This is a genomic window from Streptomyces sp. NPDC047917, from assembly GCF_043204345.1.
Lineage (GTDB): Bacteria > Actinomycetota > Actinomycetes > Streptomycetales > Streptomycetaceae > Streptomyces > Streptomyces sanglieri.
In genome coordinates this window covers 1-56768 of record NZ_JBIDCA010000024.1, presented here as the reverse complement: position 1 = coordinate 56768, position 56768 = coordinate 1, and the positions used below count along the sequence as shown (strand labels likewise).

General features: G+C 68.8%; 49 protein-coding genes and 11 pseudogenes (1 of these 60 running past the window's edge). 35 read left to right on the top strand and 25 right to left on the bottom strand.

Translation table 11 applies throughout. The features are described 5' to 3' along the window. The 5 genes and pseudogenes from ACGF8B_RS40260 to ACGF8B_RS40240 form a co-directional block, all read right to left on the bottom strand. Window positions 1-742, bottom strand: partial view of an amino acid ABC transporter permease gene (locus tag ACGF8B_RS40260; protein WP_392747679.1) — the 5' portion only. It extends 233 nt beyond the left edge of the window; only the first 742 of its 975 coding nucleotides appear in the window; the start codon lies at window positions 740-742; its stop codon lies beyond the left edge, outside the window. An 8-nt stretch (window positions 743-750) separates the two neighbouring features. Further along, complete coding sequence (locus tag ACGF8B_RS40255) at window positions 751-1635, bottom strand: ABC transporter substrate-binding protein (RefSeq protein ID WP_392747677.1); 885 nt, start codon at window positions 1633-1635, stop codon at window positions 751-753. A 231-nt stretch (window positions 1636-1866) separates the two neighbouring features. After that, a pseudogene (locus tag ACGF8B_RS40250) lies at window positions 1867-2222 on the bottom strand (IS5/IS1182 family transposase); the annotation flags it as partial. 550 nt (window positions 2223-2772) lie between these two features. Beyond that, window positions 2773-3033 carry a hypothetical protein gene (locus ACGF8B_RS40245; RefSeq protein WP_392747676.1) on the bottom strand — a complete coding sequence of 87 codons (261 nt, stop codon included), beginning with the start codon at window positions 3031-3033 and terminating at the stop codon, window positions 2773-2775. Between the two features lie 120 nt (window positions 3034-3153). Beyond that, window positions 3154-4371: an MFS transporter gene (locus tag ACGF8B_RS40240; protein WP_392747674.1), complete on the bottom strand. Its 1218-nt coding sequence runs from the start codon at window positions 4369-4371 to the stop codon at window positions 3154-3156. A 159-nt stretch (window positions 4372-4530) separates the two neighbouring features. Here ACGF8B_RS40240 and ACGF8B_RS40235 point away from each other — a divergent pair, with 159 nt between their 5' ends. From ACGF8B_RS40235 to ACGF8B_RS40220, 4 genes and pseudogenes are all read left to right on the top strand, one after another. Then, on the top strand, window positions 4531-5352 hold the full coding sequence (locus ACGF8B_RS40235) for a helix-turn-helix transcriptional regulator (RefSeq protein WP_392747673.1): 822 nt from the start codon (window positions 4531-4533) through the stop codon (window positions 5350-5352). 127 nt (window positions 5353-5479) lie between these two features. Further along, complete coding sequence (locus tag ACGF8B_RS40230; RefSeq protein ID WP_392747672.1) at window positions 5480-5698, top strand: hypothetical protein; 219 nt, start codon at window positions 5480-5482, stop codon at window positions 5696-5698. Beyond that, a pseudogene (locus ACGF8B_RS40225) lies at window positions 5650-6042 on the top strand (DDE-type integrase/transposase/recombinase); the annotation flags it as partial. The gene ACGF8B_RS40230 and the pseudogene ACGF8B_RS40225, both read left to right, overlap by 49 nt. Before the next feature lie 79 nt (window positions 6043-6121). Beyond that, window positions 6122-6274 (top strand): hypothetical protein, encoded by a 153-nt coding sequence (locus ACGF8B_RS40220; RefSeq protein WP_392747670.1) that lies wholly within the window; start codon window positions 6122-6124, stop codon window positions 6272-6274. A 119-nt stretch (window positions 6275-6393) separates the two neighbouring features. Here the strand turns inward: ACGF8B_RS40220 and ACGF8B_RS40215 are convergent, their stop codons facing one another. The 8 genes and pseudogenes from ACGF8B_RS40215 to ACGF8B_RS40180 form a co-directional block, all read right to left on the bottom strand. Next, window positions 6394-6549, bottom strand: a complete 156-nt coding sequence (locus ACGF8B_RS40215; RefSeq protein WP_392747668.1) for a hypothetical protein — start codon at window positions 6547-6549, stop codon at window positions 6394-6396. Between the two features lie 55 nt (window positions 6550-6604). After that, window positions 6605-7861, bottom strand: coding sequence for a cytochrome P450 (locus ACGF8B_RS40210; RefSeq protein ID WP_392747666.1), 1257 nt, complete (start codon window positions 7859-7861; stop codon window positions 6605-6607). Window positions 7862-7979: 118 nt separating this feature from the next. Then, window positions 7980-8513: pseudogene (locus tag ACGF8B_RS40205) on the bottom strand (restriction endonuclease); the annotation flags it as partial. 485 nt (window positions 8514-8998) lie between these two features. Next, window positions 8999-9796: a hypothetical protein gene (locus ACGF8B_RS40200; protein ID WP_392747664.1), complete on the bottom strand. Its 798-nt coding sequence runs from the start codon at window positions 9794-9796 to the stop codon at window positions 8999-9001. A gap of 213 nt (window positions 9797-10009) precedes the next feature. Further along, the gene (locus tag ACGF8B_RS40195; protein ID WP_392747662.1) at window positions 10010-11635 is read right to left on the bottom strand and encodes a response regulator transcription factor; all 1626 of its coding nucleotides are present in this window, start codon (window positions 11633-11635) and stop codon (window positions 10010-10012) included. 275 nt (window positions 11636-11910) lie between these two features. After that, window positions 11911-12914: pseudogene (locus ACGF8B_RS40190) on the bottom strand (AAA family ATPase). Window positions 12915-13192: 278 nt separating this feature from the next. Then, complete coding sequence (locus ACGF8B_RS40185) at window positions 13193-13468, bottom strand: hypothetical protein (protein ID WP_392747660.1); 276 nt, start codon at window positions 13466-13468, stop codon at window positions 13193-13195. A gap of 153 nt (window positions 13469-13621) precedes the next feature. After that, on the bottom strand, window positions 13622-14395 hold the full coding sequence (locus tag ACGF8B_RS40180) for an alpha/beta hydrolase (protein WP_392747658.1): 774 nt from the start codon (window positions 14393-14395) through the stop codon (window positions 13622-13624). An 857-nt stretch (window positions 14396-15252) separates the two neighbouring features. On the opposite strand from ACGF8B_RS40180, the gene ACGF8B_RS40175 reads away from it, so the two are divergent. The 4 genes from ACGF8B_RS40175 to ACGF8B_RS40160 all read left to right on the top strand — a co-directional run bounded on the left by ACGF8B_RS40175 (window position 15253) and on the right by ACGF8B_RS40160 (window position 21253). Further along, complete coding sequence (locus tag ACGF8B_RS40175) at window positions 15253-16743, top strand: ankyrin repeat domain-containing protein (protein ID WP_392747656.1); 1491 nt, start codon at window positions 15253-15255, stop codon at window positions 16741-16743. Between the two features lie 117 nt (window positions 16744-16860). Beyond that, window positions 16861-19200, top strand: coding sequence for a hypothetical protein (locus ACGF8B_RS40170; RefSeq protein WP_392747654.1), 2340 nt, complete (start codon window positions 16861-16863; stop codon window positions 19198-19200). A 262-nt stretch (window positions 19201-19462) separates the two neighbouring features. Next, window positions 19463-20389, top strand: coding sequence for a hypothetical protein (locus ACGF8B_RS40165; RefSeq protein WP_392747652.1), 927 nt, complete (start codon window positions 19463-19465; stop codon window positions 20387-20389). A gap of 180 nt (window positions 20390-20569) precedes the next feature. Continuing rightward, complete coding sequence (locus ACGF8B_RS40160; RefSeq protein ID WP_392747650.1) at window positions 20570-21253, top strand: transposase; 684 nt, start codon at window positions 20570-20572, stop codon at window positions 21251-21253. On the opposite strand, the pseudogene ACGF8B_RS40155 reads toward ACGF8B_RS40160, so the two are convergent. Continuing rightward, window positions 21239-21799, bottom strand: a pseudogene (locus ACGF8B_RS40155) (transposase); the annotation flags it as partial. The gene ACGF8B_RS40160 and the pseudogene ACGF8B_RS40155 overlap by 15 nt on opposite strands. A gap of 60 nt (window positions 21800-21859) precedes the next feature. On the opposite strand from ACGF8B_RS40155, the pseudogene ACGF8B_RS40150 reads away from it, so the two are divergent. Together ACGF8B_RS40150 and ACGF8B_RS40145 are read left to right on the top strand one after the other, a co-directional pair. Next, window positions 21860-22048, top strand: a pseudogene (locus ACGF8B_RS40150) (IS5/IS1182 family transposase); the annotation flags it as partial. Window positions 22049-22998: 950 nt separating this feature from the next. Continuing rightward, complete coding sequence (locus tag ACGF8B_RS40145) at window positions 22999-23577, top strand: response regulator transcription factor (protein ID WP_392747700.1); 579 nt, start codon at window positions 22999-23001, stop codon at window positions 23575-23577. Here ACGF8B_RS40145 and ACGF8B_RS40140 read toward each other — a convergent pair. Next, a complete protein-coding gene (locus ACGF8B_RS40140; protein ID WP_392747648.1) occupies window positions 23489-24931 on the bottom strand; it encodes a leucine-rich repeat domain-containing protein in 1443 nt (480 codons plus the stop codon). The two genes, ACGF8B_RS40145 and ACGF8B_RS40140, sit on opposite strands and share 89 nt — an antisense overlap. Between ACGF8B_RS40140 and ACGF8B_RS40135 the strand changes: the two genes are divergently transcribed. Both ACGF8B_RS40135 and gcvH read left to right on the top strand, forming a co-directional pair. Further along, entirely contained in the window at window positions 24882-25454 is a 573-nt protein-coding gene (locus tag ACGF8B_RS40135; protein ID WP_392747646.1) for a hypothetical protein, read from the top strand. The two genes, ACGF8B_RS40140 and ACGF8B_RS40135, sit on opposite strands and share 50 nt — an antisense overlap. Before the next feature lie 754 nt (window positions 25455-26208). After that, window positions 26209-26592: a glycine cleavage system protein GcvH gene (gcvH, locus tag ACGF8B_RS40130; protein WP_392747645.1), complete on the top strand. Its 384-nt coding sequence runs from the start codon at window positions 26209-26211 to the stop codon at window positions 26590-26592. A gap of 290 nt (window positions 26593-26882) precedes the next feature. On the opposite strand, the gene ACGF8B_RS40125 is transcribed toward gcvH, so the two are convergent. Further along, the gene (locus ACGF8B_RS40125; protein ID WP_392747643.1) at window positions 26883-27587 is read right to left on the bottom strand and encodes a hypothetical protein; all 705 of its coding nucleotides are present in this window, start codon (window positions 27585-27587) and stop codon (window positions 26883-26885) included. Between the two features lie 226 nt (window positions 27588-27813). On the opposite strand from ACGF8B_RS40125, the pseudogene ACGF8B_RS40120 reads away from it, so the two are divergent. From ACGF8B_RS40120 to ACGF8B_RS40110, 3 genes and pseudogenes are all read left to right on the top strand, one after another. Continuing rightward, window positions 27814-27994, top strand: a pseudogene (locus ACGF8B_RS40120) (IS481 family transposase); the annotation flags it as partial. A 224-nt stretch (window positions 27995-28218) separates the two neighbouring features. Then, window positions 28219-28692, top strand: a complete 474-nt coding sequence (locus ACGF8B_RS40115; protein ID WP_392747641.1) for a hypothetical protein — start codon at window positions 28219-28221, stop codon at window positions 28690-28692. A 198-nt stretch (window positions 28693-28890) separates the two neighbouring features. Beyond that, on the top strand, window positions 28891-29322 hold the full coding sequence (locus ACGF8B_RS40110) for a RidA family protein (RefSeq protein WP_392747698.1): 432 nt from the start codon (window positions 28891-28893) through the stop codon (window positions 29320-29322). Between the two features lie 114 nt (window positions 29323-29436). Here ACGF8B_RS40110 and ACGF8B_RS40105 read toward each other — a convergent pair whose 3' ends face one another. Further along, a complete protein-coding gene (locus ACGF8B_RS40105) occupies window positions 29437-30165 on the bottom strand; it encodes a hypothetical protein (RefSeq protein ID WP_392747639.1) in 729 nt (242 codons plus the stop codon). Window positions 30166-31095: 930 nt separating this feature from the next. Between ACGF8B_RS40105 and ACGF8B_RS40100 the strand changes: the two genes are divergently transcribed. Then, window positions 31096-31347 (top strand): hypothetical protein, encoded by a 252-nt coding sequence (locus ACGF8B_RS40100; protein ID WP_392747638.1) that lies wholly within the window; start codon window positions 31096-31098, stop codon window positions 31345-31347. 17 nt (window positions 31348-31364) lie between these two features. Here the strand turns inward: ACGF8B_RS40100 and ACGF8B_RS40095 are convergent, their stop codons facing one another. Then, window positions 31365-31571 (bottom strand): hypothetical protein, encoded by a 207-nt coding sequence (locus tag ACGF8B_RS40095; RefSeq protein WP_392747636.1) that lies wholly within the window; start codon window positions 31569-31571, stop codon window positions 31365-31367. Window positions 31572-31670: 99 nt separating this feature from the next. On the opposite strand from ACGF8B_RS40095, the gene ACGF8B_RS40090 reads away from it, so the two are divergent. The 3 genes from ACGF8B_RS40090 (at window position 31671) to ACGF8B_RS40080 (ending at window position 35119) form a co-directional block, all read left to right on the top strand. Next, entirely contained in the window at window positions 31671-33110 is a 1440-nt protein-coding gene (locus ACGF8B_RS40090; protein WP_392747634.1) for an amidase, read from the top strand. Continuing rightward, a complete protein-coding gene (locus ACGF8B_RS40085) occupies window positions 33107-34315 on the top strand; it encodes an MFS transporter (RefSeq protein WP_392747632.1) in 1209 nt (402 codons plus the stop codon). Before ACGF8B_RS40090 ends, ACGF8B_RS40085 begins: the two co-directional genes overlap by 4 nt. A 102-nt stretch (window positions 34316-34417) precedes the next feature. Further along, window positions 34418-35119 carry a FadR/GntR family transcriptional regulator gene (locus ACGF8B_RS40080; protein ID WP_392747630.1) on the top strand — a complete coding sequence of 234 codons (702 nt, stop codon included), beginning with the start codon at window positions 34418-34420 and terminating at the stop codon, window positions 35117-35119. 775 nt (window positions 35120-35894) lie between these two features. Here the strand turns inward: ACGF8B_RS40080 and ACGF8B_RS40075 are convergent. Continuing rightward, window positions 35895-36626: a hypothetical protein gene (locus ACGF8B_RS40075; RefSeq protein WP_392747628.1), complete on the bottom strand. Its 732-nt coding sequence runs from the start codon at window positions 36624-36626 to the stop codon at window positions 35895-35897. A gap of 108 nt (window positions 36627-36734) precedes the next feature. Between ACGF8B_RS40075 and ACGF8B_RS40070 the strand changes: the two genes are divergently transcribed. Further along, complete coding sequence (locus ACGF8B_RS40070) at window positions 36735-37409, top strand: hypothetical protein (protein WP_392747627.1); 675 nt, start codon at window positions 36735-36737, stop codon at window positions 37407-37409. A gap of 268 nt (window positions 37410-37677) precedes the next feature. On the opposite strand, the gene ACGF8B_RS40065 is transcribed toward ACGF8B_RS40070, so the two are convergent. Continuing rightward, window positions 37678-38286 (bottom strand): hypothetical protein, encoded by a 609-nt coding sequence (locus ACGF8B_RS40065; protein WP_392747625.1) that lies wholly within the window; start codon window positions 38284-38286, stop codon window positions 37678-37680. Window positions 38287-38706: 420 nt separating this feature from the next. Beyond that, a complete protein-coding gene (locus ACGF8B_RS40060; RefSeq protein ID WP_392747623.1) occupies window positions 38707-39630 on the bottom strand; it encodes a type II CAAX prenyl endopeptidase Rce1 family protein in 924 nt (307 codons plus the stop codon). A 764-nt stretch (window positions 39631-40394) separates the two neighbouring features. Between ACGF8B_RS40060 and ACGF8B_RS40055 the strand changes: the two genes are divergently transcribed. Beyond that, the gene (locus ACGF8B_RS40055) at window positions 40395-40736 is read left to right on the top strand and encodes a hypothetical protein (RefSeq protein WP_392747621.1); all 342 of its coding nucleotides are present in this window, start codon (window positions 40395-40397) and stop codon (window positions 40734-40736) included. Between the two features lie 542 nt (window positions 40737-41278). Here ACGF8B_RS40055 and ACGF8B_RS40050 read toward each other — a convergent pair. Then, window positions 41279-41443 carry a hypothetical protein gene (locus ACGF8B_RS40050; RefSeq protein WP_392747620.1) on the bottom strand — a complete coding sequence of 55 codons (165 nt, stop codon included), beginning with the start codon at window positions 41441-41443 and terminating at the stop codon, window positions 41279-41281. Window positions 41444-41603: 160 nt separating this feature from the next. On the opposite strand from ACGF8B_RS40050, the gene ACGF8B_RS40045 reads away from it, so the two are divergent. The 5 genes and pseudogenes from ACGF8B_RS40045 (at window position 41604) to ACGF8B_RS40025 (ending at window position 46922) form a co-directional block, all read left to right on the top strand. Next, window positions 41604-42581, top strand: coding sequence for an Ldh family oxidoreductase (locus tag ACGF8B_RS40045; RefSeq protein ID WP_392747619.1), 978 nt, complete (start codon window positions 41604-41606; stop codon window positions 42579-42581). Window positions 42582-43159: 578 nt separating this feature from the next. Continuing rightward, window positions 43160-44227 (top strand): MerR family transcriptional regulator, encoded by a 1068-nt coding sequence (locus ACGF8B_RS40040; protein ID WP_392747618.1) that lies wholly within the window; start codon window positions 43160-43162, stop codon window positions 44225-44227. A gap of 155 nt (window positions 44228-44382) precedes the next feature. Then, window positions 44383-45627: pseudogene (locus ACGF8B_RS40035) on the top strand (NF041680 family putative transposase); the annotation flags it as partial. 32 nt (window positions 45628-45659) lie between these two features. After that, window positions 45660-45926, top strand: coding sequence for a hypothetical protein (locus ACGF8B_RS40030; RefSeq protein WP_392747616.1), 267 nt, complete (start codon window positions 45660-45662; stop codon window positions 45924-45926). A 33-nt stretch (window positions 45927-45959) separates the two neighbouring features. Then, window positions 45960-46922: an alpha/beta fold hydrolase gene (locus ACGF8B_RS40025; protein WP_392747614.1), complete on the top strand. Its 963-nt coding sequence runs from the start codon at window positions 45960-45962 to the stop codon at window positions 46920-46922. Here the strand turns inward: ACGF8B_RS40025 and ACGF8B_RS40020 are convergent. Further along, window positions 46919-47641 (bottom strand): hypothetical protein, encoded by a 723-nt coding sequence (locus ACGF8B_RS40020; RefSeq protein ID WP_392747612.1) that lies wholly within the window; start codon window positions 47639-47641, stop codon window positions 46919-46921. The genes ACGF8B_RS40025 and ACGF8B_RS40020 overlap by 4 nt on opposite strands. 571 nt (window positions 47642-48212) lie before the next feature. Here ACGF8B_RS40020 and istA point away from each other — a divergent pair. The 6 genes and pseudogenes from istA (at window position 48213) to ACGF8B_RS39990 (ending at window position 54246) form a co-directional block, all read left to right on the top strand. Continuing rightward, window positions 48213-49799 (top strand): annotated as a pseudogene (gene istA, locus ACGF8B_RS40015) (IS21 family transposase). Then, a complete protein-coding gene (gene istB, locus ACGF8B_RS40010; protein ID WP_392747610.1) occupies window positions 49796-50587 on the top strand; it encodes an IS21-like element helper ATPase IstB in 792 nt (263 codons plus the stop codon). The pseudogene istA and the gene istB overlap by 4 nt, the downstream one beginning before the upstream one ends. Before the next feature lie 74 nt (window positions 50588-50661). Next, window positions 50662-51303 (top strand): histidine phosphatase family protein, encoded by a 642-nt coding sequence (locus ACGF8B_RS40005; RefSeq protein ID WP_392747608.1) that lies wholly within the window; start codon window positions 50662-50664, stop codon window positions 51301-51303. Then, the gene (locus ACGF8B_RS40000) at window positions 51266-51859 is read left to right on the top strand and encodes a DUF6191 domain-containing protein (RefSeq protein ID WP_392747607.1); all 594 of its coding nucleotides are present in this window, start codon (window positions 51266-51268) and stop codon (window positions 51857-51859) included. The genes ACGF8B_RS40005 and ACGF8B_RS40000 overlap by 38 nt, the downstream gene beginning before the upstream one ends. 305 nt (window positions 51860-52164) lie before the next feature. After that, window positions 52165-52923: a GntR family transcriptional regulator gene (locus ACGF8B_RS39995; protein WP_392747606.1), complete on the top strand. Its 759-nt coding sequence runs from the start codon at window positions 52165-52167 to the stop codon at window positions 52921-52923. Window positions 52924-52968: 45 nt separating this feature from the next. Then, window positions 52969-54246 (top strand): MFS transporter, encoded by a 1278-nt coding sequence (locus tag ACGF8B_RS39990; protein WP_392747605.1) that lies wholly within the window; start codon window positions 52969-52971, stop codon window positions 54244-54246. A 273-nt stretch (window positions 54247-54519) separates the two neighbouring features. On the opposite strand, the gene ACGF8B_RS39985 is transcribed toward ACGF8B_RS39990, so the two are convergent. Beyond that, on the bottom strand, window positions 54520-54891 hold the full coding sequence (locus tag ACGF8B_RS39985) for a hypothetical protein (protein ID WP_392747702.1): 372 nt from the start codon (window positions 54889-54891) through the stop codon (window positions 54520-54522). On the opposite strand from ACGF8B_RS39985, the gene ACGF8B_RS39980 reads away from it, so the two are divergent. Beyond that, window positions 54784-55164, top strand: a complete 381-nt coding sequence (locus ACGF8B_RS39980) for an RNaseH domain-containing protein (RefSeq protein WP_392747696.1) — start codon at window positions 54784-54786, stop codon at window positions 55162-55164. The genes ACGF8B_RS39985 and ACGF8B_RS39980 overlap by 108 nt on opposite strands. On the opposite strand, the pseudogene ACGF8B_RS39975 reads toward ACGF8B_RS39980, so the two are convergent. Next, window positions 55101-55261: pseudogene (locus tag ACGF8B_RS39975) on the bottom strand (restriction endonuclease); the annotation flags it as partial. The gene ACGF8B_RS39980 and the pseudogene ACGF8B_RS39975 overlap by 64 nt on opposite strands. 31 nt (window positions 55262-55292) lie before the next feature. Here ACGF8B_RS39975 and ACGF8B_RS39970 point away from each other — a divergent pair. Both ACGF8B_RS39970 and ACGF8B_RS39965 read left to right on the top strand, forming a co-directional pair. Beyond that, a complete protein-coding gene (locus tag ACGF8B_RS39970) occupies window positions 55293-56576 on the top strand; it encodes an XRE family transcriptional regulator (RefSeq protein WP_392747604.1) in 1284 nt (427 codons plus the stop codon). Further along, window positions 56573-56768 (top strand): annotated as a pseudogene (locus ACGF8B_RS39965) (GNAT family N-acetyltransferase); the annotation flags it as partial. The gene ACGF8B_RS39970 and the pseudogene ACGF8B_RS39965, both read left to right, overlap by 4 nt.

Below are 56768 nucleotides of genomic sequence, written 5' to 3'. Positions count from 1 at the left end.
CGGAGACCAGCGAGGTCGTCTTGAGCATGGAGATGAACTGGTTGCCGAACGGCGGAATGATGACCCGCATCGCCTGCGGAAGGATGATCCGGGACAGAATCCGGCGGTTCGACATCCCGATGGAGGCGCCCGCCTCGCGCTGGCCGGGATCCACGCTCTGGATGCCGGCTCGCACGATCTCTGCCATGTAGGCGCCCTCGTTGATGGAGAGACCGAGAAGGGCGGCCACGAATCCGGTGATGACCTGGTTGGACTGCCAGCTGATGAGTTTGGGGCCGTCGAACGGGATTCCGATGCTGATCACCGGGAACAGCAGGGCCAGGTTGAACCAGAAGATGAGCTGGACCAGCAGCGGGGTGCCCCGGAAGAACCAGGTGTAGGCACCGGCGGTTAGACGCAGGACCGGACTGTCGGACAGTTGCATCACCGCGACGACGATCCCGATGGCGATGCCGAGGATCATCGAGATGAGGGTGAGCTGAATGGTCACCCCGAGGCCTTTGAGGATCACGCCGTCGAACTGGTACTTGGCGACGATGTCCCAGTGAAGATTCGGGTTGACGATGATGGTGTAGGCAAGCCACACGGCGAACAGCGCGGCGGCGAGAACCGCGAGCCAGCGCCCGGGGCGAGGCCGTTTGGTCACCTGGAGGGAGAGCTCGTCCTCCTGCGGCGTCCCGTCGGCGGGGATGACTTCCGTCCCCCCGCCGGGAGCGATACCGGGTATTTTCTGGTGGCTCATTTCCGTTCTCACTGCCCGTCGTTGACGGTGGCCTCGGGTACGGCGCTGTCGCCGACTCCCCAGGTGTCGAGGATCTTCTTGTAGCCGCCGTTGTCGATGAGTTCCTGCAGGGCCTTGCGCACGGCGTCGCGCAGTCCGCTCTGGCTCTTCGCGGAGGCGATGCCCCAGGGCGCGGTGCCGTACTGCTCCGGCAGGACCTCGTACGCGCTGCTCTTCTTCGTGAACATCTTGGCGACGGGATAGTCGACGATGGTCGCGACCGCGCGCCCACTGTCCAGTTGCAGCAGCCCGGTCGGTGCGTCCTCGCTCTGCGAGATCCGCATCTTCTCCTGGCATTTGGCGTTCTGTTCCTCGCCGATGTGGAGGTTGGAGCTGCCCTTGGCGAGGACGACGGTCTTTCCGCAGAGGTCCGCGAGCGACTTGACGTCCTGCGGGTTGCCCTGCTTCGTCATGATGACGCCGCCGGTGCGGAAGTAGTCGACGAAGTCGACTGCCTGGCGCCGCTGGGCGCTGTCGGTCATGGACGACATGACCAGGTCGAACCGTCCGGACTCCAGTCCCGGGATCAGCCCGTCGAAGGCGGCGTTGGTGAGTTCGAGCTTCAGCTTGAGCCGCCCGGCAAGGGCCTTGGCCAGGTCGGGGTCGACGCCGGTGAGCCGGGTGGTGCCGGGCTCGTACATCTCCATCGGCGGATAGCCGACCGCGGTGGCTACCCGGAGTACACCCTTCTGCCGGTACTCGGCCGGCAGAAGCTCGTCCGCGGTCCGACCGGAGGCGGCCTGCGACTCGGCCCCGGAAGGGGCGTCGCCCTGGCCGGAGCGCCCGCAGGCGGTGGCCGAGAGTGCCACCACGGCCAGGGCTGCCAGACAGCGCAGAGAACGGGAATGATTCATCAGATTTCTCCCTCACGGGTGCGGTGCGCCGATGCTGGCAGTCGCACACGGTGAATGGAAGATGATGAAGCTATTCATGCCTCACCATCGAAATTTGTACGGGTCCGGTCCGCTCCCGGGTCACGCGCCGGAGTCAACGGACGGTGTACGGAGCGGGTGAGCGGTGCCTGCTCGTCCAGGGTGACGGCTTCCCTCACCCGCCCATCGCCGACGGCCGCCGCATCCCACTCGTAATGTCGCCCTGTGACAAGTGCTGTCGTGGCGGTTGGCGCCGGCCAGGACGCGGCCCAGCGGAATGCCGTAGCCATCCGTCATGCCGGAGCGTTTCAGGCCTTGTTTGCCGCGGTCGACCGGTGAGCGACCGGCGACCTCGCCGCCCCGGGTGCCTTGGTGATGGAGCCGTCCACGGCGATCTGGTCGAGAATGAGCCCGACGATCCGGTCGTAGGACTCCAACGCGATCTGCTTGAGCCGGACGAAGACGCCCAGCCGTATCTACTCATTGCGACGGTTGCGGATCGTGGTGGCCGAGCATGTCGTGTCGGCGATCGCCTCGCAGGAACAGCCGAAGCGCAGCAGTTGCAGAAGGACGGGGCAGCTGACGCACGCATGCTCATGAGCGCAATCGCTTCCGTATGCGACTTGGGCGTCCTCTTCTGTCGGCGGGTGTCCTGCGCCGCCCACCAGCCGAGTCCGTGGCGGGCGCGTTCGTCGGGCAGCCCTCCGTGGTCGCGGACGTTGCGCCTGCCGAAAACCTCATCCGCGCAGGTCATGCGGCATGTTGGTTCTCGTGAAGAATGCCGCCGAGTCGTTCACGTCTCCGTATGTCGAGGCGAGCGATCTGCTCCGGATCGCTGATCGGGACCGGCAACGGGTGTAGCGGGCGGGCGTTTGGCGATGCCCTGATGAGGCCGGTGGGAGTTGTAGAAGTCCTCGAACTCCCGTAGTGCGTGGATCAGGTGCTGCTGGTTCCGTCCAGCAGTTCGTGCCGGCAGGTCTGCACCCACCTTTCCATGATCGAGTTCATGCGCGGCATCCGCACGCCGCTGAGCACGACCTCGATGCCGGCATCGTTGAGGACGGTGTCGAACAGGGCAGGGAACCTTCCGTCCCGGTCCGGGACCAGGAACCTCGCCCGTCAGCCCGTATCCTCAAGATCCATGGCGAGGTTCTTCGCGGCTTGCGTCACCCAGGATGCGGTGGGGTGCGCGGTGGCGCCGAGGATCCGGATCCGGCGGCTGGCGTGCTCGATCACCGCGAACACATACATTCGTGCCCCGGACAAGGTGACCGTTTCCAGGAAGTCGCAGGCCAGCAGGGCGTCGGCCTGGGAGCGCAGGAAGTCCGTGTCCGGGGTCGCCGTAGATGACGGACATGGCCCGCGACTCGGCGGTGTCAATGACGGTGTCCTTGATCTGCAGCAGGGTGTCGGTGGCGACCAGTGCGGTCCGTGCGCGGTGCCCGGTCGTGTAGTGCCCGGCCCAGTCCAGCACCCGGGCACGGCGCCGGTGCGCCCGGGTCAGCTCCGGTAGCGGGCGCGGCCCACAGCGGCGGCTACCGTCAGTGGGACGGTGAGGACCGCGGCTGTCAGGAACATCCCCTGGTACGCGTGGTGTTCGGCAGGCCCGGCGGCGAAAGCGCTGGCCAGGGCGCTGCCGACGTACAGAGCGAGACCGAACATTGCGACGCCGGTGGCACGGGCCGCCGGGGAGAGGCCGGTGGCCCAGGACTGGATCGTGGAGTGCATGAACGACCAGCCGCCGCCGAGCAGCAGCGTGCACGCCACCAGCGCGGGCACCGACCGGCTGGCTGCGGCGAGGCCGAACGCCACCGCCATCTGCACCCCGCCGACTACGATCAGCCGTACCGGTGTCCAGCGCCCGACCAGCCGCTTGACCGTCTGCGCCGCAGCCATCGAGCCCACGCCGTACAGCGCGGACACCGCACCGGCCAGCGTAGCCGAGGCACCCTGGGCCTCCAGGGCCGGTGCGATGTATGTCAAGAAGCCCAGCAGGACGGCGCCTTCGAGCATCGCGACGGCCATGACGTACCACTGCCAGCGGGAGCTCAGGACGACCTTGAACGGGGCCATCAGCGCACCGGGCGCCGCGCGCGGCGGCTCCGGCAGCCGACGCAGGGCGAGGGCCAGGTAAGCGGCGATCAAGCCGGGCAGGGCGAAGACCAGACGCCAGCTGACGTAGTGCGCCAGTGCTCCGGCAACGATGGTGGCCACCGCGGTGCCCAGTGCGAACGCGGTCATCAGCTCGCTGAGCGGGCGCTGGCGAACCGGAGCGGGCACGGTGTCCCCAACGTACGTGATGGATGCGGCGATGCACGCGGCGAAGAACGCGCCGGCTGCGGCGCGCGCCACGATCAGCACGGTCGCGTCGGGTGCGATAACCGAGCAGAGTGCGGCAACGGCGGCCCCCGCCAGCGAAATCCGCATCACCCGCACCCGGCCGATACGGTCACTCGCCAGGCCCCAGACCGGCTGCATCAAGCCGTAGGCGAGGAAGTAGCCGCTGGCGGCGAGCATCACCGTGGGCAGCGAGACGCCGAGCTGGGTGCCGATGGGCAGCAGCATCGGGGTGATGCAGAAGCGGTCGAAGTTGCTGACGAAACCGGCGGCGCGCAATAGGCGCAGCGAGACGGCGGACAACGGCAGGGTGGTCGGGCCCGCGGTGGCGTTGGCCGGAGGGGGTGCCGGGGTTGTGCGGGCCGAGTCGGTGGTGTCCATGGGGCTCCTTGTGTCGTGCCTGCCGGTGATTTCGGACCGGCAGCTCCAGCTCATCACCGCAGGCGATCACGGTGGCGCCGTAGCCGATTACCCTTGCTCACACCCTGTGGGCATGGTGCCGGGCCCCGGGACGGATCGCGTCGCAAGGGGGGACGGGGTATGAACGGCGGCGGACTCAACGGCCCGGGCCGCGAACTGGGCGCGTTTCTGCGCTCTCGCCGCGAGCGGCTGGCGCCCGCTGATGTGGGGCAGCCCGGCTCACCACGGCGCCGTACCCCGGGGCTGCGGCGCGGGGAGGTCGCGGAGCTGGCCGGGATCAGCAGTTCCTGGTACGCGTGGCTGGAGCAGGGCCGGGTCCGTACGTCGGAGCAGGTGTTGCTGTCGGTGGCGCGGGCGTTGCGTCTCGACCCGGACGAGACCGCGCATGTGATGTCGTTCGTGGAGCACGCCGCGCCGTCCGAGCAGCCGCCGGGGTGGGTGTCGCGGAATCTGCTGTCGCTGGTGGAGTCGCTGGCGCCGAACCCGGCCGTGGTGCTCGACCCTCACTGGGACCTGCTCGCCTGGAACTCGGGGTACACGGCGCTGCTCACCGACCTGGCGCGGCTGGCGCCCAAGCAGCGCAATCTGCTGTGGCTGGTATTCCGCTGGCCGCCGGCCCGTACGCTGCTGGCCAGTTGGGAGCCGGAGGCGCGGAGCCTGCTCGGCCAGTTCCGGGCGAAGATGGCCCGGCATCCGGAGGACGGCCGGTATGCCGAGATCACCGAGGAGCTGCTGGCCGACCCGGACGCGGCGCGCTGGTACGGTCGCCGGGAGACCTCGGCGTTCCATCCCTCAGTGCGCCATTTCCGGCACCCGGTGGCCGGTGATCTGCGGCTGCGGTACGTCAAGCTCGCCGCCGTCGACGAGCCCGGCCATCATCTGCTGGCCTACCTTCCCGACGACCGGCCGACCGAGGAGGCCCTGAGGGTGCTCGTCGGATGAGCCGGTGACCCTCCTTGCGGGCGCGCAGACAGCGGTGACGGCCCGACCGCGCCGGTGGGCTGGGGTCGGGCCGTCACTGGCGCACCACGGGAGCCGGTGCGTCAGGAGGTGAGTATCCGGAGGCGAGGTGTCAGGACGTGGGCACCGCCTTCATCACCGACCCGTCGGCGACCGCGGCGAGCGCGTCGGCGTGCCGCTCCAGCGGGAACGGCGTGACCAGGCTCGCCAGGTCGAAGCGGGCGGTGAGGGCCGGCAGCAGGCGGACGTATTCGACGAGATGGGCGCCGGTGAAGGCCCAGGAGCCGACGACATCGAGCTGCCGGTGGACAATCCCGCAGGCTGCTGAAGAAGACCCGTACAGTGCCCCGGGTGGTCGTCACCGACAAGCTGCGCTCCTACGGCGCGGCCCACCGCGAGGTCATGCCCTGGGTCGAGCACCGTTCCCACAAGGGCCTGAACAATCGGGCGGAGAATAGTCATCAGCCGACCCGGCAACGCGAACGCGCCATGAAAGGCTTCCGTAGCGTCGGCGGAGCCCAGCAGTTCCTGGCCGCGTTCAGCGGCATCTCACCCCACTTCCGGCCCCGCCGCCACCTGATGACCGCCGCCCACTACCGCGCCGAAATGACCACCCGCTTCGCCATCTGGGACCAGATCACCGGCGTCGCCGCCCTGCCTGCCGCGGCCTGAGCACGGAGCCGGAACCCAGCCCGCCACACCCGGACACGCCGTCAGGCACTCACACACCCAACAACGTGACAACGCCCACGTGTGGCCCATCGACTTCCCCGTGGGCGACATCCGCCCACCGCGTGTGCGCGACGGGCGCACCGGTACCGACTTCGACCCCGACCCGGACCCGGACGGCGGTGAGGACGCGCCCGCCCCCGAGGCCCGGCCCGCCCTCCGGCTGGCTGGCTGAACCCGAGCCGCACGTCGCGCACCACCACGGCGCCCTCCGAGCTGGAGGGCGCCGTCGCCGTTCCTGGCCGGTGACGTTTCCGTGCCAGCGGCACCAGGTGAACCGGCCCGTTCCAGATTTCACGGTGCTGCGTTGCGCACCTGCATGCCCAGTCGGCCGTCCGCGGGCTGGTGGTGGTGTTTCCCGCCGAGCAGCCAGTGTGTGATAGGCGCGGTCGACGGTGCGGTGCCTTCGGCTGGGCTGTCCACGTCGATGTCGGATGCGGTCGCGTTCACTGTGCGGCTCCTTGGGGGCATGTGTCAGCGGTGGCCATAGTGTTGGGGTGGTGGTTCATGGGCGGGCCTGGTTCAGGTGGGTGGGGAGGGTTTGGACGGAGTTGGAGATCAGGGATGGCACGGGCACGAGGGATTGGGGGTTGGTGGCGAGTGAGAGTCCGGGGTACGCGCTGAACAGGGCTTCGAGAGCGATCGCGGCTTCCATGCGTGCCAGGGGTGCGCCAAGGCAGACGTGGGGGCCACCACCGAAGGCCAGGTGCCGGGACTGGGTTCGGGTGAGGTCGAACCGGTCGGCGTCCTGGCCGTGCTGGGCGGTGTCGCGGCCGGCCGCGCTGTAGGGGGCGAGGATGGCGTCGCCAGCGGGTACGGTCACGCCGTCTATGTCCAGGTCCTCGCGTGGGTAGCGGGCTAGGAAGTTTCCGATGGGGGCGTCCCAGCGCAGAGTTTCCTCGACGACGACGGCCCAGACGGAGGGGGCGGAGCTCAGCGCGAGATCGAGTTGGCCGGGGTGGGTGAGCAGGGCGCGCAGCGCGTTGGTGATGAGGCTGAGGGTGGTTTCGTGACCAGCGGCGACCATCAGCCAGAGTGTGCCGGTCAGCTCTGCGTCGCTGAGGATGCCGGAGTTGTCCCTCTGGGCGGCGATCAGGGCGCTGGTGAGGTCGTCGCCCGGTGTGCGGCGCTTGTGTGCGACGACCTTGTCGAGGAGTTCGTAGATGAGGTGTTGTGTCGAGAGGACTTCTTCAGGCTCTGCGGTGGAGTCGAAGATGGACCGGACCAGGCGCCGTAGCTGGGGCCGGAGCGGGCCGGGGACTCCGATGATGTCGCAGATGACGTTCATCGGCAGCGGGTAGGCCAGGTGCTCACGCAGGTCGACCGAGCCGTCCGGGCCGGTGCGCTCGGGCAATGCCTGGACGAGGCTGCGGGCGAGTTCGGTCACTTGCGGGCGCATGGCCCGGACACGTTCGGGGGTGAGGACCTGGGTGACGACGCGGCGCAGGCGGCGATGGTCGTCGCCGTCGGCCGTCACCATGTTGGTGATTTTGACCATGCCGGTCAGCGGCCAGTCCTCGGGAATCCGGTTGGTGCGGATGTCCGTCCACCGGTGCCAGTCCTTGCTGACCCGCGGATCAGTCACCAATTCTGTGACGAGCTGGTGCGTGGTGACGGCCCAGGCTTCCACGTCGCCGGGCAGGATCACCTTCACGACCGGGCCGAGCTCTCGCAGCCGTGCGGCTTCGCCCTGGTGGTCGGCGCCGGTCGGGTCCAGGCGCAGGACCGGGACATGCTGGGCAGTACGTTGTTGTGCCGTCATGAGCTACCTCCGGTACGCGGTGCGAGAGCGGGCGGGCTGGGCTATCGAACGGAGGGGTCCAGGGCGGTGTCGCTGGTCGGCGTGAACGTCACGGGCAGGGGCGTGAGCCGGCTGCTCACGCTGCGAGGGTGTGGCGGTCGACGACGTGGAGGCGCTGCTGTTTGGCGAAGGTGACGGCTGGGGCTGTGACGCGGCCGTTGGTGACGATTACGGCGATGTCGGCGCCGTGGACCTGGCGGGCGGTGCCGTTGAGGACCTGGAGGTCCGGGGTGCCGACGGGGGAGCCTGCGAGGCCGTTGCGGCGGTGTTTGCACTGGATCACCCAGGGCCGTCCGTAGGGGTCGGTGGCTTTCACGTCGGCGCCCAGGTCGCCGGCGCCTCCGACACGGACCGCGTCCTGGCAGCCGTCACGGTGCATCAGGTCCCGTACCGCGTCCTCGAACCGGGAGTGGTGCAGGCCGTCGAGCTGGGCCAGCCCGTAGCGCAGGCCCTGCGTACGGACCGCTTCCCACCATGCCCGCTGCTGCTTCTGGTGGAGCCGGACGCCGCCGGCCAGCACCGCGAGCACAGCGGTGACGGCCAGGATCCACCAGTGGGCCAGCAGCCAGTTGACCGCGGCGACCAGCAGGGCGACGGCCAGGACCGCGGCCATGAGGAGACCGACCAGTTTCTCGTCCCGGCGCTGCCGCCTGGCGGGGCTGCGAGTGCGCCGCCGTACCGGCCGGCGCCTGGTCGCCGCGGGCCGGCGCCTACGGGGGCTCACCGGCCGGCCTGCGTAACGCCGCTCGCCAGCTGCCCCAGGAAGCTCAGGATGCCCTGGCCCACCGGCCGGCGTGGGAGCCAGCAGGACACCCAGCGCCAGGACGATGACCACGGTCATCTTCTCGTCGAGACGGCTGCGGGAATGTGTCCGCCGGCGCAGCCGCAAGACGACGATGACTGCGAGCAGTTGCACCGCCACATTGATGGTCAGCAACATCAGACCCCCCATCAACCAGCCATCACCACGCAGGGTAGGCAGCGCGCTACCCCTTGGCCTTCTTGTGTAGCGGCGTCTCGGTGACGTTGGTGCCGGGTTACCGACGAATGGCACAAAGCCATCGGGCCTGGCCGAATCCCGCACGGCCGACTAACCAGTCAGCATGCGCAGGGAGACCTGTCGACACCGGCGGTGGTGACCAGCATCCGTACCACCTCGTCACCACCGCTGCCCTGGGCGAGGCAGTCCTCGGCCGCCCGGTCGGCCCACTCCCGCTCGTCGGGGAACACGAAGGACAGCGCCGCCTTCACCGGCACCGGCGCCGCGTCGAACGCGGCCTCCGCGACCGCGCGCGCCGCACGGTGGTCCGCCCCGTCGGCCACCGCGAGCACGCCCCGCAGCAGCCGCCAGCTCGATTCGCACTCGGCCACCTGGAACGAGGCATGTGCGGTGGTCTCGATGAGCCAGGTCCCGCTCCGCTCCAACCGCGGGTCGTAGTGGATTTCGTGCTGGTTGTGGGCCAGTTCATGCAGCCGCAGCATCGCGCGCAGCGTCCATACGACACCCTCGGCCGCCAGCCAGAACGGCACCGCGTCCCACGTCGCCTGCAACTGCAGCTCCGCCATGGACACTTCCACGTCCAGGTCGAGCACGTCCGGACGCTCACCGCTGCGGTACAGCGCCACCGCGCGCAGCCCGAGCGCGGCCATCGAAGGCGCCGCGTGCCGCGCCCCCTTCTCCACCTGGTGGACCGCGTACTCCCAGCCTCTGAAAGCGTCGTGACGGTTCTTGTCACGCGCCTCGGCGAAGCAGCCCGCGGCGTCGAACGGCGGCACCGCCGCCAGTCGGCACGGCCCCCGCCCGAGCCGCTCGGTCAGATGGCCCGGATTGACCCGCGCCCGCGTGGAATACACCTTGCCGCGCTGCTCCTCGGTCCACACCACGTCACCGGCCACACGTTCCTCCCACAGCAATCCGCAGCAATCGAACTGGTTTCCCGCACCCGCACCCACAGTCTGGTCCGATGGCACTCCGACGTCCCGTCGCCCGTCCCCTGTCGAGCGAGGCTCAGTGAAACTACGCAACTCGACCCGCACTCCACGGCACGAAGGCCCTCCGGGACGCTCGGCCGAGGAGCGTCCCGGTACGCGTCCGGCCGACGGCACTGGTTACGAGGGCGGCGGCGTGCCCGGTGCCGTAACCGTGTGGCGGGCCACCAAGGTGGCGAGGGCCGCGCGGGACGGGACGCCCGTCTTGCGGTAGACGCGGGCGATGTGGCTCTCGACCGTGCGCGGACCGAGGCAGAGCCGGGAGGCCACGGCCTGGTTGGTGAGACCCTCTGCGACCAGTTCCGCTATCTCCCGTTCCCACGAGGTCAGCTGGGCCAGCCCGGCGGCCGGTCCGGACGGCTCCACCGACCCGTCCGTGTCACCCAGCGCCTCCGGGCGCTGCTGGTCGGCCAGGGCGACCAGCAGCGTGGCCCCGCCCTCGGCGGCCTGCCGACGGGCACGGCGCCACATGACGGCCGCGCCGGCGCCGTCACCGGCGGCCCTGGTGAACACGGCGCCGAACATCAGGCTCTGGGCCTCCCGGAGGGTCGCCCCGGACAGCGCGCTCTCCCGGGCGGCTTCGGTGAACGCCCGTGCCGCCGCGGCCGGGTTCCCGCGGTGCGCCTCGATCCGGCCGAGGGCGCGCAGCGCAGCTGCCCGGCGGGTCGGCAGGTCGATCCGTTCGGCCTCCTTCAGGGCGCGCTCGGCCGCGTTCTCGGCCTCCTTTGTCTCACCCACGGCCAAGGCGGCGGCGACAAGCATTTCCAGGAACTCGGGCAGCAGCGAGGGCTGCGATCGGGGCAGGTCCCTGCCGCCGCCCGCGTCCAGCAGGACGTCCCGTGCGCGGTGCGGGTCACCGGCGCCCATCGCGGCGAAGGCGAGCAGGGACCGTGCCAGCGTCGACCACCAGCTCTCGCCCGTGCCTTCCATCGCGGCCGCCGCTTCCTCGGCTGCGGGAAGCATCTCCGGATCGCCCGGCGGGCGGGCCTGTATGAGGAACAGGGACCTTATCGCGAGGGTGAAGCCGAGCAGTTCGGTGCTGCCCAGGGACCGGGCGATGGCCGCGGCCTCGTCGGCCAGCTCCAGGGCCGTGGTGACCCGGCAGGTCAGGAAGTGGGCGTATGCCTTGCTCAGCAGGAGCTGCGACAGGACGTAGAACCGGCCGGTCCGCCGGGCGATCTCCGCACCGCGGTCGCTGTGCCGCTCGGCGTCCGTGTATCTGTCGAGCATCACCTCGGTCCAGGCCAGTCTGACCAGGGGCTCGCACAGCCCGGCGAGGTCGCCGTCGGTGAGCGCGTCCGCCAGCCCGGCCGCGGTACGGGTGAGCTTGTAGGCTTCGGCGATGTCGCCCTCGTACGCCTCGCTCATGGCGGCCAGGGTGAGGGCACTCATCTCGCCGAGTCCGTCGCCCAGCGTGCGGGCGCTCTCAAGCGTGCGGGTGAGTTCTTCGCGCACTTCGGGGAAGCGGGCGACGAACTGGGCGCGGCAGCACCATTCGATGACGAGTCCGATCCGCTGGGACGGCGAGGGGCCGGGCACCCGGTCAAGTTCGCGGCGGAGCAGGGCATCGGCCTCGGCGTAGCGTCCGAGTTGGCGCTCCATGACCGCGCACTGCACAACGGCTGAGGTACGGAGGGCGTCCACGCCGTCGGCGTCCTGTCCCGGCGTGTGGATCACCTGGTGGAAGAGGTCCCGGCTTTCCTTGAGCGCCCCGGTGGTGCCGAGCGCTCCGGCACGCATAAGCATCAGTTCCCGGCGCCGGTCGAGGTGTTCGGAGGTGTCGGGGAGGATGCCGAGGACGACCTGAAGCCAGTGGGCGGAAGCGGCGGGAGCGGTCAGGGCGGTCTGCTCGGCGGCCTTCGTCAGTACGGCGGCGGCCTGCGGATCCCAGCCGGTCAGTGACTGCTCGTTGTGGTGTGCCTGCTCGATGGGGGCGCCCGCGCGGGCCAGTTCGGCCGCCGCCCTGCGGTGGAGCTCCTGCCGCCGCCAGGGATCGGTGCTGTCGTGGACCAGCGCCCGGATCAGCGGGTGGCGCAGTGCCAGACGGGTCCGTCCTGGTCCGTACGGATCAGATCGCGGCGCATCACCCCGCGCAGGGCCTCGACGACGTCGGGGACCGGCGAGCCGGTGAGAACGGCGATGAGGTCGGCCGTGGCACGGATCAGATCGCGCAGGGCCTCGACGACGTCGGGGACCGGCGAGCCGGTGAGAGCGGCGATGAGGTCGGCCGTGGCGTGGTCGCCGAGTACGGCGGCGGCTTCTACGGTGCCGCGCTCAATTGGGTCCAGAGGGGCGAGCTCGTCGAGCAGCAGTGCTTCCAGGCCCGCGGGCGGACCACCGTCCCGGACCGGGGGCCCGGGCAGCCGGGCGGTGCGATGGGCCGTCAGGAGCGCCAGGAAGTACAGCGGGTTGCCCTCGCTCGCGGCGTACATCTCGGCCGCCAGCTGCTGCGGCAGGTCGCGGGCCAGTTCTTCGACGCATTCCCGTTCGTCGAGCGGGCCGAGAGAGATCCGCAGCACCGCGCCGGTGTCGGCCCCGCGCGCCAGCGCCGTGGTGAGCGCCGCCGGGGCCTGGCGGTCGCGGCGCGACACGAGGAGCAGGAAGGGGGCCTTCACGGGGTGCCGCACGAGGTGGTCGACGAGTTCCAGGGACGCCGGGTCCGCCCAGTGCAGGTCGTCGAGGACCACGACGAGCCGCGCGCCCCGGATGCGGCGCAGTGCGTCCGCGGTGGCCCGGTAGAGGCCGAAACGGTCCCTGTTCCACGGCTCGCCCGAGGGCTCGGCCCTCCCCCGCAGCACCGGAGGGAGCTCCCGCAGCGACGGGAACACTCTGAGCACCCGCTGGTCGAGGTCGGCGAACCCGTCGGCGAACGGCTGGAACGGACTGTGCCGTTCGAACTCGGTAGCCCGGCCGCGCAACACGGCCGCCCCGCGGCGGCGGGCGTACTGAACTCCGCCAGCAACCGGCTCTTGCCGATACCGGCCTCACCGGTGATGTCGACGAGGGCCGGACCACCGGCTCCCATGTGCTGCAGGGCCGCGTCGAGCCGGCGGAACTCGGCTGACCTGCTGACGAACGGCACGCTGTTCGTGCGCCTGCCCGGTCCCCTGTACAACCCAACCACCACGATCTCCCTCGGAACGCCGCCACAGCACGCCAGGGCCCCGGTGGCTACGGCACGGCGCTGGGCGACTGTCGCCGTCAGACAGCGTTCTACAGCACGAGTACGACAACGCTGTCCCTTCGTGGCGGGCCCGGCCCAAGCCGGTCAGGGCGCATGGTGACCGACGTACGGGCAGCGCGTCACACTTCTGACCAGTCGGAGGAGGTCGCTGCTGAGATCAGCGGCCGTGAGGTGAGCGGCCACCGCTGCAGCAGGACCGCCGAAGGATCCACCGACAGTGCAGGCGGGCCAGAAGCCGCAGGGCCGCCGACGAGTCTTCTTCCGGCAATCCGCATCAGCCGGAGGAGCAACTGGGCGTCCAGGGCGAGTTCCTGGCCGTCGCGCCGCACCGGCGGTGCCGCCGGCAGCCGCCGCAGCGGGCGGGGCGAGGCGAAGACGGCCCGGAGGGCGGACATGGAAAGGGATCGACATCATGCTTCGGGCTCCGACGCTGGGGCATGCCTGACCGGTCGACCGAGCACATCCGGGCGCGGATCAGCCGCGACCGGTACGGCGATGCGGTGTGAAGAGATGTGAAGAGAGGGGATGCCCTCAGAGGCGGGAAGGGGTCAGTTCTGGTCGAGGCCGCCAGGGATGGGGGCGAGGGCCCAGTCGAGGGCGAGGTCGGCGACGGCTTCCCAGCCAGGCTCGCCGCAGGTGTAGTGACTACGGCCGTCGAAGAGCTTGTACGCGGTGATCGCCTTGGAGCGCTTGGCGTTCTTCTCGTAGTTCTCGCGCTGGACGGCGGGCGGCAGGATGTTGTCGTTGCCGCCGGAGATGAACAGGAGCGGTGCGCGGTCGTCGTTGGCGAAGTCGTAGGTCGTCGTCGCGTTCGGAGTGAAGTTCGCGAACCCGCCCTGGAAGAGGATGCGGCCCGAGACCGGCACGGAATAGCGGTCGTAGACGGCCTTCGACTCCTCCACTGTGAGGTTGTTCGTGAAGGCGTGGTGGAATTCCTTCTCGGTGATCGGCACCGCGCGGCTCTTGTTGGCCGGGTTGTGCAGGACCGGGAAGGTCGCCTTGATCTCACTGAAGGGCAGCGCCTTCACACCCTTCACGGCGGCGCCGTCGATGGACACGCCGGCCGAGCCGTATCCGGCGTCAAGGAGGAGCTGGACGAAGGCCCCGCCGAACGAGTGGCCCATGACGACCGGCTTCGTGTCGAGCGCGTCGATGACCTGCTTCAGCTGGTCGAAGACCTCGGTCACACCCAGGCCCGCCAGCGGGGAGGGGTCGTCGCGAAGGACCTGGACGCCGGCGGTACCACAGGCTGGATGCCGGGATAACCGGGGGTGATCACCTTGAGCCCGCGCTGCTCGTAGCGGGTGACCCAGTTCTCCCACGACAGCGGGGTCATCCAGAGGCCGTGGATGAGGACGACGGTGTCCGTGGCCGCTTCTCGTTCCATGAGTCTCACCCTGTTCTCTCCAGCCCAGGGGACTGTGCCCGCTGCCCGCCGGTTCGTCGCTCCGCCGACCTCGACGGCTGCCGGGTCAACGGCCGCGAGGCTTGCGGCGATCTCTGCCGCCTGCTCCGGCACGACCACCCCGAAAGCCGCGTTCTCCAAGGTCGGGCAGGCGACGCTTTCGGCGCCGTCCAGCGCGGCGTACAGCGGGTGAGGGGGCGAGTTCGGGTAGGTCTCGCCGGTGAGGAAGTTGAGCGAGAGGCCGAAGTGGGTGCGGAAGGACTCGGCCTTGTCGAGACCGTCGATGCTGCCGGGATTCTCCTTGAGGTCGCGGATCTCCTCGCCACTCACCATGTGCAGCCGGGTCGACTGTGCCATCGAGATTGCCTTTTCTGCCTTCGCCCGAAACGTGCGGGGCGGTAGGGATATCAGGGCATCACCTGGTTGCCGTCAGCGCCCCTGCCGGCAGTTGGTATGACGTGGCGAGCGTAAGCGCGCCAACGGGACATGGCCGGGGCGCGGCGCCCTGCGCCGACCGATCGCCCTTCCCGTACAGGCCCCAGTCCCTCCCCGGTCCCGACCTCGGCCCATGGGGCCGAGTACGTGGGGATTCCCCCACTACGTCCGGCGCCGGTGTCAGTAGAACTACGCAGTCGGCTACGGAAACTCGCGGAACCGGCCTGATCGCGGCCTACGGCCGACTTTGATGTGCTCTACGTGGTGAAGGGCCGGTTGCCCGGCAGACCCGGCCCACTGTCAGAGGTACGTCCTACGGTCCTCACTGTGAGTGGATCGATGAGTGAATCCCTTTTTGCTGCTGTCACCCCTGCCCATGGCGGCGACGCCTCGGAGCGGGCAGCCCTGGTCCGTTCCCTGATCGCGGACGGGGCGGATGTCTCGGCGCGCGACGAGCAGGGCGCCACCGCGCTGTACCGGGCGGTGAAGGCCCTGTACAGCGCCGCCGACCCGCTGCCTTGCCTTGAGGTGATACGGGCGCTGCTGGAGTGCGGCGCGGATGTGCACGCCCTCGACAACCGCGGTGCCACCCCCGCCGAGTGGGCCGTGGCCTTGCACGACTCCGATCCGGCGGCCTGGGCGGAGCGCTCCGTGGAGGTGCTGGCGCTGCTCGTCGAGCACGGCGCCCGGCTGGACGGCCCGCTCGGTACCACCGGCGGGTCGTTCGCCCACCACAGCTGCGTGGCCGCGCCGCTCTACGCCTTCCTGCTCGACCACGGCGCACCGACCGACGCGGTCAACGATCGCGGAAACACTCCGCTGCACGCGACGGTCGGCTCGGCGCGACCGGGGCTGGTGAAGCTGCTGCTGGAGCGCGGCGCCGACAACGCCGCGGTCGACGGCCTCGGCCGGACTCCCCTGGGGATCGCGTTGCGTCTGCCGGAGTACAGCATGGAGCAGCGGCAGGCACGGTCGGAGATCGTGACTCTGCTGGAGACTGCGGGTGCCCCGGCGCATGTGCGGTATCCCGTGGTGGAGGGCGGGCCGCTGCCCATCGACATGGAGGCGCTGCGGCAAGCGGCCGGGGTGATGCGGGCCGAGCTGGCCGAGGTGTGCGAGGTTGCTGGGATCCCCGACGACAGCGGCCGGCTCGCTGAGCTTGTGGAGCCGGACTTCGACAGTTACCAGGATCTGGTCTCCGCACTGCGCCACAACTGTCACCCTGATCTGCTGCCCTCGGTGCCCCGACTGTGCATCAGGGTGCTCGGCGAGTCCGGTACGACGCGAACGCTGACCGGTGACCAGCGGCTGGACACGCCGTTCTTCCACCACGGCGATCTGGTGGTGAAGGGCGGCGACTTGGACGTGGTGGCCCCCTTCGTGGTCACCGGCTCGCTGACGGTCGAAGGCGTGCTGGCCGACTGCGGCCCGGATTCGGTGGTGGCCATCGGCGGCGGGGTGACGGCCCGAGGGGTGTTCACGGACGGCGAGATGTCCGTCGACGGCGACATCGGGGCCGACGTCGTCCACGGCTACTACAACGACCAGACGCTCCAGGCGGGCACCATCCGCGCCCGCCTGGTCATCGAGGACGAGCACGCGACGATCGCCTCGGTGGAAGCGGAGCTCCACTTCGACCTGGACGACTTCCAGCAGGGGTACGGCGACGGCGTCCAGGAGCAGTTGCGCGAGCTGCTGGTGGACGAGGTCTTCGCCGTTGACGAGGACGAGGACGAGGGCAGGGAAATGATGGACCGGCATCTGCTGTTCGCCCGGCTCCGCGAGGGTCTGCCGGTCTTCCGCACGGCTGCGCAAGCCGAGGCCCACTGAGCGCATGTACCTGTCGGTCTGGCGGCCCGCCCCAGCCGATCGCGCAGCACACCGTGCCTCGCGCTTCCCCCATCGATTCCGTCTTACCGGACACTTCACCCCACGGAGCAACCACAAATGGCCGATGAAGAACCCCAGAGCAGCCCGTCAGTACCCCCCGCCCTCACCACGGTGCACTCACCGGCGGGGTACCGCGTCATCAGCGCCCAGGAGGCGGAGGAGCGGTTCCGGGTCTCCGCCGATGTCGGCTACCCGTACGCCGAGTTCGCCGACGAGCAGGAGATCCGCCTGTACGAGGGCGGTCTGTATGTCGCGGGTCACCTGGAGCCGGAGGGCGACAGCGACTGGGTGCCGTACAACACCGTCGTGGACGGTGACCTGACCGTCGACGGAGACCTGGACTGGTGGGACGGCCTCGAAGGTAACTTCTTCCTGGTCACCGGGGTTCTGCGGGCGCGCAACGTGCTGCTGTCCGGCTGCCCAGACCTGGTCGTGCGCGGGGATCTGGAGGTGACGTGTGGAGTCTGCGTCTCGGACGAGGACGCCGGCGGTTGGCTCACGGTGTGCGGCCGCACTCGCGCCCGGATCATCATCAACATGTCGTACTTCGGCATGACCTTCGCCGAGCAGCCGCAGGCACTGCTCCTCGCCGACCCCTCTAGTACCAACTGCCCCGTCGATTTCGACGACGGGGAACCGGAGGCCGTCCTGCTGCCCGAGCTCTTCGACGATGACGGCGAGGCGGACGCGCAGAAGATCGAGGAAGCCCTGCGCGAGGGGCGGCAGGTGCTGCGGGCGGGGGTGCGGCCGAGTCACCTGGCCACCTTGGAGGAGCTGGACGCCTTGCTGGACCGGGCGGAGCAGGTGACTGAACTCGACCTGTCCGAACGCAAGCTGAGGCACTTCCCCGAGCAGCTCCTCTCTTTCCCCAACCTGCGGGTCCTCTCCCTGGAGGGCAACGCCGAGCTCAAGACAATCGACCCGCGCATCGGCGAGCTGGCCGCCCTCGAAGAACTCCACCTGGCCGGGACGGGGCTGACCGGGCTGCCCAAGTCCATCGGCCGGCTGCGGAACCTGCGGCTGCTGGACATCTCCGACAACGCCTTCACAGACCTGCCGGACTCCCTCGGCGACCTGGACCGCCTGGAGGTGCTGCGCGCCGCAGAGCTGACCTGCCCGCTCCCCGACATGCTCGCCCGGCTGCACACACTGCGTGAACTGGACCTGTCCCGCCAGCACCAGGGCCGCTACTACTGCGACACCCTGGTCGACTTCCCCCCGATCGTCACCCGCCTGACCGGACTGAGGACGCTCGACCTGTCGTACGTCTGGCTGTCCTCCGTCCCCGACGAGCTGCTGAACCTGACCGAACTGGAGGAGCTCGACCTCACCGGCTCCCTGTCCGCCCGGCTGGCGCGGCTGCCCGACCTGGCCCGGCTGCCACGCCTGCGCGTCCTGCGCATGAACGGCAGCGCCCCGGGCTCCAACCAGCCCCCTCCCAGCCGGGACCTGCTCGCCGGCATCTGGGACATCACCACCCTCGAGCACCTGGAGATCGACCGCTGGGGCAAGGAAACGTTCGACGGCCGGAAGGCACGCACCGCCTTCCGCGCGCTGCCCGACGACGCGTTCACCCACCTGTCGAACCTGCGCCACATCGACCTGTCGTTCAACGAACTCACCACCCTTCCAGCGTCGATCTTCGGACTGCGCCGACTCGATTTCGCGGGCCTGCGGTACACCAAGCTCGACCGGCCCACGCTGGAGCGTCTGCGCGCGACGTTTCCCCGGACCCGGCTCGACCTGCGGGACACCGGCACCAAGGAGGTCGTCCACGACCCGAACTGGCAGGCCGTGCACGCCCTGGTCAGGACCGGCGCCGAGAAACAGGCCGCCCAGGACCACACGGCGGCCGTCACCGCCTTCGAGGAAGCCGTCACGCTCTGCACCCCGGGCACGTGCTACTCCGACTACGACCAGCTCTACGCCCACTACGGCCTGGTCGACGCCCTCGACCACCTCGCCGACAACGCCCCGGACGCCGACCGCCCCGAACCGACCGCGAAGCTCATCCGTTACGCCGAGCAGACACTCGCCCTGATACCCGGCACGATCTGGCACTTCACCGACGAGGGCGCCTTCCAGGAAGAGGTCAAACGCCGCACCGGCAACGCCCTCGCCTGGCATCTGCTGCACAGCGGCGAACCCGAGCGCGCGCTCGCCGCCGTCGGGCAGGCCCTGTCGGTCGCCTCCGCCCCGGAGTACGACTTCGTCCGCGACACCCAGGTCCGCATCCTGCTCGCCCTCGGCCGCACCGACGACGCCTACCGAGTGGCCGACCAGGTCCTCACCCGCGACCCCTCCTTCGGTGACCTCACCGACATCGCGGCCCTGCCCGAATTCGAGTCGTGGCGCCAGGCCCAGCGCACCCACCAGGCCCTCGGAGGCGCCCGATGAACCCCGAACCCGCCACACCGCCTGACATCCGGCCCCTCGACGAACTCGACCAGGTGCCCTGGCCCGAACTCCGCCACGCCTACGGCCCGGCGCGAGCTCGACGTCAAGCCGCAGGAGCCGCAAGGCTGATCCTCTGCCGCCTGCCGCCGCTCAAACTGCCTCGCGACGCATCCAAGGTTTCGTCGACACAGACGGCGAAGGGTATTTACGGGACAGCCCTTGGCGAGTCCGGCCGTTAATTCACTCACATCAGGAGACCAACATGGACACTCGAGATCCACGGTTCAGCGGACTCAGTATTGGTACTGGAGTTGTTCGCTATTCAGACCTCAGCTATTTGATTGTCACGAACGATGCCGCTGTCAGCGAAGGTTACACAGATTCGCTACTGTTCTCTCTGGATCACGGAACTTGGGGCGCCGGCACAGTGGAATGGCCTGCCTGTTCCGGAACGGTCTGCCATGCGCCGGCCGAACGTTACCTGGTGCTGGGCACCGATGGATCGGTACGAGCTAGTGGTGGCGGCGCTGTAAAGGAAGAGGCACCCATCGCAAGCTGCGGAGTGGATCCGAGGAAGCGCGGCCCTCTTCGTGAAGTACGTGGTATCGCGAAAGGTAGAGCCTATGCCGTAGGAACCTGCCGGCAGGCCTATGTTCGTGATGGCGAAGATCAGTGGAAATGCATTGACCAGAGCGCCCAAGTCGGTGACACCCCGATCACCGACACGAGCTTCGAGTCCATCGACGGGTTCAGCGAACAGGAGATATACACGGTCGGTCGGGAAGGAGAGATCTGGAAGTATGACGGTTCCTTCTTCGCTCAGCAGAACAGTCCGACCAACCTGGCGCTCTACAAAGTTCGCTGCGCGTCGGACGGCTTTGCCTATGCCTGCGGCCAGCTCGGCACCTTGCTTCGGGGGCGCGATGACCAATGGGAATTGATCGAGCATGAAAGCACCAAAGAAGACCTTTGGGGCATGGAGGTTTTCGGCGGAAAGCTGTACGTGTCTTCCACCCATTTCGTCTATCGACTCGAGGACGGCAAGCTCAAGCCCGTCGATTTCGGAGACGACGTTCCGCAGACCTGCTATCACCTGAGCGCGGCCGACGGGATCATGTGGTCCATCGGGCCCAAGGATGTAATGGAGTTCGATGGTTCGAACTGGAAGCGGAGTCTGCGAATTGACTGACTCGACTATCCTGGCCTGCCCATGCATCAGGATCGGCGACTGACGAACACCTTCCCATCGTCCTTGACCTACACGGCGAAGAAGCCGGCTTCCTCGCCGCCCTACGAGCTCGTAACACGATCTTGCTGAAACGTCCTGGTAGGCCGTGACCGGTGTGATGATTCGGCCGTTCGTGAGGGAGTGGGTACTCGACCGTGGATCGTGGACGATGAGTTGTGGGTTCTGATCGAGCCGTTGTTGCCGCCGCGGCCGGAGCGGTCGCCGGGGCCGCGGCCGGTGTCGGACCGGCTGTGTCTCCAGGGCATCCTGTTCGTTCTTTACAACGACATGGCCTGGCAACTCCTGCCCCCGGAACTGGGGTTCGGCTCGGGACAGACCTGCTGGCGCCGCCTGGACCGGTGGCAGAAGGCAGGAGTGTTCGACCGGCTCCACCAGGTCCTGCTCGCGGAGCTGAACGCGGCCGGCGAACTCGACTGCAATCAGACCCTCGCCCTGGTCGACGGAGTCCTGCCCGTCGCGGGCCGCCCCGGCCGACCTCGCCGCAGACCTGAAGCTCTGCTCGGTGACAAGGGCTACGACTCCAACGCGCACAGCGACGAGTTGCGTCGCCGGCGGATCCTGCCCGTCATCTCGCGCGCGGCGCTGTGCGGTGGATCGAAGGGCCCTTGCTGTCATTCGGTGCTCAAGGTCCTGGGCCGGGCGGTCCCGGAGGTGGGCACAGTAGGTGACCTGGGCCGGGCGCTTGAGTGCCCGCAGCTCGGCGCGGAGGTCGTCGGGCGCAGAGATGATCAGGGCCTTGAGCTGGTTGATCGCGGCCGTGGAGGCGAGGACCGCACCTTGGCGGGTCGCGAGGAGGACACGTAGTGCTTCACGCTCGCCGCGGAGTCTGGGCTGGATCAGGTGCTCGGTGGACAAGGCGTCCTTTGCGGCGCGGACGGCGTCGAGCATGTCGGTCTTTCGTCCGCCCCGGTTGGCGGCTCGTTTGGGCCGGCAGACCTCGACGACGTGTTCGCCGGCCTGGCCGAGGAAGGACGCGAGTGCGGCGCCGTAGCTGCCGATGCCTTCCAGAGCCCAGCAGCGGCGTCCCGGGACGTGTTCGCGGGCGAAGTCCAGCAGGCGACGGTAACCGCGGGCGTTGGCCGGTGAGTCGGTGCTGGCCAGAACGGCGCCGATGGGACTGACAGCCGCTGCTGCGAGAGTGTCCCGGTGGGTATCGACGCCGATGACGCCGTCGACCTGTTCTGCGAGGATGTGCCCTCGGTTGTTCTCCTTGATGGGCGGACGGCTGTGGTCGGTCGGCCTGGATGGAGTCACCGCGTGGCGGAACTGTGGTGAGTCACGCCGCAAGGCAGACAAGCTGCTGATCAAGCCAACGGGTGGGCCAGGTCGACGCCGATGTCCGGCAGACATCATGAGAGAACGACAGCCCCTGACGGGGCGCCAGTTATGTTTCGAGTCATGCCCGATCATCGGCGCCGAGCCTGGCAGCAACCCATCCCGGGCCGCAGAAGAACTCTCACAGCCCGCTGCTATGAGCGCCGGGCCGTCGTCATCGACGCGTTCTTCGATCTCGCCGACACCGTCATCACCGTCCGCAGCGTGATCCGCCGGGCGTGGGTGACCTACCGCTGGGACGGACGACCGCGCCGCCGCCCGTGACTGCACCCGGCGGTGGCAGGTGATCGTGGTCTCGGTGGGCCGGTGGCTGCGGGTGACCGGCCCCGCCACGGGCCGCCGTATCGGTCCCCTGCTGTCCGGCCGCACCCGACCGGTCACCACGGTCGTGACAGCCGGGACGGCCGCCCCGTCGCCGTCGCCGGCGGCGATGACGGAACAGTACGCGTATGGGACCTGACCACCCACCGGCAGACAGGCCCCGCACTGACCTTCCCCGCACCGATAAAGGCGGTGGCGGTAACACCGCACAACACCCACCTGACCGTCGCCTTCGGCCACGACATCGCGACCCGGTCCCCCACTGACCAACCAGCCCGACCGGCCCGCCCAGTCCATACAGCCCTGGCGGGCCGGCGCGCCCCACAACATGCCCGCCCACCCGCCGGAAACAATCCGGCGAACCCCAACAACACGGACCGCACCCACGGTTCGCCGGACCCACCGCCCCGCACCGGGCCGACGACCACCCACCCGGACGGCCGCAGGAACCGGGGACAGCACGCCCCGTCCAACCGGGCAACAACGCCGAGAACCGCTCCCACAACGGCGAGGACAGTGACAACGGCAGAACAGGCGCCCCCCGGTGATCACAGAGTGTTACGACTCCAGGATCACCCGGAACTGTGCCCGCCCTACCACCAGTGCCGGCTCTACCACCAATCCGCGCGAGTTCTTACGCAGACAGTTACGTGCTTCACTGAGGAAGCCCCCAGCAGCCCCGCAGACAAGATCCGTCAGTTTCACGCCCCCCGCCGCCGTCTCACCGACACGACCTGCTCGACCTGCCGACCCGGCGGGCCGCGGCGGAACGGGTGTTCGCCGAAGCCGCGCGGGAGAGCGCGCTCTGCGGCGCGTCACTGAGGGAGGTGCAGAGCCTGCTGCTCGGCGCCCCGTTCGCCAAGGCCGCGGGTGACGGCGACCGCGCCGCCGAGATGCGGCGCCGTGCCCGCAGCCTGGCAGCCGAGGGCGGGGCGACGCTGCTGGTCGCCATGGCCGACCAGCAGGGCCCCGACCTGCTCGACGACAACGACGGGGCACCGGGCGCGTCCGGACCTGCCGCCGGACTGGGGCAGCTCACCTCGCGTGAACGCGAGATCGCGGAGATGGTCGCCCAGGGCCTCACCAACCAGGCTGTGGCGTCCAGGCTCTGCCTCAGTCTGCCTGCGTACGGTCGAGAGTCACATCGCCCGTGTCTGCCGCAAGACGGGCATACAGTCCCGCACTGCGCTGGCCTCCCTGGTGGCATGCCACGCCGGTGTACGACCGGGCATTGCCCCGCCCTCTTGACCGGCCTTCCTCACCGGCGTGCTCGGCGGGGCACGGATCGCGCGCGGTCGGCCGCCCCGATCCACGGCAGCTGGCCGCCCGGTTGGCTGGCCGGCCCGGTTGTTCGGCCGACCAACCGCCGCAACTTCGCTCTCGTCACTGTCCCGCTGCTCTGTCCCGCCACGTTCGGTAGTCGGCGGTGCCGACGATGCCGGCGAGGCCGCGGAAGCCGGGGCGCCGGGTGAGGATCCGCTCGGTGAGCCGGTACGCGTCGTCGTGGCGGCCCGCCTTGAGGAGCAGCCGGGCCTGGAGGGCGCTGATCCAGTCCCGGGCGGGGTTGTCCGGTTCGCTGCGGGCGAGGGAGGCCAGGCGCTGCCGGGTCGGCGCGTCCAGGGCGCTGAAGTCGACCTGGACGTCCTCGAGTGCGGTGAGCGCGTAGAACGACTCGGGCAGCGTCGTCGGGCGACTGAACTCCAGGTTCAGTACGCGTAGGCGGGGCATACGGGCGAAGGCGTCGTCCGGCAGTGTCAGCGGCGGCCCGAGGGTGTCGTACCGTCCGGTCCGCGGGTCGCGGCAGGTCTCCTCGCCCCAGCAGTCGAGCGCCAGCTCTTCGAGCGTGGTGACCTCCCAGACGCGGTCGAGCAGGTGCGGGGCGGGGGCCCGGTCCGCGTTGCCTGCGTTCCCGTTCATGCGCAGGGTCCGCAGCCGGGGAAGCCGCGACAGCTCGGGCAGACTCTCTACCCGGCCCAGTGCGCCGCCGAGGTCCAGTTCCTCCAGGGCGGTGGCCCGCAGCAGGCCGTCGGGTACTGAATCCAGCACGGCCCCGTACAGGTTGAGGCTGCGCAGCGCAGGCAGCCGGGTCACGATGCGGGGGAACGGTACGAGGTACGGGTCGTTGTCGAGGCGGTCGGCAGGTGCGGGCTGCAGCCCCGACAGGTCGAGTTCTTCCAGGGCAGGCAGCCGGGACAGCGTGTGGGGGAGCGAGCAACAGAGGTCGCGGGCGCGCAGTACCCGCAGTCCGGTGAAGCCGCCGAGCCGGTCGGGCAGGGCGCGGAAGGGGTTGCCGGAGATGTCGAGGACCTTCAGCCGGGGCAGACGCGCGATCGCCTCGGGCAGTTCCTCCAGCGCCATGCCGGAGATGTCCAGCTCTTCGAGGTACGCAAGCTCCGCCAGCCGCGGCAGCAGCCGGCCCGGACTGCTCCGGCCCGCGAGCCGGAGCCTGCGCAGGGCGGTGAAGTCCAGTACACCCTCAGGGTTCTGCCACAGAGCACGATGGGCGGCCAGGTCAAGTTCGGTGACCTGCGCGGCCTCCTCCCGCAGTCGCTCCACCTCCCGCGCCGAGGCGGCCAGGAGCGGGCCCGGGGTGTCAGGCAGCAGGGGCAGCCCGGCCGCCCACGCCGCCTCTATCCGGTCCGCGAGGTCCCAGGCGTCCTCGGCGTCGCCGAGCAGTTCGGGCCGGATCTCCTCTCGCAGTTCCGTCAGGTCCCGCAGGTCTTCCAGATGCACCTCCGCGCTGCGGCCGACCTCCCGCGGCCCTGTCAGTGTCACGGTGAACCAGTCGGCCGTGACCAGTTCCCCGGCCCTGGTGCGCCCAGCCACGGACAGCAGCCTCATCGGCACCGGACTCAACTTTCACCAGCTGTCCCTACTCGGCGAGCGTGGCCTCAGCACCACCGAGGCCGCGGCCACCTTCCTGCCTCAGATGGTTGCCGGGCTCGCCGCCACCCTGCTACTCGGCTGGCTTGCCGACCAGATCTCCGACCTCATCCTGATCATCTCGGTCATGCTGCTGCTCGCTGCCTTGACCGCGGCTGCGGGGTGGGTGCAACCGGGAATCTCCGTGGTGGGCTACAGCCTCGCGCTCGGGGCCGTCGGCCACGGCGTCCGGACGCTTGAGGCCGTCGTTTTCCCTCGATGCTTCGGCCTGGAACATCTCGGAGCAATTCGCGGAGTCGTCCACGCCGTGATGGTCGGTGCTTCGGCATTCGGTCCCCTGGTACTCGCCTTCGGCAGAGAACATTCCGGTTCCTACCGCCCGGTCCTGCTGGTACTCACCGTCCTTCCCCTCACAGTGGCGCTCGCCGCGGCCTTCGTCCGCACGCCCTGCATGAAGAAGCCCTGACGCCGCTGGCCGGACCAAAGAGGGTTCAGAGAGCATCACTGAAAACCGCGCCCTGGTCGCGAGCGACGAACACTTCCCAGGACGGGTTCTCGATAGTGCGCGGGGCACGGCGGTCGGCTCGCCATCGACGCCCCGGTCGGCCTGGCCGCCCTCGAAGACGATGACCACGGACCGCGGACGCGGGCCCTCGCATCCTAATGGCCGGAGCGCCCGCTGCCTCCTGCTTGCCGGACCGTCAGCCGTGCGGGCAAGCACGGTGGCCACACCTCGGAATCTCAACGCGAGCAAGCGGGTCCAACCGCACTCAGTCTTCGATGCCGTCCCCGTACACGACGGCCCTGCCCCTGCCACCGCACCACCCAGGAAAGCCACTAACCTGCAAGAAAAACACAAACGGTGCCATTAGAGGCAGAAGCCGCATGCGACAAACCCCCTCACTCACAACGAAGTTGACACAACCCCAGGCCAGACCCCCACCCAGACCAAAGACACCACAACCCGATCTCACCCGATCCGCGACACCCCAGACCACCCCACACCACAACTAACCACCCCCAGCGTTACGCGGCCTCACCGACGCGCGCGAGGGACTGGTCGACAGGTGCCCGATCGCGCATCCGGTGACGCGGACCCGTTCGAGTGAACGCAGCGCATTAGTGACGTGGCGTTAAGTCTTCTGCTGATCATGGCAATGGGCTGTCACCACATGTGGTGAACGACCCATGCGCCAAGCCACTGCAGAGCGAGGGAAGACATGTCAGATGTTCCGGGATTCCTGCGATTCGCGGAGTCCCACGAATGGGCCCGCCTGGAGGCCGACGGCCTCGTGACCGTTGGGCTCAGCGACTACGCCCAGGAGACGCTGGGGGATGTTGTGTTCGTGGAGCCCCCCGAGGTCGGAAGGGTGTGCGGGGCCGGCGACGCGGTGGGTGTGGTCGAGTCGGTCAAGGCCGCATCGGACACTTACACCCCTGTTGCCGGCGAGGTCATCGCGGTCAACGATGACCTCGCCGCCAGCCCCGAACTGATCAACTCAGAGCCGTACGACGCGTGGATTTACCAACTGCGCCCTTCCGACCGCAGTCAACTCGACAGGCTCCTGGACGCCGCTGGCTACAAGGCATTGATCGGCGAATGATGCCTGCTTCGCTGGGCGCGGCCGGCACCAGGCCCGGCCCGCGCGCGGCCCCGCCGACGCGACCCACTGCTTCCTGGGAGCTCTCGCTTCCCGGACCCGGTAATCCTCGCCCAGTGACCAGGAAATCCTCACTGCTTGTCCAGCACCAGCGCCGGGCCATCACTGCTCATCACCCCATAGAACACCCCCGATCGGCCCGGCCCACGGCACCCAAGGCCGGACACCAGACTGAGAACAATCCCGGACACGGAAGCGAGAACTCCCACTGGTCCGGCATCCAGGGACGCACCTCAACAGCTTCCTGGGCCGGGCATTGCGCCTGGGCCGGTAGATGCAGGTCCGTCCCGGCCTGGCGCTTGCGGCGGGTGTAGCCCGCGCTGGAGCCACCGGCCCTGTCCGTCGTCGAGCAGTTGGCGGCAGGTGAGGAGCCTGCTGCGTGCGGTGAGTCGACGGCGGACAGGGCTGTCCATCAAGCGGCTACCGCTGGGCTGCGTAAATCGGCTGGTTGAAGGCGGCCCATGCGTTGTTGTCCAGGGAGTACCTCCCCCGAGGCACCAGCCGCCGCTGCTGAAGAAGAGGGTGACCGGGCCGCCGAGCATGTTGTACGCGGCAAGCGGCGGCTCGGCTCCTCGTGCCGTTGCGTTGTTGCAGACACTGCCGAAGCGCGGGCTGATCCGCCATTTCTTACCGGTGTAGTTTTTCTTCTCGAAGAAGCACAGGCATCCCGGATCGCACACGGGCGTGATACGGAAGGAGTGCAGGCGGCCGGAGATGTTGTTGCCCTTCCCGCCGGGCTTCACGATCCCGTACGGCGGACCGGTACAGGTCTCGCTGTCGTACACCTGTACCTGGTAGTCGGACCTGTTCTTGAATGAGGCGAGGGTCGACCTCGTACCATCAAGCCAGTTGATCTCCGGGCTGTAGCACCGCCCAACCTGGTCGTTGGGGCCGAACACCTCCCTGAACTCGCCTTCGAAGTCTTCTTCCGACCACACGCAGTAGCTGTCGTATCAGCAGTCTCCCTCCGATGCCTGCGCTGGTGGCGCAGCGGTAAGCCCGGTGGTGGCTGCTGCGACAACGGCCAGGATGAAAGCGGTCAATTTGCGTATAGGTGCCCCTTTGTTTACCGGCGGTGTGAAACAGTCACATTCTGGCTGCGGTCTTCGGTGGCGGGGGCTGCTTTGCTTCGTGGTCATCCGATCGAGCACAGCAGAGTTCGCGGTCGAGACCCGGGTCTGCCGGCTACGGACCGGCCGCAAGCTCGGCCCGGCACGCATCGCACCGATCCTGGGCCTGCCCGTCTCTACTGTTGATCGGATCCTGGTCCGCCTCGGCCTGAACCGCCTGGCCTGACCGGCCCGCCGGCGAGCCGATCCGCCGCTACGAACGCGCCCGGCCGGGTGGCTCTGTCTATTTTGCGGGAGGCGCCTGCGGCCGGGTATCCCCGTACACCGGCTACTCCCCGGAGGTGACGGTCAGCCGTCGCGCGGCGTCCGTCACCTCCGGGGCGATTCGCCCGACCGACTAGGCACTGTCCGGGCGATCATCCTGGCGGTGCCGTGCCCGGCGTTGTCAGTCCCCGCCGTTACTGTTCGGCCATTCACGATCTTCAGGGAGGGTGGCTCGATGGGTGCCAGTGGATGGGACTACGTCACCAGGTACGACGGCGATGTGGAGGCGGCCTTGGGAACTTTGCAGGCCAAGGCTTTTCAGGAGGAGTACGGCGACGGTGGCCGCCACCCAAGCCTGAAGGACCTGCATGCGGACTCGGAGTTCATGGGCACAGAAGGCACCCATACGATCCTCGACATTGACAGGGTTGTGGTCCCGGATGACCTGCCGACAGGGTCCGGTGTTGCTGACTACGGCACCCTGCGCCCTCTGGCACTCAACCGTGTGGCGCACCATTTCGGCACCGACCGCCCGACGGTCGAGGAGTATGAAGCGCTCGCCACCGCTGCCAATGAGGCTGCGAGCCATGAGGAGCATAAGCGGAGCCTCTTCGGCGAGTGCCAGATGCGGTGGACCGGCTACTACGTCGTCCTCTACTCCGACGGCAGGCCGACTCATCTGGGAATTTTCGGATTCTCCGGAGACTAAGGGCTGTCCCGCAATTCCTGGCGGGCGTGCGACGACAGCTACGGCACCTCGCCGCGTTGTCGGAACGTCCACATACATCCAGTATGTAGACGTCCCTCCGCCTTGCGATGCACCGCATCTGACGCCGCACGCTGTTCCACCAGGAATTGCGGGACAGCCCTTAGGACTGGTCAGGCGGAGCATGTGACCGCCTTGAGCATGGGAAAGGACCCGGCAGCTACGGCTCGTGCCATCACGTTGATCCGCTCTGCCTCCCTGTCCGACGTCGCCGAGTATGCCTACGCGGCCACGGCGCCCGCCGAGTCACGCCTGATCTTCCTCGCCGGGGCCTGTCCACTGAACGATGACGGCTCCACGGCAGCCATCGGTGACTACGCGGGTCAGGCCACGAAAACCACCGAGAACATGAAGGCCGCCCTCGCCGCCTCAGGCGCGTCGCTTCAGGACGTCATCAGTACAAGAGTTCTCGTCGCGTCGGCCCGGCGAGAGGACCTGGTGGCTGCCTGGGAGGTAGTCCGGGACTCGTTCGCTGACCATGACGTCCCAAGCACCTTGATGGGCGTCACCGTGCTCGGCTACAAGGACCAACTCGTCGAGATCGAGGCCGTCGCCGCCGTGCTCGAATCTTGAGCCCACTGACACGCTGGGTGGCGCGGGTCCGGAAGCTGCGTGCCGGGCGCACCCCGACTGCGGGCTCTGCGCGGCATCGTCGTCCCCGTCCTGGAAGACGCGCTGGAACGCGGTTCACTTCACCCGGAGTGCGATGGCCTTCGTCAGTGCCATGACGTCGGCGAACTTCCCGCCGTCGTTGTCGGAGGTCACGGACAGCAGCCGGTCACCGACTCGCATGACGACGAGATCCAGGCCGACGTACGCCTTCCGGTCGATCGTGACGCGCACGCCCTCGTCCCCGACACCGTCGGCGGCGCTGACGGTGACCGTGACCGGGTTGTTCAACAGCCCCGCCGAATTGGGCTCGTAGGTCGTTCCGCAGACACCTTCCAGCGACCTCAGCCGACCGAACACCTCCGACGCCCGGCCGGTGGAGTAGGCGCGCACCATGATCCCGACCTCATGGGCGGACGGGTCAGTGACCCCCAGGTTGGCGTACGCGCCCCAGCCACCGAGGGCCGCCTCCGTACCGCTCCGGACCAGCTGGTCGCAGCCGAAGTTCACCGTCGGGCTGGGATCGGCGGACGGCGGCACCGGCTTCGGGCCGCTGTCGTGCTCCTCGAACACGGTGGAGACCTTCCACCCCTCGGGCAGGGTGCGGTTGGTCGGCAAATAGGTCTTCAGGACCGAACCCGGCACCACGTGCGGGTCGGCGGTCGGCGCCGCGGGTGCCGACGGCGACGGGCTGTCGGCGGTCGGCGCGGCGGCCTTCGGCTGCTCCTCCGCCTGCGAGCCGCAGCCGACACAGAGAACGGCCGCGCAGATGCCCCCGACGAACGCGGAGAATCGAGTGGTACTCATCGACGCCTCGTTTTCATGCTGCACATAAAAGCACACTGAGTGACATGTCCACCGCCGAAGCCACGCGTGAATCCGTCAACTCTTCATGAGTATCCCGCAATTGAACTCAGCCGCGCTCCTCATCAGTCGTGGGCATGGCTCCCCTCCCCGGTCGGGGCGAGGAGGGTTCACCGGAACTTCGTGGCCGATCCCGCCGGGCAGGCATCCGCGGCAACCTCGCGCCCGCCTGGCGAACGCCCTCTGGGGCCATGCAAATGCTGCGTGGCACCCAGCCACCCACACCTCGCACAGCCCCAACAACCGCCAGCAGACGACTCCATCGCCAAACAAGTGCATCCCTACGTACCGCTCCCCCGCCCCACGGCCACAGACGACCAGCCCCGCACGACGTCACCGACTCACCGACGTCACCTCTTGGGCGCCCGAGGAGCGGGCCACCGGGGCCAGACCCCAACGCTCCCGGCCGGTAGGACTGGGTTGGCGGCGCCCCCTGAACCCGGGCGGCCTGGCGTCGCGGAATCTGCTGCGCCACAGTGTCAGCTCTGTTGCCCTGTCCGCACCGTGAAGGCTGCGTCCTGCGATGTGAAAACGGCTCCACCTCTGCGAGATGCGAGAGGTGGAGCTGCCATGGTTTCCAGTGGAAACGCTCACACTGTCAGTCGACGAAGTGAGATCTCGGCTTCCGTCAGATCGAAGTTCAGCACGTGAGTCGGGCGCTCCCATGGGTGCCGTATTCACTGAGTCAGGAGGTTGGCCAGGGTGAGTCGATCTTCTGTTGTCATTCGGTCCCGCAAGATCTGGTCAAGAGCCTGAGGGTTCGTCCAGGGAAGGGACGAGGAAGCAACTTGCACGGAGGTCAATGCTTCCGGGGTGATAACTGAGTTATCAGTCGTCGGGGCGGGCTGGGGAGTCCCGGTCGAGACGCCGTGGATGGAGGCTTGCCCCGACCGGCTCACCATCACCCGTGGCGACGTGATCGTGCACCAGGGACGTCACGCGCCGGCCCGCCCCGACACCGCCGAACCGCGGCTCACCACCGCAGCCGGGCCGGACGGCGCGATCGGCTGGGCCGTCGTCCACGAACGCGAGTACACCCCCGCCGGGATGAGCGCACTGGAGCAGAGGATCCTCGCCCGAGGCGCGGAAATCGCCGCTCGCTACGACCAGGAACAGCAGCGGTAAACGCTATGGGCTGGTATTTACGCTGTCGGCGCGGCGCCGGTTCCGAGGGTCCGGCGCGGGGACGGGGGCACTGCCGGGCGGGAGCCGAGTACGCCTCGGGCGCGTAGTTCGTCGAGGTCGGACAGGCGCTCTCCGGGGAGAGCGTCGAGCAGGTCGGCCTGGGCGGCGCGGATGTGGTGCGCGGGAGCCTGGGGGCCGGAGCCAAGAGCGCGGCGGGCGGTCACGCTGGTGAGTTTCCGGGTGAGCCGGGGTAAGGCTTGCCTTGCTTTCCAGTCGAGTCACCCCTAAAGTCCTCAGAGGACCTGAGGACTTTAGGGGTGACCATGACAGACCTTCATGACCTGACACTGACCGAACAAGCCGCGGCGATCCGCGGCCGCGCCGTCTCGCCGACCGAGCTGGTCGACCACCACCTGCGCCGGATCGAGGAGACGAACAGCGAACTGGGTGCCTATCGCACCATCGACGCGCCCGGCGCCCGGCGGGCCGCCGCCGCCGTCGAGGCCCGGCTGGCCGCCGCAGGGGATGGCGACGACGAAGGCTCGCTGCCGCTGCTCGGGGTGCCGCTCTCGGTGAAGGACACCTGGCCAGTCGCCGGACTGTTGTTCACGGCGGGCTCTGCAGCCTTCGACGACCGGACGGCCCCGGCCGACGCCACCGTCGTGGGCGCCGTGCGGGCGGCCGGCGCCGTCCTGCTGGGTACCACCACCGCCGCTGAGTTCGGCTGCTCCGCCTACACCGAGACAGCCTTCGCCACCGCACGCTGCCCGTACGACCTCACCCGCGGCGCGGGCGGCTCCAGCGGCGGGGCCGCCGCCTCGGTGGCCGCCGGACTGGCCGCCGGGGCCCTGGGCAGCGACGGCGGCGGCTCGGTCCGGATCCCGGCCGCGGCCTGCGGAGTCGTCGGCCTCAAACCGAGCCGGGGGCGGGTGACACCCGCCCCCGCGACGGACGCGTTGGGGCTGGCCACCGCCGGACCACTCGCCAGGACGGTGGCGGACACCGCCCTGCTGCTGGATGCCATGGCCGGCAGCACCCCGGGCGACGCCGCCGCCCTGCCCGCCCCGCCCCCCGGCCACTTCCGGGCCTGCGTCGAACGGGAACCCGGCCCCCTGAGGATCGGGGCGCTGCCGCCGACCGCCGCTCAGCACCCCGAGGCCGCACTGGCCTGCCGTCGCACCGCCGACCTCCTCGCCGGACTTGGCCACCATGTGGAGGAGGCCCCGCCGTACGACCCCGCCGAGTACCTGGCGGACTTCACCGTGCTGTGGAGCGTGCTGGCCGCCGCGGTGCCGGTGCCCCCCGAGCGGGAGGAACGTCTGCTGCCGCTCACCCGCTGGCTGCGGGCCCGGGGCGGCGAGCACGGCGCGGTACGGCTGTACGCGGCGATGGCGTCGCTGTCCGCCACCGCCCGCGCCCTCTGCCGCCGCTACGCGGGGTTCGACGCCGTGCTGAGCCCGACCACGGACCAACCGCCGCTGCCCGTCGGCTCATCGGTCGACCCCGCCGATCCGGAACGCACCTACCTCCGGATGCTCGCCCACACCCCGCGCACCCCCCTGGCGAACCTCACCGGGCAGCCGTCGATCAGCCTGCCGCTGCACCGGACACCGGACGGTCTGCCGGTCGGTGTGATGCTGACCGGCAGGCTCCACCGGGAGGACGTCCTGCTCTCCCTCGGCGCCCAACTGGAACGGGCCCGGCCCTGGCCGCACCACGCCGCCCGGCCGGTGACGAAGCGGCCCGGGCGGAGGGCGCGGTGAAGCGCGGCCAGCTGGTCTTCCTGACCGGCACCCACGTCGTCAACGATCTGTACCAGGGCGCGGTCCCGGCACTGCTGCCGTTCCTGATGGCCGAACGGCACTACAGCTACACCGCCGTCTCGGGCATCGCACTGGCTGCCAGCGGCCTGTCCAGCGTGGTCCAGCCGCTGTTCGGCCTGCTGGTGGACCGCCGCCACCGCGGCTGGCTCATCCCGGCCGGCTTCCTCACCGCTGCGGGCGGGCTCACCTGCGCGGGACTGGCCGACAGCTACCTGATCACCTGGCTCTGCGTCGCCCTTGCCGGGATCGGCATCGCCGCCTACCACCCGCCCGCCACCAACCAGGCCCGGGCCGCGGGCGGACAGTCCCAGCGGGCGATGAGCCTGTTCTCGGTCGGCGGAACGCTGGGCGCCTCACTGGCGCCCGCACTGGTCACCCTCGTGGTCGGCTCGTTCGGCCTGACGGGCAGTTGGCTGCTGGCCATACCCGCCCTGGTGGCCGCAACACTCTGGGCCGCGCAGGGCCCCTGGCTGCGGCGACGGGGACACACACCGGCGGTCCCGCCGGCCGTGCGGGGTGCGGTGGTGAGCGGGCACCGGGACGACTGGCGGGCGTTCGGACGCCTGGCCGCGGCCACCGTCGGCTGGTCGGTGCCGTACGTGACGGTCACCTCGATGCTCGCGCTGCACATCCAGCGCGATCTGCACGCCTCGGCGGGCGTGGGCGCCACGGCGCTCACCCTCCTCACCCTGGCCGGGGCGGCCGGCACCCTCCTCGGGGGCTGGCTGGGCGACCGGTACGGGCGACTCGCGCCGATCCGTGCCGGCTACCTGCTGGCCGTCCCTGCACTTGCCGCGGTGGCGTTCGCTCCGTCCACGGGCGTGGCCGTGGCGGGCGCGGTGCTGTTCGGGCTGACCATGTTCCTGCCGTTCGCCCCCCAGGTGACGCTGGCCCAGGACTACCTGCCCACCCGGCCCGGCACCGCCAGCGGGCTGACCCTGGGGCTCGCCATGTCGGTGGGCGGACTGGCCGCACCGGCGCTCGGCCGGCTGGCCGACGTGTACGGACTGCGCACGGTGCTCGCGCTGTTGGTCGGCCTGCTGCTGGTCGCGCTCGCCTGCGCGCTCCGCCTGCGCGACCGGGTGCTGCCGGTGCCGGTGCCGATGGAGCCGCTGCCCGAACCGGCCCGGAAGCCGGTGAGCTGAAGAAGGCCCCCGGCTGTACGCGAGCCGGACAGGTCCACGGTCCGGCAGGCTTACTACCGGACCGGCCCCGGAGCGCGGTCCTGGGACCTGTAAAGTCGTCCCATGACTGTTCGACCGGTACGCCATCGCTCGCTGGTCGAGGAGGCCGTCGCCGAGCTCCGCCGACTGATCGGCACCGGCGAGTGGCCGGTCGGCTCTAGACTCCCGGGCGAGGTGGAGCTGAGCCGACTGCTCGGCGTCGGCCGGACCACCTCGCGCGAGGCGGTCCGGGTACTGATCGCCGATGGTCAACTGCGCGCCCGACACGGCTCGGGCACCTACGTCGCCGCGACCTCCCCCGTCTCCGATCTCGACCGGGAACTACGCCGCTCGGCGGTCTTCGACGTGTACGAGGTCCGCGCGGCGCTGGAGGTGGAAGCGGGCCGGCTGGCCGCGCGGCGACGCACACCGGAGGACGTGACCGCGCTGCGGGAGGCGCTGGCCACCCGAGACGCGGCCACCGACCTGGCCGCGCTCGTCGAGGCAGATCTGGACCTGCACCGCCGGGTGGTGCTGGCCGCGCGCAACCCGGTGCTCATCCGGCTCTTCGACTCGTTCGTCGACGCCCTGCGCGCGGCGGCCGCGCATCTGCTGGCCGACACCGACCTGCACGACGGCAAGGAACAGCACGCGATCGACCACGCGCACCATGCGCTGGTCGAGGCGATCGCCGCCGGGGATCCGGACACCGCCGTCAAGGCGACCCGCAGCAATCTGGACCGCACCTTGGACAGGTTGCGCGTCGGGGGCGTGGGACCACGCTGAGCGCGGCCCCACAGCGACCGGCACTCCCACCCCCGCCCAACCACCAGGCCAACTGTCGGCCCTCGCGGGCAAGGAACCGGATCTGCCGATCTCGCGCTTGATCTCGTCATCAAGAGCGAACACCCCACGCCGTGGTACGGGTTCTGCCCGGCCCGACTCCTTCGCGTCCGCGAGCCAGCGCCACACCGTACGGACATGGACTCCCGTCGTCTCGGCAGCGATACGGACATGCACCGTCTGCAGCGTGCCTGCCTCATCCAGAACGAGAAGACGCCGTACCACCACAGACCGCATCAGCGCCCGGTCCCGCGACCGAGGAACAGCAGTCGGCCTCTCATATCCCGCCGAGGCCAATGACAGCGGGGGCGGTAACGGCAATGGCGGCGATGTTTCAGCGGTCATACCCGCCAGCACACACCCCCTGCCCCGATCAAGGACACAGGAATGTTCATCCTCGTGTCAGCCAGGCCACGAGCGTGCTAGGCAGAATCCTCACTCCATGACAGCGAAATAGTCATCCCACGACAGCCATGACTCGACAACATCCAACGAGAACGCGCTGTTCAGCAAGCCACCCGCACCATCAAAACCCGCTGTCACCCAACCCGCTGACACCACCCCGACCCATCACAGACGCCCAGGTGCCCTTGTGGCTCCGGTTGTCCGACACCTGCACGTGGTGGCGGGCGGCTACACCTGGGTCGACCTCGTGACGGTCATCCTCAACGCCGAAGCGGTCTGACGTGGTGGCCCGTCGTGCTCGGGCGTCTGCTGGCTACCGGCGCAGGCGCGAGAGCAGGCCGGGCCGACCGGGCGCCTTCGGATCGGCATCCGGCACGGCGGTCTCGGGAGGCTGCGCGCCGCCGGTGTCGCCGAAGACGGTGTGTCGCACGGCATCCCAGTCTTCGCAGCGCCACCAGTCGAACAGACGGGCGCTGCCGATCACCGGGACGGTCAGCGCGTCGGCGAACGCACGGTCGGTGTAGACCTCGACGTCCCGCTGCGCGGGTTGGAGCTTGATCTGGTGGTTGACCACCAGGACGCCGCCGTCAACAGGCTCGGTCCCGTTCAGACCGGGCCAGGTGTTCAGGTGCTTGAGCAGTTTGTCGGGCAGGCTGTGCGGTGGCCGGTTGTTCGCCGACTTCACCTCGACCAGGAATCGGCGGCCGCCGTACTCGGCCAGCAGGTCCGCCGACTTGGTGCCGTACACGTCGTCGAGGCGGGTCACCGTGGCGCCGGCTGCCTTGAGGACGTCGTGCACCGCGTCCTCCAGCGGACGGCCGGTGCCGAACAGCAGGCCGTCGCGCAGCGGATCGGCCACGGCCCGCAGCACGGCGAGTTGCTGTTGCAACTCGGTCCGCCGCCGCTCGTGGGCACGCTGCTCCTCGGCGATCGCCTCGACCAGCCGGGCTTCGGCGTCGGTGGCGAGCGCCGGGTCGCGCACCAGGGTCGAGCGGGCGCGGGTCAGCGCGCCGGGCACGTACGCGGGCAGCGCGTGGTGCCGCATGATCTGCAGCCGGTGGTACTGCGCGACGAGCTCATCGAACTGCGTGGCTTGTCCGGTTGCCCGTAAACACGGTCGCGCCGGGCCGTACCCTGTTGCTACAAGAAGGGCATGGGAATCTGGACCGACGCTTTCATCGCGCCCCCGGAGCCGACTCTCCTGCGGTCGGAGGCGTTCGGCCGGCTCGCGGTCGAGCTGGCGCGCGAGCGTGTGGTCCGGGCCCCGTGGGGGCTCCTTGCGGGGCGGCTGTGCGTCAACGCGAGTCTCAACTGGGGCAGCGTCAGCGGGCAGGCCCGCTGGGACCGGCCTCCCGTCGGTACGGTGCTGCGGACCGAGGAGTATCCGTGGGACACACCGGACCTTGACGACGATCCGCCGCCGTGGGGCCCTTCGCACGAGGAGGCCCGCCTGCTCGCCTGCGGCGAGAAGGTGCTCGACATACTGCCGGCGCTGCGGGCCGCCCCGTACGGCGACGAGGACATCGCGGTCGTGTTCGCCCACATGGACTTCGGCAACCGGGCGATCACCGACTACTTCCGGTACGAGGACGGACGCACGACGCTGGCCTGTTTCGCCCTGGCGCGCCGGCAGAACCGGCCGCTGTCCGCCCACGACTGCGGGGACATGGACGACGGGCCGGTGCTCGCGGTGCGGACCTGCGTGGTCCACACTTTCAAGCACGCGCTGGGCCGCCTCGGCCTGGACGGCGGCCCACTACCGGCGCTTGCCTCCGTCACTTCCCGCTACTTCGGACCGGACCAGGTCAGCGGCAAGACCTGGGGCTGAACCCGCCTGACGCCCTCCCCCGGGCCCGCGGTGTCACGTGAGGCTGAAGAAGAGGGTGTCCTGTGTGTACCCGGTGGCTTTCTGCTTCGCGTACGACCATTCCTCGTGCTCGAATGCGAGTCTCTCCATGAGCTCCTGGACATCGGCCCAGAAGTCCGGGGCCCATGCGGGTCGTCCGATGACGCTGTGGTGTTGGGTGTGTGCCGTCCTCGGCGTGGTCAGAGCTGTGGCCTTGCCGCGCATGAGTTAAGGGTGGGTGATGGCCGGGTCATGCCTCCTGGAGCACTTCACAGGGGCAGTGGCGGAATTCCAGACCGAGTTCGTGGTCCACGGCTGCGCTCGAACGTGTGGCGGCTTCGGCGACCTTCTCCCAGGAGCCGTACTTCAAGTAGAGCTGGTCCGCCGTCGGGCCGAGCGGGTTGCCGTACTTCTTCTGGTTGCGTTCCTCAAGTTCCGCGACCTGTTCCGGGGTCATCCCGGCGCGGACGATATCCTTGGCCTCGTTGCGCATCTGGCCCAGTGTGCGGGCGATGTCCTCCTCCGAGCGCCCGTCTGCGCGCATGGCGCATTCCTTGCGCTCCATGTCTTCGAGGAGTTGGTGATACTGCATCCGCTGGTTGCGGGCGACCTCTCGTTCCTCAGGAGTCTCGCTCCGGATCAGGCACACGACCGGCTCCGGGCTGGTGCAGTCACCGTGGTCCGGGGGTGTCTGGGAAACGGGGGCGATGATGACCGAACCGCAGCCGGCGAACGACCGGCACGGGTGTGCCATGTGCTCGGCAGCAGAGGCGGGCTGGAGGGGGAGGAAAGCGGCTTGGGCGGCCAGCAGCGTGGGTACCACGCGGCGGGCCAGCGAGCGCAGGCTGGTCAGTGACATGTGCCCATCGTCGGGCGGACCACAACGAAGCCGAAGCATGCGACGCCGAAATGCCCCCCTGCGGGTGGCCGACTCCACTCCGCCGAGTGAAGCGACGGAGCCAGGACGCTCCAGTCCAATTGCATACCCGGCGACCGCGGTTCCCGAGAGCGCCACGGCCGAGTCTTATCGGCGCAGACGTGTTCGTCTGGCGGGCGTTCCCTGCCGTCGGTGTCCTTCGTCTTCCCTCGGAAGAAGCGGGCGTACTTCTCCAGTCTGTCGGCGAGTTCCTCGGCGGTCTCGTGGCAGTTGTCGGCCTCGCGGGCATCTGCAATGGCTCATGGCACACCACGAGGCCGCCCCCTTCGCCCACTCCTCAGCCAGAATCCCCGTCCAAGACGGCATCGCCCACCTCAAGAACTGGAGAGCCCTCGCCCGGCATCACACCCGACGAGACAGCCTGCCCGACCGTGTCCGCCGCCACAGCGCGAACACGGCCATGGCGACCAGCAAATACGCGGGTACGAGGAGCTCCGCCCCCGGCGTCGCCTCCACGGACCACCCCGCACCGCGCCGGTCGCCCTCGAACACAACCCGGTTGACGGTGAGGAAGGTCAGATGCGCGCCGATGCCGGCCCACAGGGGAGCGTGCCGCACCGCCGTTCGGGCCGCGACGAGCATCAGGCCGAACACGGTGAGCAGAATCAGGTAGTCGGCCGCATTCTGCCCTCCGGGCGCGAGACCGACGGGCCCTGCCTCGCCACCGACGAGGCGCGCCGCGCCTGCCTCCACCACCGTCGAGACACCGGGTACGACCAGGAACACGGCCGTCGTCCCGAGCGCCGATGCCACCCCGCCGAACCGGCTCCGCAACGACGTCCATGTATGGCCGCGCAGCGTCGTCTCCTCGGGCAGCGCCTCAAGGAGCAGAGCGATCACGACGTTCGTCACGATGTACCCGGCGAGCATGGGCAGGTCAGGGCGCGACCAGTGCAGCATCCCGGCGGTTGTCCCGGCACCGAGCACCAGCGCCGCGGCCCCCGCCGTCACACCCACCCCGACGAGCAGGGCCCGCAGACTCGGGCCCGCACCGCCGAACCCGATGTCCGCGAGCGAGCCGCGCCGCCGACGCAGCGCGAACACGACGAGCGGCATGGCCACCACGCTGACGAGCACGGCAGGCACCAGGCGGGCCGCGAACCCGGTCATCCCGGCGGCGTCGGCGACCACCGGGCCCACCGCGGTCCCGGCCCCCAGCGCCACGGCCATGATGAGACCGCCGCCCAGGGCTCGACCCAGGACCCTGGAGAGGGAGAGAGGGGGAGCAGGGCAGTGGCCGGACGAGTCGGGGCGAGGGTCGGTCATGGCTCTCTCCTTGCTGAACACCCGGTCGCACCAGGGGTATTCACCATCCTCGGCGTCCATGCGATCACCGGGGTCGTAGCGGCGGATGAGATGCCGATACATCTTTCGATGCAGGAGCTGCGGCGCTTCGGCTCACGCGGCGGTGCCTGCCGCGGGCCGTGGTGGACCACATGCATGCCATGCGAGAACTCAACGTCGGCCGATGGTCGCGCAGGGCCCGGCAAGCACTGCGGAGGGTAGGGGATTCATGCCGGTGACAGGCTGCAGATTCAGACGGCGGTCCTTGGCAGTGCTGAGTCGAAGGTGCCGCTGGTACTGCCCCTGGAGGCGATCGAGGTGGATGCTTTCCGCTGCCGGCACGAAGCCGATACGTTCTGGTGCGGGCTGTTGCTCGGGGGCTGCGGCCGGCAGGTGAACATCCCTTTCGTGCGACCCTGACGTGCTGGGTCCGGTGGGCAGCTGGACGCACCCGCGTGCAGCTGGCTGTGACGGAACACCAGAGCCCCGGCGCAACCGTCCCGTCCCGGGTAGTTCCCTTCCGGGACGGGACGAAGGGGCCGCCGTATCCCTATCGCCTTGCCGGTGAAGGGGACGCTGGGTCATGGTCGTTCTCCAGCTACGTGCTCGTCGGAGGGGCGAAGAAGGCGCTGATCGAGCTCACGGACTTCTGTCGTCCCCGCGAGGAGAAGGCGTATCCCGAGCACGGCTGTTCAGCCACCAGCTGCGTTGGCATCGCAACGGCAGCATCGAGGAGTGAGAGCATCATGAGCGTCAACTATTACGCTTTCGGCCCGTTCGTCGGTGGCCGGCCAGACGGCGAGGGCTTGCACATCGGCCAGTCCGTCGCCGCACAGCGGTTTCTTTTCCGCGCCCACTCCGATCAAGGCCTCACCACCCTGGGCGATTGGCTCGCTTTCATCGACCGCCCTGGTGTGACCATCCGCAACGAGTACGGCCGCAAAGTCACCGCGCGGGAAATGCAGGAGACGATGACCGCCTCCACCGACCGTCAGGGCGCGCCGCTTCGGCCTCGTTTCCTCCACGGCAGCGAGGACCGGTACCTCACTTCTGGGGGACATGCCTTCTGCCGGCACGAATTCTTCTGAACGGCCTGCTGAGCCGGAGTTGCCCGGCGCCAGGGCACAGCGGGCAACCGAGACCCTCGTGCACGAGAAGACTGGCGGCACGGGATGGGGCGCAGCACGGATGTGGCGCGGAGCGAGTCGGCTCCGCACCATGACCATCCTGCCGGCCGTAGCGAAGTCAGGCCGGTTCGTGGGGATCGGAAGCGGACCAGTCGATCTGTCTGATGAGCCAGGAGGCTCGGACGCCCCGCGCACGAGCCGCCCGCAGATCAGCCCTGACGGCCACGTACCCCGACCTCCGATGCGTGCGGCCGGTGCGATGGTGGCGTCGTGACCGGGGCCGTCGGCTGCGGCTGTCACCGAGGCGGGGCCGAGGACGTCGCCGGTGGTGACCGTGAGGTTCGGGTGCTGCTCGATGAGCTTCTTTGTGTCACGGACTTACAAGTCATCTCGGGCCGTTGCTGTGGCATCTCGTCGACGACTCGGTCATGGACGTAGCTGTAGAACTCGTCGAGGGTGATGTCGCCGTCGAGAAGAAAGAAGGACCGGGCGGTCGGGACTGCTCATGCGGGGCTGTCGGTGCTGGTCTGGTTCGGCGTGGTAGCCGCCACGATGCGCTCGGAGGTCCCGGGCCCGTTCTCCGGGGCGTCCTGCGGGCGGACCGCACACGTCTGATCCCACACTGCCCGCATCGTGCCGGGCTCGACCCGGGCTCCGCGTATCGCCATGGCGGTGAGGCTGTCCGCGCCCTCCGGCCGGAGAAGGGGCGATGCCGAAGTCCCAGCTGAAGGGCCTGGTGGTGTGGTGGAGCCACAGGCCCTGGCGCTGGTCGTCGCGAACGACTCCACGCGGCCTGTGACTCTGCGCCTTCCGATAGCCTCGAGGGACATGACTTCAAACCGTTCCTCCCACCGGATGCCGCTGGACGCTCTGGAATCACTGTGCGAATCTGCCATCCGGTCCGCAGGCGGATCCCCAGAGACGGCCGCAGTTCTCGCGTCAGCGACCGTTGCCGCCGAGCGCCGAGGCAGGCGTGAAGTGGGAGCGGCGCATCTGCTCGACTACCTCTCCGCTCTCCGATACGGACGTCTGAACGGCGTGGCCCGGCCTCGCGTCGCCTCGGCTCGGGCCGCCGTCGTCACCGTCGACGCCGACTGCGGCACCGCGCAGCTCGCGTTCGACCACGCCCTCGGAGCCCTTGTCGAGCGGGCTCGCACCAGCGGTGTGGCCATTCTCGCCATGTATAACTCCTTCAGCGCCGGAGAGCTCGGTCACTACACATCGTGCGTCGCCGAGAAGGGGTTGATCGCCCTGGCATGCGCCAACTCGCCGGCGCTCATGGCCGTGTACGGCGCGCGCGTGGCAATCACGGGTACCAATCCACTCTCGTGCGCGCTGCCTCACCCGTCGGGTCCGCGGATGTTCGATCAGGCAACGAGCGCGACCGCCTGGGTGACCGTCCGCGACGCGGCGATGCGAGGCGAGGCCATTCCGGACGGCTGGGCGCTCGACGCCGATGGCAACCCGACCTGCGACGCACGCGCCGCCCTGAGCGGCGCGCTCCTGCCGTTCGGAGGTGTCAAGGGTGCCAACATCGCGCTCATGGTCGAGATGCTGGCCGCCGTGGCCGGCGGATCGTTCTCACAGGATGCGGCGCCCTTCGACTCCGGAACCCGGTCCCCGCGCCTAGGTTTGTTCGTCGCGGCAATCGACCCGACCGCATTCGACACCTCGTACACACAGCGAGCGGAGGATCATCTGAGTCGACTCGCCTCCGAGTACGGCGCGGACTTCGGCCGCCGGAAGACGCCCATCACCGAGGTCGAAATCCCCGACGACGTCTACCGAGCGCTCATGACGCCCTGACCGAGGATCGCGAAGATGCCCGCGCCCACCCGACCGAATCGCTGCCGGCTCACCGGCGACGAGCTCTGCCACGGAGCACCGGCACCTGAGGGATCGATACATCCCGCACCTCCCGTGGGCCGGCGACTCGCCGCGGCCGGCCGGCGATGAACCCGGCGGTGGCATCGGCTTCGAGGTGAGGTCACCACCGGGCGGGCGCGGCCCCACATGAGAGTAGACGGCCCTGTCACCGCCCCGGCCCCCACCCGGCCGGAGCACATGACCGGGTGCGGTAGCAAGCTGCACAGGAGTTCGGCAGCAGCGGGCTCATCGTGACTGCGCCCGTGGCTGGGGTAAGCACGCATGCATCAGCTCCGCCGGGCGGTGAACCACTGCTGCTCGTACGGTCGGGCGTGAGTGCCCTGACAGGACGGTGCTCCCGGGACGGCCCTGCGGCCACTTCGCACGTTCCGCAGGGCCAGCCCATCTTCCAGATGTGACCACCTGCCAGCCCGGCAGCCGACGCCCGCAGCCCGTTCCGGAGCCAGATTGACCCTCGACCTTGTGCAGGGCCCAGAGTGCCGGGTGTGGAGAACGACATGCGCAGCATTGGCGAGATGGCCCGCGACAGCGGCCTGGGCGTGAGTGCCCTGCGGTTCTACGACCGTGCCGGTGTGCTGGTCCCGGCCTGGGTGGATCCGGTGAGCGGATACCGCTGGTACGAACCCGAGCAGCTCGAAGAGGCCCGGGTGCTCGCCCGCTTGCGCCGGGCCGGGGTGCCGCTGGCGGACATCCGGCTGGTGCTGGCCAGCTGGTCCGGCGCGGACACCTACCTGGTCCGGAAGCTGCTCAAGGCACACCTGCGCCGCATCGAACAAGGGCTGTCCGATGCCCGCAGCGAGTTCTCCGCGCTCCAGGCACTACTCGATCACAGGGAGAACGTCATGACTTCGCTCCGCATCGCCACCGTCCGGCTGTCCATCGCCGCGCCCGAGCTGGCAGCCGCGCTGGACGCGGTCCGTTTCGCGGCGAGCACCGACCCGGAACTGCCCATGCTCGGCGGGGTCCTGTTCGACATCGAGGGGGAGAGTCTCCACGTCGTGGCCACCGACCGGTACCGAATGGCTGTCGCGCAGGTCGGCGTCGCCGGACACGACGGGAGCCGAGTGCAGGTCATCGTGCCCGCCCCGCTCGTCGACGCGATGCGGGCGCTGTCGGACGGCGAGGGACCCGTGCGGCTGTGCGTCGACGGTGGCCGCGTGACTCTGGAGGCCGGGGACAGGCAGGCGGCCGGTCAGTGCCTTGACCACGACTTCCCCGACTACCGTCGTCTCCTGCCGACGGCCGGCGGACGTCGCGCCCTTGTCGAGGTGGCGGCCTTCCGGGAGGCCCTGGAGACCGGTCCTGTCCGTGCCGGCGAGGCGGGAGCGCCCGACCTCAGCGTGCTCAGGGTGGAGGACGGCGGCATGGTGACCCTCTGCGCGGACAGCGACGACGGCCCGAACCGCGTCGCGGTCAACCGTGAGTTCCTGCTGAACGCGCTGGCCGCCGGAGCGCGGGACCGACTGTTTCTGGAGCTCGGGGCCCCCACGGCGCCGATCGCGATCCGCCGGCCCGACGACGAGGGCACCTTCTCGATCCTGATGCCGGTCCGCCTGGAGAACTGACTGTACGTTCGCCCTGATCCGGCCCGCCCCGGACAATCGGAGGCAGCCGGATCGGGGTGCTGGTGCTGAGGAACCCAGGGAATCCGTCACAGCAGCTGGGCCTCGGCGTGTGACGCCACCAGCACGAGGGGCGAGGATATCGGCCGACGAGATAGGGGCAGATCGATGTCGCCCGGCTGCGTCGCGCCCTGGCCGGGATGCCGCTGCCGAGGGCGGCGGACGGTCGGCTGGTGCTGGCGGTGGACGTCTCGCCGTGGCTGAGGCCGGAAGCCAGCACGTGTGCTGACCGGGCCTTTTGCCACACGTTCGGCCGGGGTGAGGGCAAGCACCAAATGGTGCCCGGCTGGCCGTACTCGGTGGTGGCCGCGCTGGAGACCGGCCGCACGTCCTGAACGGCGGTGCTGGACGTGGTCCGCCTGGAGCCCGGCGCCGACGTCGCCGCGGTGACCTCAGCGCAGGTTCGAGAGGTCGTCGAGCGACTGGTCACCGCCGCCCAGTGGCGGCCGGGCGACCCGCAGGTCCTGGTCGTGCTGGACGCCGGATACGACGCTCCGCGCATCGCCCACCTGCTCGCGGGGCTGCCAGTCGAGATCGTCGGGGGGCTCCGTTCGGACCGCGTGATGCGGCGGCCGACACCGCCGCGGGTCTACGACCCCAAGGGTGGCCGGCCGCCCAAGCACGGAGGCGAGTTCGTCTTCGGCGACCCCGCCACCTGGAGTGTCGAGCAGGCCGTGACGGACACGGCCACCCGGCTCTATGGGAAGGCGACCGCGCAGGCGTGGGACCGGCTGCACCCGCGCCTGACCCGCCGGGCCGCATGGCTCGACCACGACGGCCCGCTGCCCATCATCGAGGGCACCATCATCCGCCTGGTCGTGGAGAAGCTGCCCAGCGGCGGGGTCAACAAGCCGGTATGGCTGTGGTGGTCGGGCACCGGCGCCACCGAAGCGGACGTCGACCGCTGCTGGCAGTCCTTCCTCCGGCGCTTCGACATCGAGCGCACCTTTCGCCTGTTCAAGCAGACGCTCGGTTGGACCAAGCCCCGGCTCCGCAGCTCGGAGGCGGCCGACCGGTGGACGTGGTTGGTGATCGCCGCCTTCGCCCAGCTCCGGCTCGTCCGCCCACTGACCACCGACCTCCGGAGGCCTTGGGAGAGGCCGGCCGAACCGAACAGACTGACACCAGCCCGCGTCCGCAGGGGGTTCAGAAACCTGCACGCGAAGACCGGTTCTCCAGCCGGTGCACCGAAACCGTCCCGGCCCGGGCCAGGTCGGCCCCCGGGTTCGAAGAACCGCCGCCCAGCCACTCGTCATGATGTGGGCAGAGTGCTCGCCACCGGCGAGGCATACAGCCGACCCGCCCACCACAAGGTCGGCACCAAACCCCGCAGGACAGGCTGACAAGCGACTTCGAGGATCAGCACACTGAGCGCATGCGATACGAGGAGAAGGCGAAGCTCACCACCGCAAGGGCCCTGGTCCCCGTGGCCATCCTTGTCGCCTCGCCAGTGCTGCTGATAGCCGGAGCGCCGGTCCGTCGCCGATATCTCCGCTACGTCTACCGGGATGAAGCCCCACTGATCCTGGACAAGAAGCAAGGCCGAATCAGCGTCCACTGGTTCGTGGTCACCAACCCTCTTCTCGAATGGCTCTGCTGGCCCACGGAGTCACTCGCTCGACTCACTTCACGCCGAGGTTAAACGGCAAGTTAAGAAGCTGTTTCTGAACTGACGATGCTGTGGCACGCCTGCGTGTGCGTTCTCTATCGTGAAGCCGTGCCCACCGAACCAGTCCCAGGTCAGCCCGTGCGCGGATACCTCATCACTCCCAACGGGCGGCGCCTCTCTTATCTCGACTTCGGGCCCGCAGGGGGGCGGCCCTTGCTTGGGTTACACGGACACCTTGGCGAAGGAGCTGACTTCGCAGAGCTCGCCCGCGCCCTGAGCCCCGACGGGTGGCGGGTGGTCGCACTGGATCAGCGAGGGCACGGGGACTCCGACCGGGCGAAGCAGTACGACCGGAACGGATACCTCGACGATCTGAGTCTTCTGCTCACCTACCTGGGCCTTGACCATCAGCCCCTGCCCGTTCTTGGGCACTCCCTCGGTGCCATCAACGCCTACTACCTGGCCGCAGCCCAACCTGACGCTGTAAGCGCCCTGATCAACATTGACGGGCCTGCACACCTGCCAGTCGTGGACCCCGCACCGCTGTCCGTTCTGCTCGGCCTTCCGTACTCCGCCCCCACACGCGAGGAACTCCTCTCCGCCTGCGGCTCCCTGACACCCTTGCTGGAAAACGGACTGCGACCGCACCAAGACGGGTGGCGGCTCGGCTCTCACCCTGCGGACATGGTCGACTCCGACACCCGCGTGCTCGGCGACCACTGGAACCAATGGCTGAGCTCCCACTGCCCCGCGCTGCTCCTGCACGGCACGGCCAGCACTGTGCTGCCCACCGCACAGGCCCGCGAGATGGCATCTCGACGCCCCGGCACCACCCTGATCGAACTGAACGCCGACCACTGGCCCCATCTACGGAGGCCGAAGGAGTCAGCGATTGCAATCCGCCGATTCCTCGACTCCATTCTTGGCGGCCGGTGCAGAGGGACCTGGCCGGCCGCCATCACGTCTGAACCTGGGCCGGGCAACCGCCGCTTGGCACGCATACGGGTGGAGCTGGACCGAGCCCGTTAGCGGAGCTGGCGCCGTTCGTCTGACGGTGCCGCAGATGGGGACTGAAGAACTGCACGCGCTTCGGCGACGAACCGCTTATGTAGGTCCTGTTGGCGCACCGTCCACTGAGCTCGCTCCTGCGTCACCGAGTCCCGTTCATTCGGTCTTCTGTTCCAGAAGCTCGTGCGAACATGCATGATGGTCAGGCGTAGATCCCCGGCGGTTCGTTCCACCGCATCCGGGCCAACGATGGACAGCCTCGTTATGGCTCGCTGCATTGCCAGATCAGCTTCGTCTACCGGCCTCCACAGTTCACGTACGGCTGGGGCGTCCATCCCCTGGTAGCCCAGTGCCCAGGCCTCGAACACCGGGCCGAGAGCGTCGGCAGCGCGGTCGAACGCTGCCAGCAATGCCGTGTAGGCGTCTTGGCGCTGTTGTCTCAGCCAGTGACCGTGTTCTGCTGCGGCTTGCTTGGTGACTTGTTCAAGGACTGCTGCCGCGGCGCGTTCTGCGCCGACCCGGGCGGATCGTCCGGTGTACCAACCGCTGATGACGGCTCCGCCGAAGGCGGCCACGCCGGCTATCAGTGCTGCCAGTCCCTGATCCACCTGATCCATTCGGGCATCATGCCGCACCCCACTGACACAGCGGGGCCGGGGCACTTCGTTGCCGACGCTTGGTTGTTGTCTGGTCACCGGCCTGCTGATCGCCGCGTACTGCCGGCGCACCGGCATGTCCATGGACTGTCCACGCCTTCCAGCCGCCGCCGGCAACGCGGGCTTGCCCAGGGTCGCCGGCGGAAGGCCGCCCGGGTCAGGTGCGCAGGCGTGAGAACCAGCCGCCGGCCTTCTGCCCAGGGATCTGTTCCTCCTGCTCCTGGTGCTCGTTCTCGGCCTGACTCCCGGCCCGGACGGCCCGGTCCTCGCATCCGTCGCACAGCGTCGGATGCCACCGCGGCCCCGGCGTCGGGTGTGCCTGGGCCGCCTTCCAGCGGTCGTCGGTCAGCTTCGTGCCGCAGCCGGCGCACGCCGGACGGCGCGCTTCCCGCTCCGCCTTCTGGCGCTCGGCCGCACGGCGCAGCTGCTCCTTGTACGCGCGATCGATCCTGTGGCTTTGTTCACGAGTAGTGCCGTCAGCTGTTCACGGGTTTGGGAGGCACCCAGATCCACGGTCGGGTGATGTTCACGAGTTTTGGCAGCGCTGAGGTACTTGCCAGGGCAGCATCGGGATGCTCCTGGTGAAGGTCCTGGTCATGCCGCAGACGTCCAAGGTCGAGCTGTACGCGGCGCCCGGCGTGATCACCGTGCTGGCATGAAGATGCGCGAGCTTGAGCGCAAGTACAACGTGTCGTGGCGGACGGTCAAGAAGGCCGTGGACTCCGTCTGGCCGCAGCCGCGGAAGAAGCTGCCGCCGCGGCCGACTGCGCTGGATCCGTACAAGCCGGTGATCGACGAGATGCTGCGGACGGACATCGACGCGCCGCGCAAACAGCGGCATACGATCACGCGGATCTTCCACCGGCTCGTCCAGGAGCACGGCGCCGATGTGTCCTACCAGATGGTCCGACGTTACGTCTCCGGCCGGAAGCCGGAGATCCTCGCGGCCTCGGGCAAAGTCCCGGTGGAAGCGTTCGTGCCGCAAACCCACCTGCCGGGCCACGAGGCGGAGGTCGACTTCGGCGACGTGACCGTGCGCCTCGCCGGCGAGCTGGTGACCTGCTACCTGTTCTCGCTCCGCATGTCCTACTCGGGCAAAGCCGTTCACCGGGTCTTCGCCTCCTGCGGCCAGGAAGCCTTCTTCGAAGGGCACGTACACGCGCTCCGCACGCTGGGCGGTGTCCCTCGGAGCAAGATCCGCTACGACAACCTGAAGTCGGCAGTTGCCCAGGTGCTCGGCCTGAACAGGGCCCGGGTGGAGACCGACCGGTGGATCGCCTTCCGCTCGCACTTCAACATCGAGAGCTTCTACTGCCGCCCCGGCATCGAAGGTGCCCACGAGAAGGGCGGCGTCGAAGGGATGATCGGCTACTTCCGCCGCAACCACTTCACCCCGGTCCCGGAAGTCGACTCCCTCGCCGAGCTGAACGAGATGGTCGACCAGTGGGACCTGCACGACGGGCACCGCCGGATCGGTTCGCGGGCTCGGACCGTCGACGAGTACTTCGCCGTCGAGCAGCCGCTGCTGATGCCGCTGCCGGAGGAGCCGTTCGAAACCGGCTGACTGTTCACGCCATGTGTCGACCGCTACAGCCAGATCGCCGTCCGCACCAACCGCTGCTCGGTCCCGACCCGCCTCATCGGCAAACGGGTGCGCGTCGTCCTGCACGCCTCTCACCTGGTGGTTTACGACAAGAACGTCGAAGTAGCCCGGCACGAGAGGCTGATCGCGAAGGGCAGCTGCCGCCTGGACCTGGACCACTACCTCGAAGCCCTCATCCGCAAGCCCGGCGCTTTCCCCGGTGCCACGGCCCTGGAACAGGCCCGCTCCGCGGGCAAGTTCACCCCGGTCCACGACGCCTGGTGGGCCCAGGCCCGCAAAGTCCACGGCGAGCGGGACGGCACCCGGGCACTGATCGAGGTCCTGCTGCTGAACCGGCATCTCGCCCACGAGCATGTCGTCGCGGGCCTGGCCACCGCGTTGCGGGCCGGCGCGCTGACCGCCGACGCGGTCGCTCTGGAGGCCCGCAAAGCCGCCCAGACCGAGGACGAGCCGACCGGCAACGCATCCATCCTGGTGGGCTCCGGGCAGACGCCAGCAACTGTCACGTCGCTGCACGAGTGGCGACTTGCGCACCTTCCGCCGGACACCAGGCCGCTGCCGTCGGTGACCCCCTATGACCAACTGCTCCGACGCCGCCGCACCAGTGGCAGCGACCACCATGAGGGAGAAGCACAGTGACCACCCTGCCCCGCCAGCGAGGCTTGACCGAGCAGGCCGCCGACGCCGCGATCGACACCGCCTGCCGCCTGCTGCGGCTGCCCTCGATCCGGCACGAGTTCAACGACATCGCAGACCGAGCGGTCAAGGACCAGATGACCTACTGCGGCTTCCTCGCCGAACTGCTGATGGCCGAGTGCGACGACCGAGCCCGACGCCGTTCGGAACGGCGGATCAAAGCAGCCGGTTTCCCGCGGGGGAAGTCACTGCGGGCGTTCGACTTCGAGGCCAATCCGAACATCGACGCGGCGACCATCCACACCCTCGCCAGCTGCGAATGGATCAAGAAGAGCCAGCCGCTCTGCCTGATCGGCGACTCCGGCACCGGCAAGTCCCACATGCTCATCGCCCTGGACACCGAGGCCGCCATGAAGGGCTACCGCGTCCGCTACACCCTCGCCACGAAGCTGGTGAACGAGCTGGTCGAGGCCGCAGACGAGAAGCAGCTGAACAAGACAATCGCCCGCTACGGCCGCGTCGATCTTCTCTGCATCGATGAACTTGGCTACATGGAACTCGACCGCCACGGCGCCGAACTGCTTTTCCAAGTGCTGACCGAACGCGAGGAGAAGAACAGCGTCGCCATCGCCTCCAACGAGTCCTTCGGCGGCTGGACCAAAACCTTCACAGACCCCCGCCTCTGCGCAGCCATCGTCGACCGCCTCACCTTCAACGGCACCATCATCGAAACCGGCAAGGACTCCTACCGCCTCGCCAGCACACGAGCCCGAGCCGAAGAACCCGCTTGATGGTTCTGAACGGCCCCTTCCATAGTTGCAGTCTGTAACCAGGCAGGACGCTATCTACCGGAAGGCACGCACTCATGCGCACTCTTTACGTCGTCACCCATCCGGAGGCGACACACCACGTCGAGGGAGTCGTCGGCGGGTGGCATGACTCGCAGCTGACGCCCGCCGGCGTCCTTGCGGCGGTCTCCATCGCCCAGGCGTTGCGGGCCCAGATCCCGGACGGCGCCGAGGTGGAGCTGTTCTCCTCGGATCTGCAGCGCACCCGGCGGACTGCCGATGAGGTGGCCGAGCTGTTCGGCGTGAAGCCGGTCCTGGATCGCAGGCTGCGGGAGAAGTCCTACGGCGAGGCGGGAGGAAGGCCGCAGGAGTGGCTCGACCGGCGCTTCATCCCACCGCCGGCTGTCGGGGAGCGAATGGACCACGACGAGGGCGTGCAAGGTGCAGAGACCAAGGCAGTGTGGGCACAACGCGTTTACGCAGCCATGGACGAGATCCTGCGGAACCCTTGCGAACACCAGATCATCGTGACGCACGGTGGCTCATTGACGTGCGTCGTGGCGTCCTGGATCAAGATGCCGATCGGGTCAGCCGGCTATGCCAGTTTCCGGGCGCCCTCCGGGAGCATCACCACACTGCGCGAAGACGACTTCTTCCGCAACCGCCAAGTCGTCAGCCTCGGTGACACCCGTCATCTCGACTCCGCCACATCTGGCTGACCTCAACCTGGCCCGCTTCGACGGCCCGCCGCCCTCACGGGCGGCGGGCCGTCCATGCGCTGACGTTATTTCTCGTGAACATTCCCGAGCCCGGCGACGTCCGTCTGCTGCCCAAAGTGTCGGACAAACGCTGCTGCTAAAAGTGAACGGAGCCAGGCGGCTGAGCCGGCTCTCTCACCGCCAAGTCATTGGCTCGGCTTGCACTGGCCGTTGTGCACGGTTGTCAGCAGACTGTCAGCACGAACCATCGGTGCCTGGAAGGCGAGAACCCTTGCTTCTTACGACTGTCAGTGTCGTCATCTGCCTATGGCTGTTCCTCTTTGCGTGGGCCGGCTGGCGGCGGCGCAGGCATGGCGGCGGCGGAGCATCCGCTGCTGAGGCCTGGGGCGAGCTCTTCCATCCGTCACAGCGGCATGTGCAACAGGAGCGGGAACGCCAACTTGTCCTCCGGGACGACGCCGAATCCGGTGCACCTCCCAGCTCGGTTGACCTCGACTCCGGCAAGGCGGTTATCCGCCCCGCGCAGAGCGCCACGAGCAGGTACGACGCGCCCTAACGGTTCGGCACGTCGTACCTGCTCATGCACGGCTGCCAGGAGTTTTGGGGTTCCTCCAGCCCTGCGCATCCACGGACCGGCAGAAGCCGGTCATGTTGCCGGACCGCTGCCCCCGCACCAGCACGCTATGTCCGCGCGCCTTGGCGGCCGATCAGCGGCGAGTTGGTCTGCTTGCCGACTACCTCCGTAGGCGCATGAGCTCGGAGCGTATTTCTACTCCAGCAGCTTTTTCCTGGTGCAGTAACTTGCCAACGCCCCCTGGGAATGACCAGCTGCCGCAGAGCAGGACAACCGGAGGATTTTCCATGCCCCGAGAGGCGCCGTACCTTGCAGTAGCCGACGTGCTGCGCGCGCGGATTCTCGCCGGGGAATGGGAGATCGGGGAGCGCCTGCCGTCCCGGGCTCGGCTTGCCGTGGAGTACGGGGTCGGACGCAACGTCATACAGAGGGCCATGGACCGTTTGATCATCGAAGGTCTCCTTGAAGGGCGCGCCGGCTCGGGCACCTACGTCCGCAGGCCGCGAGAGCGCCTCCGGCTGGTCCGCTCGCGGCACCGCGAACGCCGGGAGGGCTCTCCTCCCTGGCAGGACAGGAGGGAGCGGGGCAGGGCCGACGCCTGGGATTCACACAGCCAAGTGCGCGTCCCCGCCCCCGAGCCAATCGCCGAGCGGCTCGCCATCAGTCCCGGGGACCTCTGTGTCAATACGCGTTACGAGTTCCTCGCCGACGGGCAGCCTGTCCAGCTTTCCGAATCCTGGGAGCCGATGGCTATCACGGATGGTACGCCGATTGTGCTGCCCGAAAAGGGTCCCCTGGCGGGTAAGGGGGTGGTCGAGCGCATGCGTTCCATTGGCGTGGTCATCTCGACTGTGGTCGAGGTGCCGCGCCCGGCCCGTGCCACCCAGGCGCAGGCGAACCTTCTGGGGATCAGCGTGGGGGACCTCGTGCTGCAGATCGAGCGGATCATCTTCGACTCGGACAGACGTCCGGTGGAAACGGCCGACATGGTCATTCCGGACATGCGCCGGGAAGTGGTCTACGAGTTCGGAGTCGACCGTCCGTAGTCATTGAAGCCATTTAGCATCGACAATTCGACAGTAGGGTATTCCATGGCAAAATCCTCCCGGCTCGGCCTCTTGCGCAATCGGGACTTCGGGCGATTGTTTGCTGCCACTGCGCTCGGTCAATTGGGCGACCGCATCATCTTTCTGGCCTTGCCTCTTGTTGCCATCGCGGCATTACGTGCCGACGAGTTCCAGGTGGGCATACTGACCGCGATGACTTCGGCAGGATCGCTCCTGGTCGGGTTGCCGGCGGGCGCGTGGGTGGACCGCATGCGGAAGCGATCGGTGATGATCGGCACCGATCTCGCTCGCGCGCTGTTCCTCTCGACGATTCCGGTGGCTTGGTGGGCGGGTCTTCTCACCATCTGGTGGCTCTATGCAGTCGCCTTGATTCATGGAGTGTTGACTGTTTTCTTCGATGTTGCATACGTCAGCTATCTCCCGCACTTGGTGGGACGCGGCCATCTCGTGGAAGGAAACTCGAAACTGTCGGCCATACGCTCGGTGACCAGTATCAGCGGGCCGACGGTGGCGGGGCCGCTGGTCGGCCTGGTTGGAGCTCCTGTAACGCTTTTGGTGAGTTCGGCCGGGATGGCCATGTCGGGGCTGCTCGCGATTACCATCAGGAAACGCGAAGAGCAGCCTGAGCTGGGTGAGCATCCTAAATTGTCTCGCGAGATCAAGGAGGGGCTGAAGTTCGTCGTCAAGTACCCTACCCTCCGTGCGATCGTGCTGGGGGATGCAATATTCAACCTCTTCCTGGTCATGTATCAGAGCATGTTGCTGGTCTTTTTGGAGCGGGAGATTGGTCTCCAGTCCTTTGGCATCGGCCTCATTTTCTCGGGGATGGGGTGTGGTGCCTTGCTGGGCGCACTGTTGGCAACCAGGGTCTCCAAGCGGGTCGGGCAAGGTCCGGTCATCTGGCTGGCGTCGCTGGTTACCTGTCCGTTGACCGTGCTCATGCCGTTGGCGCGAGCGGGTTGGAGCGTGTATGTGGCTGCGATCGGACTCGCGGCTCTGTCACTGGGTGGAGTCGTCCGCGTGGTGGCTCAGTCAAGCTTCCAGCAGGCCCTGACGCCGGATCGGCTTCTGGGTCGGATGAGCGCAACGGCTCGGTTCGTTTCCTGGGGTGGCATTCCTGTTGGTGGGCTTTTGGGTGGAGCCTCGGGCTCTGTGTTCGGAGCGGCAGGCACTTTGTGGATCGGTGCAGCGGGTATGACGCTGAGTGTCCTTCCCAACTTCCTGTCACCGCTTCGGACAATGCGCGCGTTGCCGACGGAGAAGGCCCCCGAGTTCGCGCGTTGGGGTGTCGCTGATGGCTGACGAACAAGCGCGTACGACCTGTAGGGCCAAGGGTCTTCACTCAGAAATGAAGTGGGTGCGGTCTAAGGGCTGTCCCGCAATTCCTGGTGGAACAGCGTGCGGCGTCAGATGCGGTGCATCGCAAGGCGGAGGGACGTCCACATACTGGATGTATGTGGATGTTCCGACAACGCGGCGAGGTGCCGTAGTTGTCGTCGCACGCCCGCCAGGAATTGCGGGACAGCCCTTAGGGGGATGATCGCGGGGCTCCGGGCGGCCAAGTTATTTGAGCCATCAAACGGCGACAAGCCATACCCGGAGCCTCTGGGCTTCCCCGATCCTACGAATGATCAGATCCGACCCGCTTGAAAGGTAGGACAACCTCTGGCGGGAGGCCGGCTCCTGCTGGAGCTCATTGGCGATGTACTCGCCCTCTCCGGGGACGTCCTGTGGGCGGTGGACATCAACCACGGCGGCGCGGCTCTGCTGCACAAGACGCGCCGGCAAGCCGAACCCGCAAAGAAGACCGGAGCCGACGGCGAGTTCGAGGAGAACGAGATGAACTCTCCCTGGTACGCCATGACCACCCGGGAGATCAACCCCATGCACACCCAGAATGGCTACGCCCGCCAAGCCCTCGCCATCGCCACGGCCCGCCTCAGCCACCAGGCCCTCACCTGGTCCGACCGCACCCGCTACGCCACCCCCTCCACTGCGCCCAGCAGATGGATCTTGACCATCCCCAGTACCGCAGGTCCGCGCCCCAGGACGACCCCGAGCAGCAGCAGATCATCGCCGAAGCGAGCAACGGATAGTGGGGCTGCGCTCGGTGGCAAGCTACCGGGTGGTGCGACAGCCGGAATCCGCACGACTGATCACTCCCAGCCCACCGCGGCCAGATCAGGGAGGGTTTCCGTGAGTCGGTCCAGCCTCGTGTAGAGGGCCCGTACGAGGCGAGCACGGTTCTGGACGCAGCGGGCGGTGCCCTGAGCAGGGCGGACAGGCGGCCGTCGGCTTCGCGGAGGACGACTTCGGCGGGGTGTGGGGCTGGGTTCTACCGTGAGGGGATGGCACGTGCACGGAACGAGGCGTTCGTCGCCTGGATGGAGCGCGAGGGGTGGTCGGCGCCGGCGCTCGCGAAGGAGCTGGACGCCGTCGTACGGCAGCTGACGCAGAGCACCGGGCCGGGGCGGGAGCTGTCGGAGATCACGGTGCACAAGTGGCGTTCGGGTGAGACTTCCTGGCCGCAGGAGAAGTACCGGATCGCGCTGGAGCAGGTCAGCGGACTGGTGGTGACGGTCTTAGGGTTCGCTCCGCCCGATCGTCGCAAGAAGAAGCCCGCGCCCGTGGAGGATGAGGATCCTGTGCACCGCCGTTCCTTTCTCGCGCTGACGACCGGCTCGGCAGGCGCCGCGGTTCTCGGCCCGCCGGCGGCAGGGGTCGGCAGCGGTGACGTGCTGCGGCTGCGGCAGCAGTTGGACACGCTCATGGCGCTGGACAATTCGCGGGGCGGCCACGACACCCTGGAACGGGCCGCGCTCGCCGGCGCTCAGGAGGCCGTCGCGCTCCAGGAGAAGCCGGCCACCCAGCGCACCCGGCAGCGGCTCTTCTCCCTCGCGGCCGACTACACCGCGACCGCGGCCTGGTCGTGCGTGGACGCCCGTGAGAGCGGTCGTGCCCAGCCTCTGCACGAGCGGGCCCTGCAGTTGGCCGGGCTGGCGCAGGATCCGGTCGCGACGGTGCGGGTGTGGAACTCGGTGGCGATCCTGGCCCACCAGCGCGGCGCTCACGCCGAGTCCCTCGCGGCCGGCCAGGCCGCCCGGGCCACGGCCGTAACCCGCCGCGACCCGCTGTTCGCCAGCCTCGCGCACGCGCGGACCGCCATCGCCCACGCCCACCTCGGCGACCACCGGCCCGCCCTGCGCTCCCTCGAACACGCCGAGAGGGCGCTCGCCAAGGCCGACTTGGCCCGTCCGCGGCCTACCTGGATCGCGTTCTACGGCCGGGCCGAGCTCCACGCCATCACCTCGATCGTCCACGACCGCCTCGGCAACTTCCCCGCCGCCGAGGCCGCCTCCCACCACGCGCTCACGGCCCTGCCCCAGGTATTCGCCCGCAACAGGGCGTTCGCCACCGCCCGGCTCGCGCTCGCCCAGCTCCACCAGGGCGACCTCGACCAGGCGGCCGCCACCACTATCGGCATCTTCCCCCTCCTGGGCGATGCCACCCTGCCCGGGCGGCTGCGGACCCTGCTCGGTGACTTCTACCGCGACCTGATCACCACCGCACCGAACGCGCCTGTCACCCGGGAGTGGGCCGACCGCTACCGCACCACCTGGAGCCGCACATGAGCGCCATCAGCCGCTACGGCCATACGGATCTGCCCGCGATCCGGCAGATACTCCTCGACGTCCACGCCGACGCCTACGCCACCGAGATGGACGACCCCTTCCACCAGACGGAGAAGTTCGCCTGGTTCGTCGACCACTGGGGCGATCGGCCCTCCTTCGACTGCGTCATCGCCTTCGACGCCGGCCAGCCCG

Coding starts and splice junctions, on each gene's coding strand:
- ACGF8B_RS40255 (WP_392747677.1), bottom strand. CDS start 1,635: ATGAATCATTCCCGTTCTCTGCGCTGTCTGGCAGCCCTGGCCGTGGTG.
- ACGF8B_RS40240 (WP_392747674.1), bottom strand. CDS start 4,371: ATGGACACCACCGACTCGGCCCGCACAACCCCGGCACCCCCTCCGGCC.
- ACGF8B_RS40235 (WP_392747673.1), top strand. CDS start 4,531: ATGAACGGCGGCGGACTCAACGGCCCGGGCCGCGAACTGGGCGCGTTT.
- ACGF8B_RS40210 (WP_392747666.1), bottom strand. CDS start 7,861: ATGACGGCACAACAACGTACTGCCCAGCATGTCCCGGTCCTGCGCCTG.
- ACGF8B_RS40195 (WP_392747662.1), bottom strand. CDS start 11,635: ATGCTTATGCGTGCCGGAGCGCTCGGCACCACCGGGGCGCTCAAGGAA.
- ACGF8B_RS40185 (WP_392747660.1), bottom strand. CDS start 13,468: ATGTCCGCCCTCCGGGCCGTCTTCGCCTCGCCCCGCCCGCTGCGGCGG.
- ACGF8B_RS40175 (WP_392747656.1), top strand. CDS start 15,253: ATGAGTGAATCCCTTTTTGCTGCTGTCACCCCTGCCCATGGCGGCGAC.
- ACGF8B_RS40170 (WP_392747654.1), top strand. CDS start 16,861: ATGGCCGATGAAGAACCCCAGAGCAGCCCGTCAGTACCCCCCGCCCTC.
- ACGF8B_RS40165 (WP_392747652.1), top strand. CDS start 19,463: ATGGACACTCGAGATCCACGGTTCAGCGGACTCAGTATTGGTACTGGA.
- ACGF8B_RS40145 (WP_392747700.1), top strand. CDS start 22,999: ATGCGGCGCCGTGCCCGCAGCCTGGCAGCCGAGGGCGGGGCGACGCTG.
- gcvH (WP_392747645.1), top strand. CDS start 26,209: ATGTCAGATGTTCCGGGATTCCTGCGATTCGCGGAGTCCCACGAATGG.
- ACGF8B_RS40115 (WP_392747641.1), top strand. CDS start 28,219: ATGGGTGCCAGTGGATGGGACTACGTCACCAGGTACGACGGCGATGTG.
- ACGF8B_RS40110 (WP_392747698.1), top strand. CDS start 28,891: ATGGGAAAGGACCCGGCAGCTACGGCTCGTGCCATCACGTTGATCCGC.
- ACGF8B_RS40105 (WP_392747639.1), bottom strand. CDS start 30,165: ATGAGTACCACTCGATTCTCCGCGTTCGTCGGGGGCATCTGCGCGGCC.
- ACGF8B_RS40100 (WP_392747638.1), top strand. CDS start 31,096: ATGGAGGCTTGCCCCGACCGGCTCACCATCACCCGTGGCGACGTGATC.
- ACGF8B_RS40090 (WP_392747634.1), top strand. CDS start 31,671: ATGACAGACCTTCATGACCTGACACTGACCGAACAAGCCGCGGCGATC.
- ACGF8B_RS40080 (WP_392747630.1), top strand. CDS start 34,418: ATGACTGTTCGACCGGTACGCCATCGCTCGCTGGTCGAGGAGGCCGTC.
- ACGF8B_RS40075 (WP_392747628.1), bottom strand. CDS start 36,626: ATGCGGCACCACGCGCTGCCCGCGTACGTGCCCGGCGCGCTGACCCGC.
- ACGF8B_RS40070 (WP_392747627.1), top strand. CDS start 36,735: ATGGGAATCTGGACCGACGCTTTCATCGCGCCCCCGGAGCCGACTCTC.
- ACGF8B_RS40065 (WP_392747625.1), bottom strand. CDS start 38,286: ATGTCACTGACCAGCCTGCGCTCGCTGGCCCGCCGCGTGGTACCCACG.
- ACGF8B_RS40060 (WP_392747623.1), bottom strand. CDS start 39,630: ATGACCGACCCTCGCCCCGACTCGTCCGGCCACTGCCCTGCTCCCCCT.
- ACGF8B_RS40055 (WP_392747621.1), top strand. CDS start 40,395: ATGAGCGTCAACTATTACGCTTTCGGCCCGTTCGTCGGTGGCCGGCCA.
- ACGF8B_RS40050 (WP_392747620.1), bottom strand. CDS start 41,443: ATGGCGATACGCGGAGCCCGGGTCGAGCCCGGCACGATGCGGGCAGTG.
- ACGF8B_RS40045 (WP_392747619.1), top strand. CDS start 41,604: ATGACTTCAAACCGTTCCTCCCACCGGATGCCGCTGGACGCTCTGGAA.
- ACGF8B_RS40040 (WP_392747618.1), top strand. CDS start 43,160: ATGCGCAGCATTGGCGAGATGGCCCGCGACAGCGGCCTGGGCGTGAGT.
- ACGF8B_RS40030 (WP_392747616.1), top strand. CDS start 45,660: ATGCGATACGAGGAGAAGGCGAAGCTCACCACCGCAAGGGCCCTGGTC.
- ACGF8B_RS40025 (WP_392747614.1), top strand. CDS start 45,960: ATGCTGTGGCACGCCTGCGTGTGCGTTCTCTATCGTGAAGCCGTGCCC.
- ACGF8B_RS40020 (WP_392747612.1), bottom strand. CDS start 47,641: ATGGACATGCCGGTGCGCCGGCAGTACGCGGCGATCAGCAGGCCGGTG.
- ACGF8B_RS40005 (WP_392747608.1), top strand. CDS start 50,662: ATGCGCACTCTTTACGTCGTCACCCATCCGGAGGCGACACACCACGTC.
- ACGF8B_RS39995 (WP_392747606.1), top strand. CDS start 52,165: ATGCCCCGAGAGGCGCCGTACCTTGCAGTAGCCGACGTGCTGCGCGCG.
- ACGF8B_RS39990 (WP_392747605.1), top strand. CDS start 52,969: ATGGCAAAATCCTCCCGGCTCGGCCTCTTGCGCAATCGGGACTTCGGG.
- ACGF8B_RS39980 (WP_392747696.1), top strand. CDS start 54,784: ATGAACTCTCCCTGGTACGCCATGACCACCCGGGAGATCAACCCCATG.
- ACGF8B_RS39970 (WP_392747604.1), top strand. CDS start 55,293: ATGGCACGTGCACGGAACGAGGCGTTCGTCGCCTGGATGGAGCGCGAG.